Annotated in this window: 59 protein-coding genes (2 of these 59 running past the window's edge); 29 read left to right on the top strand and 30 right to left on the bottom strand. The window is 63.5% G+C overall.

Translation table 11 applies throughout. The annotated features are described in order from the left end of the window. From QX048_RS31555 to QX048_RS31545, 3 genes are all read left to right on the top strand, one after another. A protein-coding gene (locus QX048_RS31555; protein ID WP_315713634.1) for a GntR family transcriptional regulator crosses the window boundary here: on the top strand, positions 1-582 show its 3' portion. The gene continues 105 nt to the left of window position 1, outside the view; only the last 582 of its 687 coding nucleotides appear in the window; its start codon lies beyond the left edge, outside the window; the stop codon is at positions 580-582. Positions 583-637: 55 nt separating this feature from the next. Next, the gene (locus QX048_RS31550) at positions 638-1,636 is read left to right on the top strand and encodes a TRAP transporter substrate-binding protein (protein WP_315825123.1); all 999 of its coding nucleotides are present in this window, start codon (positions 638-640) and stop codon (positions 1,634-1,636) included. A gap of 206 nt (positions 1,637-1,842) precedes the next feature. After that, positions 1,843-2,097 carry a hypothetical protein gene (locus QX048_RS31545; protein WP_315825124.1) on the top strand — a complete coding sequence of 85 codons (255 nt, stop codon included), beginning with the start codon at positions 1,843-1,845 and terminating at the stop codon, positions 2,095-2,097. A gap of 25 nt (positions 2,098-2,122) precedes the next feature. Here QX048_RS31545 and QX048_RS31540 read toward each other — a convergent pair whose 3' ends face one another. Both QX048_RS31540 and QX048_RS31535 read right to left on the bottom strand, forming a co-directional pair. Continuing rightward, positions 2,123-2,854, bottom strand: coding sequence for a Crp/Fnr family transcriptional regulator (locus QX048_RS31540; protein ID WP_315712940.1), 732 nt, complete (start codon positions 2,852-2,854; stop codon positions 2,123-2,125). A 571-nt stretch (positions 2,855-3,425) separates the two neighbouring features. Continuing rightward, positions 3,426-4,139 (bottom strand): helix-turn-helix domain-containing protein, encoded by a 714-nt coding sequence (locus tag QX048_RS31535; protein WP_315712941.1) that lies wholly within the window; start codon positions 4,137-4,139, stop codon positions 3,426-3,428. Between the two features lie 138 nt (positions 4,140-4,277). On the opposite strand from QX048_RS31535, the gene QX048_RS31530 reads away from it, so the two are divergent. After that, entirely contained in the window at positions 4,278-4,595 is a 318-nt protein-coding gene (locus QX048_RS31530; RefSeq protein WP_315825125.1) for a cytochrome c, read from the top strand. Positions 4,596-4,605: 10 nt separating this feature from the next. On the opposite strand, the gene QX048_RS31525 is transcribed toward QX048_RS31530, so the two are convergent. Genes QX048_RS31525 through QX048_RS31515 form a run of 3 tightly spaced genes read right to left on the bottom strand, consistent with a single transcriptional unit; the run spans position 4,606 to position 7,628 of the window. Continuing rightward, complete coding sequence (locus QX048_RS31525) at positions 4,606-5,706, bottom strand: ABC-type transport auxiliary lipoprotein family protein (RefSeq protein ID WP_316159259.1); 1,101 nt, start codon at positions 5,704-5,706, stop codon at positions 4,606-4,608. Positions 5,707-5,709: 3 nt separating this feature from the next. After that, on the bottom strand, positions 5,710-6,489 hold the full coding sequence (locus QX048_RS31520; RefSeq protein ID WP_315712944.1) for an ABC transporter ATP-binding protein: 780 nt from the start codon (positions 6,487-6,489) through the stop codon (positions 5,710-5,712). 2 nt (positions 6,490-6,491) lie between these two features. Continuing rightward, entirely contained in the window at positions 6,492-7,628 is a 1,137-nt protein-coding gene (locus tag QX048_RS31515) for an ABC transporter permease (protein WP_315825127.1), read from the bottom strand. Between the two features lie 161 nt (positions 7,629-7,789). Here QX048_RS31515 and QX048_RS31510 point away from each other — a divergent pair, with 161 nt between their 5' ends. After that, the gene (locus tag QX048_RS31510; RefSeq protein ID WP_315825128.1) at positions 7,790-8,059 is read left to right on the top strand and encodes a hypothetical protein; all 270 of its coding nucleotides are present in this window, start codon (positions 7,790-7,792) and stop codon (positions 8,057-8,059) included. Next, positions 8,060-8,566 (top strand): phage holin family protein, encoded by a 507-nt coding sequence (locus tag QX048_RS31505; protein WP_315712946.1) that lies wholly within the window; start codon positions 8,060-8,062, stop codon positions 8,564-8,566. 38 nt (positions 8,567-8,604) lie between these two features. On the opposite strand, the gene QX048_RS31500 is transcribed toward QX048_RS31505, so the two are convergent. Next, positions 8,605-11,298 carry a bifunctional acetate--CoA ligase family protein/GNAT family N-acetyltransferase gene (locus QX048_RS31500; protein ID WP_315712948.1) on the bottom strand — a complete coding sequence of 898 codons (2,694 nt, stop codon included), beginning with the start codon at positions 11,296-11,298 and terminating at the stop codon, positions 8,605-8,607. A gap of 251 nt (positions 11,299-11,549) precedes the next feature. On the opposite strand from QX048_RS31500, the gene QX048_RS31495 reads away from it, so the two are divergent. Together QX048_RS31495 and QX048_RS31490 are read left to right on the top strand one after the other, a co-directional pair. Continuing rightward, entirely contained in the window at positions 11,550-12,539 is a 990-nt protein-coding gene (locus QX048_RS31495) for a zinc-dependent alcohol dehydrogenase family protein (RefSeq protein ID WP_315825129.1), read from the top strand. A 22-nt stretch (positions 12,540-12,561) separates the two neighbouring features. Further along, positions 12,562-14,106, top strand: a complete 1,545-nt coding sequence (locus tag QX048_RS31490) for an AAA family ATPase (protein WP_316159260.1) — start codon at positions 12,562-12,564, stop codon at positions 14,104-14,106. 40 nt (positions 14,107-14,146) lie between these two features. Here QX048_RS31490 and QX048_RS31485 read toward each other — a convergent pair whose 3' ends face one another. After that, complete coding sequence (locus QX048_RS31485; protein WP_409977959.1) at positions 14,147-15,820, bottom strand: PHA/PHB synthase family protein; 1,674 nt, start codon at positions 15,818-15,820, stop codon at positions 14,147-14,149. Between the two features lie 209 nt (positions 15,821-16,029). Then, positions 16,030-16,392 (bottom strand): hypothetical protein, encoded by a 363-nt coding sequence (locus QX048_RS31480; protein WP_315825132.1) that lies wholly within the window; start codon positions 16,390-16,392, stop codon positions 16,030-16,032. A 162-nt stretch (positions 16,393-16,554) separates the two neighbouring features. Here QX048_RS31480 and QX048_RS31475 point away from each other — a divergent pair, with 162 nt between their 5' ends. Further along, positions 16,555-17,283, top strand: coding sequence for a CBS domain-containing protein (locus tag QX048_RS31475; RefSeq protein ID WP_315753506.1), 729 nt, complete (start codon positions 16,555-16,557; stop codon positions 17,281-17,283). A gap of 55 nt (positions 17,284-17,338) precedes the next feature. Here the strand turns inward: QX048_RS31475 and QX048_RS31470 are convergent, their stop codons facing one another. The 3 genes from QX048_RS31470 to QX048_RS31460 form a co-directional block, all read right to left on the bottom strand. Then, a complete protein-coding gene (locus QX048_RS31470) occupies positions 17,339-18,601 on the bottom strand; it encodes a CoA transferase (protein WP_315712958.1) in 1,263 nt (420 codons plus the stop codon). Between the two features lie 192 nt (positions 18,602-18,793). Next, complete coding sequence (locus QX048_RS31465; protein ID WP_315712959.1) at positions 18,794-19,255, bottom strand: GNAT family N-acetyltransferase; 462 nt, start codon at positions 19,253-19,255, stop codon at positions 18,794-18,796. Between the two features lie 4 nt (positions 19,256-19,259). Then, positions 19,260-19,427 carry a hypothetical protein gene (locus QX048_RS31460; RefSeq protein WP_315713663.1) on the bottom strand — a complete coding sequence of 56 codons (168 nt, stop codon included), beginning with the start codon at positions 19,425-19,427 and terminating at the stop codon, positions 19,260-19,262. Between the two features lie 679 nt (positions 19,428-20,106). Between QX048_RS31460 and QX048_RS31455 the strand changes: the two genes are divergently transcribed. Continuing rightward, the gene (locus QX048_RS31455) at positions 20,107-20,292 is read left to right on the top strand and encodes a hypothetical protein (protein WP_315753501.1); all 186 of its coding nucleotides are present in this window, start codon (positions 20,107-20,109) and stop codon (positions 20,290-20,292) included. Between the two features lie 31 nt (positions 20,293-20,323). Here the strand turns inward: QX048_RS31455 and QX048_RS31450 are convergent, their stop codons facing one another. Both QX048_RS31450 and QX048_RS31445 read right to left on the bottom strand, forming a co-directional pair. Beyond that, positions 20,324-21,262, bottom strand: coding sequence for a hypothetical protein (locus QX048_RS31450; RefSeq protein ID WP_315753499.1), 939 nt, complete (start codon positions 21,260-21,262; stop codon positions 20,324-20,326). A 100-nt stretch (positions 21,263-21,362) separates the two neighbouring features. Further along, on the bottom strand, positions 21,363-25,220 hold the full coding sequence (locus tag QX048_RS31445; protein ID WP_315825133.1) for an ATP-binding protein: 3,858 nt from the start codon (positions 25,218-25,220) through the stop codon (positions 21,363-21,365). A gap of 165 nt (positions 25,221-25,385) precedes the next feature. Here QX048_RS31445 and QX048_RS31440 point away from each other — a divergent pair, with 165 nt between their 5' ends. Together QX048_RS31440 and QX048_RS31435 are read left to right on the top strand one after the other, a co-directional pair. After that, on the top strand, positions 25,386-26,690 hold the full coding sequence (locus QX048_RS31440) for a divalent metal cation transporter (protein WP_315753495.1): 1,305 nt from the start codon (positions 25,386-25,388) through the stop codon (positions 26,688-26,690). 196 nt (positions 26,691-26,886) lie between these two features. Next, complete coding sequence (locus QX048_RS31435; protein WP_315825460.1) at positions 26,887-28,518, top strand: NAD-dependent malic enzyme; 1,632 nt, start codon at positions 26,887-26,889, stop codon at positions 28,516-28,518. Between the two features lie 55 nt (positions 28,519-28,573). Here QX048_RS31435 and rocF read toward each other — a convergent pair whose 3' ends face one another. Next, positions 28,574-29,548: an arginase gene (rocF, locus tag QX048_RS31430; RefSeq protein WP_315825134.1), complete on the bottom strand. Its 975-nt coding sequence runs from the start codon at positions 29,546-29,548 to the stop codon at positions 28,574-28,576. A gap of 194 nt (positions 29,549-29,742) precedes the next feature. Between rocF and QX048_RS31425 the strand changes: the two genes are divergently transcribed. After that, positions 29,743-30,003, top strand: a complete 261-nt coding sequence (locus QX048_RS31425; RefSeq protein WP_315712969.1) for a hypothetical protein — start codon at positions 29,743-29,745, stop codon at positions 30,001-30,003. Between the two features lie 10 nt (positions 30,004-30,013). Here the strand turns inward: QX048_RS31425 and QX048_RS31420 are convergent, their stop codons facing one another. Continuing rightward, the gene (locus QX048_RS31420; protein ID WP_409998681.1) at positions 30,014-31,204 is read right to left on the bottom strand and encodes an OpgC domain-containing protein; all 1,191 of its coding nucleotides are present in this window, start codon (positions 31,202-31,204) and stop codon (positions 30,014-30,016) included. Between the two features lie 865 nt (positions 31,205-32,069). On the opposite strand from QX048_RS31420, the gene QX048_RS31415 reads away from it, so the two are divergent. Then, entirely contained in the window at positions 32,070-32,222 is a 153-nt protein-coding gene (locus QX048_RS31415; protein WP_315712972.1) for a hypothetical protein, read from the top strand. Positions 32,223-32,372: 150 nt separating this feature from the next. Next, a complete protein-coding gene (locus tag QX048_RS31410; protein WP_315712974.1) occupies positions 32,373-32,687 on the top strand; it encodes a c-type cytochrome in 315 nt (104 codons plus the stop codon). Positions 32,688-32,795: 108 nt separating this feature from the next. Here the strand turns inward: QX048_RS31410 and QX048_RS31405 are convergent, their stop codons facing one another. The 3 genes from QX048_RS31405 to QX048_RS31395 form a co-directional block, all read right to left on the bottom strand. Continuing rightward, a complete protein-coding gene (locus QX048_RS31405; RefSeq protein WP_315713636.1) occupies positions 32,796-33,149 on the bottom strand; it encodes a phasin in 354 nt (117 codons plus the stop codon). Positions 33,150-33,249: 100 nt separating this feature from the next. Next, a complete protein-coding gene (locus QX048_RS31400; protein ID WP_315712976.1) occupies positions 33,250-33,540 on the bottom strand; it encodes a hypothetical protein in 291 nt (96 codons plus the stop codon). A gap of 197 nt (positions 33,541-33,737) precedes the next feature. Beyond that, positions 33,738-34,757 carry a GlxA family transcriptional regulator gene (locus QX048_RS31395; RefSeq protein WP_315753489.1) on the bottom strand — a complete coding sequence of 340 codons (1,020 nt, stop codon included), beginning with the start codon at positions 34,755-34,757 and terminating at the stop codon, positions 33,738-33,740. A 65-nt stretch (positions 34,758-34,822) separates the two neighbouring features. On the opposite strand from QX048_RS31395, the gene QX048_RS31390 reads away from it, so the two are divergent. The 4 genes from QX048_RS31390 to QX048_RS31375 all read left to right on the top strand — a co-directional run bounded on the left by QX048_RS31390 (position 34,823) and on the right by QX048_RS31375 (position 37,927). Further along, the gene (locus tag QX048_RS31390) at positions 34,823-35,533 is read left to right on the top strand and encodes a hypothetical protein (RefSeq protein ID WP_315825136.1); all 711 of its coding nucleotides are present in this window, start codon (positions 34,823-34,825) and stop codon (positions 35,531-35,533) included. Further along, positions 35,533-36,825: an MFS transporter gene (locus QX048_RS31385; protein WP_316200831.1), complete on the top strand. Its 1,293-nt coding sequence runs from the start codon at positions 35,533-35,535 to the stop codon at positions 36,823-36,825. Before QX048_RS31390 ends, QX048_RS31385 begins: the two co-directional genes overlap by 1 nt. A 116-nt stretch (positions 36,826-36,941) precedes the next feature. Further along, a complete protein-coding gene (locus tag QX048_RS31380; protein WP_409977957.1) occupies positions 36,942-37,604 on the top strand; it encodes a YqcI/YcgG family protein in 663 nt (220 codons plus the stop codon). After that, a complete protein-coding gene (locus QX048_RS31375; RefSeq protein ID WP_315825138.1) occupies positions 37,601-37,927 on the top strand; it encodes a cupin domain-containing protein in 327 nt (108 codons plus the stop codon). Before QX048_RS31380 ends, QX048_RS31375 begins: the two co-directional genes overlap by 4 nt. 2 nt (positions 37,928-37,929) lie before the next feature. On the opposite strand, the gene QX048_RS31370 is transcribed toward QX048_RS31375, so the two are convergent. Continuing rightward, positions 37,930-38,118 carry a hypothetical protein gene (locus tag QX048_RS31370; RefSeq protein WP_315753481.1) on the bottom strand — a complete coding sequence of 63 codons (189 nt, stop codon included), beginning with the start codon at positions 38,116-38,118 and terminating at the stop codon, positions 37,930-37,932. Here QX048_RS31370 and QX048_RS31365 point away from each other — a divergent pair. Together QX048_RS31365 and QX048_RS31360 are read left to right on the top strand one after the other, a co-directional pair. Further along, positions 38,099-38,329 (top strand): hypothetical protein, encoded by a 231-nt coding sequence (locus QX048_RS31365; RefSeq protein ID WP_315712990.1) that lies wholly within the window; start codon positions 38,099-38,101, stop codon positions 38,327-38,329. The genes QX048_RS31370 and QX048_RS31365 overlap by 20 nt on opposite strands. A 224-nt stretch (positions 38,330-38,553) precedes the next feature. Further along, complete coding sequence (locus tag QX048_RS31360) at positions 38,554-38,787, top strand: DUF6894 family protein (protein WP_315825139.1); 234 nt, start codon at positions 38,554-38,556, stop codon at positions 38,785-38,787. Positions 38,788-39,010: 223 nt separating this feature from the next. On the opposite strand, the gene QX048_RS31355 is transcribed toward QX048_RS31360, so the two are convergent. After that, complete coding sequence (locus QX048_RS31355) at positions 39,011-40,066, bottom strand: hypothetical protein (RefSeq protein ID WP_315825140.1); 1,056 nt, start codon at positions 40,064-40,066, stop codon at positions 39,011-39,013. A gap of 231 nt (positions 40,067-40,297) precedes the next feature. Between QX048_RS31355 and bamA the strand changes: the two genes are divergently transcribed. Next, a complete protein-coding gene (gene bamA, locus QX048_RS31350; RefSeq protein ID WP_315825141.1) occupies positions 40,298-42,619 on the top strand; it encodes an outer membrane protein assembly factor BamA in 2,322 nt (773 codons plus the stop codon). A gap of 45 nt (positions 42,620-42,664) precedes the next feature. Here the strand turns inward: bamA and QX048_RS31345 are convergent, their stop codons facing one another. Beyond that, a complete protein-coding gene (locus tag QX048_RS31345; RefSeq protein WP_315753476.1) occupies positions 42,665-43,078 on the bottom strand; it encodes a hypothetical protein in 414 nt (137 codons plus the stop codon). A 249-nt stretch (positions 43,079-43,327) separates the two neighbouring features. Between QX048_RS31345 and QX048_RS31340 the strand changes: the two genes are divergently transcribed. Then, the gene (locus QX048_RS31340; protein ID WP_315825142.1) at positions 43,328-43,684 is read left to right on the top strand and encodes a hypothetical protein; all 357 of its coding nucleotides are present in this window, start codon (positions 43,328-43,330) and stop codon (positions 43,682-43,684) included. Between the two features lie 68 nt (positions 43,685-43,752). Here the strand turns inward: QX048_RS31340 and QX048_RS31335 are convergent, their stop codons facing one another. Together QX048_RS31335 and QX048_RS31330 are read right to left on the bottom strand one after the other, a co-directional pair. Further along, positions 43,753-44,352 (bottom strand): DUF6456 domain-containing protein, encoded by a 600-nt coding sequence (locus QX048_RS31335; RefSeq protein WP_315825143.1) that lies wholly within the window; start codon positions 44,350-44,352, stop codon positions 43,753-43,755. 52 nt (positions 44,353-44,404) lie between these two features. Continuing rightward, a complete protein-coding gene (locus QX048_RS31330) occupies positions 44,405-44,935 on the bottom strand; it encodes a GcrA family cell cycle regulator (RefSeq protein WP_315825144.1) in 531 nt (176 codons plus the stop codon). A gap of 150 nt (positions 44,936-45,085) precedes the next feature. Between QX048_RS31330 and QX048_RS31325 the strand changes: the two genes are divergently transcribed. From QX048_RS31325 to QX048_RS31315, 3 genes are all read left to right on the top strand, one after another. Continuing rightward, complete coding sequence (locus QX048_RS31325; protein WP_315713004.1) at positions 45,086-45,703, top strand: helix-turn-helix transcriptional regulator; 618 nt, start codon at positions 45,086-45,088, stop codon at positions 45,701-45,703. Between the two features lie 1,068 nt (positions 45,704-46,771). Continuing rightward, positions 46,772-47,638: a hypothetical protein gene (locus QX048_RS31320; protein WP_315825145.1), complete on the top strand. Its 867-nt coding sequence runs from the start codon at positions 46,772-46,774 to the stop codon at positions 47,636-47,638. A 217-nt stretch (positions 47,639-47,855) separates the two neighbouring features. Further along, positions 47,856-48,131 (top strand): hypothetical protein, encoded by a 276-nt coding sequence (locus tag QX048_RS31315; protein ID WP_315713008.1) that lies wholly within the window; start codon positions 47,856-47,858, stop codon positions 48,129-48,131. 50 nt (positions 48,132-48,181) lie between these two features. Here QX048_RS31315 and QX048_RS31310 read toward each other — a convergent pair whose 3' ends face one another. Further along, positions 48,182-49,156, bottom strand: coding sequence for a quinone oxidoreductase (locus QX048_RS31310; RefSeq protein ID WP_315752890.1), 975 nt, complete (start codon positions 49,154-49,156; stop codon positions 48,182-48,184). Between the two features lie 211 nt (positions 49,157-49,367). On the opposite strand from QX048_RS31310, the gene QX048_RS31305 reads away from it, so the two are divergent. From QX048_RS31305 to QX048_RS31295, 3 genes are all read left to right on the top strand, one after another. Then, positions 49,368-49,628, top strand: coding sequence for a hypothetical protein (locus tag QX048_RS31305; RefSeq protein ID WP_315825146.1), 261 nt, complete (start codon positions 49,368-49,370; stop codon positions 49,626-49,628). Between the two features lie 177 nt (positions 49,629-49,805). Then, a complete protein-coding gene (locus QX048_RS31300) occupies positions 49,806-50,129 on the top strand; it encodes a multidrug efflux SMR transporter (protein ID WP_315713012.1) in 324 nt (107 codons plus the stop codon). A 1,291-nt stretch (positions 50,130-51,420) separates the two neighbouring features. Beyond that, positions 51,421-51,642, top strand: a complete 222-nt coding sequence (locus QX048_RS31295; RefSeq protein WP_315713638.1) for a hypothetical protein — start codon at positions 51,421-51,423, stop codon at positions 51,640-51,642. Positions 51,643-51,689: 47 nt separating this feature from the next. Here QX048_RS31295 and QX048_RS31290 read toward each other — a convergent pair whose 3' ends face one another. The 6 genes in view from QX048_RS31290 to QX048_RS31265 are tightly spaced (at most 18 nt apart) and all read right to left on the bottom strand, a layout consistent with a single transcriptional unit that may run on beyond the window. Further along, positions 51,690-52,301: a pyridoxamine 5'-phosphate oxidase family protein gene (locus QX048_RS31290; RefSeq protein ID WP_315713014.1), complete on the bottom strand. Its 612-nt coding sequence runs from the start codon at positions 52,299-52,301 to the stop codon at positions 51,690-51,692. Beyond that, entirely contained in the window at positions 52,279-52,920 is a 642-nt protein-coding gene (gene phnN, locus QX048_RS31285) for a phosphonate metabolism protein/1,5-bisphosphokinase (PRPP-forming) PhnN (protein WP_315825147.1), read from the bottom strand. Before phnN ends, QX048_RS31290 begins: the two co-directional genes overlap by 23 nt. Then, complete coding sequence (locus tag QX048_RS31280; protein ID WP_315825461.1) at positions 52,917-54,074, bottom strand: alpha-D-ribose 1-methylphosphonate 5-triphosphate diphosphatase; 1,158 nt, start codon at positions 54,072-54,074, stop codon at positions 52,917-52,919. The genes phnN and QX048_RS31280 overlap by 4 nt, the downstream gene beginning before the upstream one ends. 14 nt (positions 54,075-54,088) lie before the next feature. Then, entirely contained in the window at positions 54,089-54,787 is a 699-nt protein-coding gene (phnL, locus tag QX048_RS31275) for a phosphonate C-P lyase system protein PhnL (RefSeq protein WP_315752885.1), read from the bottom strand. Between the two features lie 18 nt (positions 54,788-54,805). After that, the gene (gene phnK / locus QX048_RS31270) at positions 54,806-55,600 is read right to left on the bottom strand and encodes a phosphonate C-P lyase system protein PhnK (protein ID WP_316200830.1); all 795 of its coding nucleotides are present in this window, start codon (positions 55,598-55,600) and stop codon (positions 54,806-54,808) included. Beyond that, positions 55,593-55,739, bottom strand: the 3' portion of a protein-coding gene (locus tag QX048_RS31265; RefSeq protein ID WP_315752883.1) for an alpha-D-ribose 1-methylphosphonate 5-phosphate C-P-lyase PhnJ. Its footprint extends 738 nt past the window's final position; the window shows 147 of its 885 coding nt (coding positions 739-885); the start codon falls outside the window, past its right edge — the gene reads right to left on this strand; it ends in the stop codon at positions 55,593-55,595. The genes phnK and QX048_RS31265 overlap by 8 nt, the downstream gene beginning before the upstream one ends.

Genomic DNA, 55,739 nt, shown 5'->3' with positions numbered 1-55,739 from the left:
TCGGAAGCGCAGATCGCGACGGCCTATGGCGTCAGCAGGACACCGGTCCGCGAGGCCATTCTGAAACTCGCGGACGAAGGGCTGGTCGAGATATTTCCGCAGTCCGGCATCTTCGTCTCGCGCATTCCGGTCGCAGCACTCCCCGAGACCATCATCATCCGAAAGTCTCTCGAAGAGACGACCGCACGGATGGCGGCCGAGCATGCGACATCGAGCCAGTTGCTCAACCTGCATGCGACCCTCGAACGTCAGCGCGAGGCCTGCGCCGCAAAGGATCGCGAAGCCTTCCACCAGGCGGACGAGATGTTTCACGCTGGCATCGCCGAGGTCGCCGGCTATCCCGGGATCTGGAAGCTGATCGTTCAGGTCAAGGTTCACGTCGACCGCTATCGTCGACTGACCCTGCCGCAGATCGGACGGATGGCCGAAGTGATCGCAGAGCACGAACCAATTCTCCAGGCCATCGAACGGCGCGATCCGGATCGTGCCAGGGCTGCCATGGCGAGTCATCTGGAACGCCTGCTCGACGACATCTCTGAAATTCAGACCAAGAATCCGGAGTATTTCGATCAACCAGGCTAACGAGATGATCGCATCGAACCTTGCGGCGACACGATCATTCCGTCGGAGAGACGCCATGAAAAGACGCGATTTCATCAGACTGAGCGTGGGCTTTGCGGGCGTTGCAACGCTGCCGCCGATCTCGGCCGCCCTTGCGCAATCGAAGGCGGTGTTCAAGGCATCCGACGTTCAGCCGCCGGGTTATCCGACGGTTGCAGCAACAGAAAACCTCGGCAAGAAGCTTGCAGCGGCAACCAACGGCAGGCTGTTGATCCAGATGTATCCCTCCGCTCAGCTCGGCGGCGAGAAAGAGACTATCGAGCAGACCCAGATCGGGGCGATCCAGATACTGCGGGTCAGCGCCGGCGCGCTCGGCCCGATCGTCGACGACGTCAACGTCGTCAACATGCCCTTCCTGTTCAAGAGCATCGAACATTCTGAAAAGATGATGGACGGTCCGATCGGTCAGGACCTTCTGGACCGCGTCAGCGCCAATGCCAGCGCAAATCTCGTCGCACTCTGCTGGATGAATTCTGGCGCGCGCAGCATCTACAACACCAAGAAGCCCATCAGGACGGTCGAGGACGTCAAGGGGCTGAAGATCCGCGTGATCGGCAATCCCATCTTCATCGACATGATGAACGCGCTCGGCGGCAACGGCGTCGCGATGGGCTACGATCAGGTCTTCAGCGCGCTGCAGACCGGCGTGATCGACGGGGCCGAAAACAATCCGCCGAGCTACGTCTCCAGCAATCATTACACGGCCGCGAAGTACTATTCGCTCACCCAGCATCTCGTCATTCCGGAAATCCTCGTGTTCTCGAAGCGGTCCTGGGCAAACCTGTCGACCGACGACCAGACCTTGATCAAGAAGTTCGCGCGCGAAGCGCAGATGGAGGAGCGCGAACTCTGGAAGGCCTACGAGCGGGAAGCGATTGAGAAGGCCAAGGCCGGTGGCTCCGAGATCGTCGAAATCGCCAACAAGGCGCCGTTCCAGAAGGCCGTGAAGCCGGTCTGGGACAAATACGGTCCGAAGTACCAAGAAATGATCAAGCGCATTCAGGACATCGCATAGACCGCACGCTCGGTTCGGACGATCAGGAGGCTTACGATGGCCGGACTCTATCGCCGGGCGATGGATGCACTGTATCCCGCTTGCGTCATCGTGGGCGTAACGGCGCTCGTGCTGATCTCAGCCGTCATCCCTTGGGCGGTCTTCACCCGCTACGTCCTGAACGGCGCCGCTTCCTGGCCCGAGGCGATGGCCGTCCTGTTGTGCTGGTGCCACCAAGCCCTAACGCCGTCCTTCACGCGCTCGCGACCGGCGGGACGATCTCGATCAGCGCGCTGTTCATGGCGGGTGGTGTATTCCCGGGGCCGCTGCTCGGCTTCTCGCTGATCCTGCTCTGCATCGTGATCGCCTATCGCGAGGGCCATCCCCCACGGCCAGCGGGTCCGGCCAAGGATTTGGTCGTCCGCCGCCCCCCCGAAATCCAGCTCGCCGCCGGCGAGATACGGCCATCATCGGCTAGGTAGGACGCCGGAAAATGCCTCGCCGCCCCTACTCGTCTTCGTCTTGACCAGCCTCCGCCAATCCGCGTAGCGGCTCGGGGTTCAGAAGCACGATCGCCCCGTGCTCGAGGCGGACCCAGTCCCGCGCGGCCCATGCACGCAACTGCTTGTTGATGCTCTCCCGCGTCATGCCGACCATTTCGCTGATCTCTTGCTGCGTGATGGCAATGGTGCGGCTCGCGGCATCCAGCTTGCGCTTGTCGGTCAGGCCGAGCAGCGCACTGGCAAGGCGGCGGGGAAGATCCTGAAGGATGACCTGCTCGACCTGGTCGCTGGTCCAGCGCAGCCGATCGCAAAGCAGCTCGATGAACTTCATTGCCAGCACCGGCTGGCTCTTTACGAACGGCAGGAATTCGCGCCGATCGATGACCAGGATCTCGCAGTTCGTATTGGCCGTTGCATCGGCTGTACGTTCTCGTCCGTCGAGCACGGCGACTTCGCCGAATATCTCGCCGGCGCTGATCAGGTTCAGGATAGCATTGCGGCCGTCGGGCGACGAGACACTGATTTTGACGGTGCCACTGATCACGGCATACAAGCTCGAGCCGGGATCGCCTTTTGAGAAGATGGTTGCACCGCGCTTGAGCGATGTCGGCTTGGCGTAGCGGCAGAGCTGATCGACCGCATCAGCCTCGAGTTCACGAAAAATCGGATGCTGACGCAGCACCGACAGCTTGCCGTTGTTGGTAGGTCGGACGCTCGCCCGCTTTTCCTCAGCCACACCGCATCTCCCAGGCGTCCGAATACCGCCGCCCAAGGGAGAGGTCCAAAGCCGGTGGCCAAAGCCCCGCGAATGTCAGGGGACTATGGACACGCCTACAGCCACCAGCAAAGACGATCCCTCAGACTTGCGACCACCGATCCTCGATTTCATTGCACCTCGGAATACGGCAGATCGGCGGATTGTCCAGGAAAATGCGGCGAACGCTCAACGGCAAAGCCATGTGCCAATCGACGCCGGAGGCGTTTCCGCCGCAGATACGGGCCCGGCATACATTGTGCAGCGCGTGGGAATCGTCCAGCCGCCCCGTCGGACCAGCAGCGCTACTCTTCTGAGCGCAAGATGCCGCAGTCCAAGGGCAGCCTGTACCTCACACCCGATGCCTTGTCTGTGAATCAGCCCAAAGCAGGACCGCGGCGAACCCGACAAAGACCCCCACAACTGCAAAGCTGACCAACATAGCGTCGAGCGGCATGTCTCTCTCCCCTGTTCGAGTTTGAGATACAGTTCCCTACCGGCTGCGCGACAGTCCTTGATCCAGATCAATGCAATGCGGATTTCGCCAACGATGTCAGGCAGCAGCCATTGCTTCGGCTCGTGCCGAGTCCCGAAGCGAGACGCCCCCGGGCAGGATCGCGATGATGCCCTCCCGTTCGAGCTTCGTGAACGTTCGACTGACGGTCTCGATGGTGAGCCCGAGATAGTCAGCGATATCCTGCCGACTCATCGGCAACGGTACCATGTTAGAGGGCCCCCGAAGCTCCACCAGCCGATCCCTCCAGCCAACGAGGAATGTCGCGACCTTCTCCTCGGCGGATCGGCGCCCAAGAAGTACCATGTGATCACGCGCCTGATTCAGCTCCTGCACGGCCAGTTCGTTCATCCGGCGCAGCAGATTCGGCTTGTCCTCGGCAAAGCGTCCGAACGGTCCCTTCGCGAACTGGCAGACGGTGACGGGACCGATCGCGTCAGCCGAAAATCCGTGCCGTTCCTCCGTCGTCATGCCGACGAAGTCACCGGGGAGCGCAAATCCGACGATCTGCCTGCGTCCGTCGGGGAGAAGCTTGTAGAGCCTCATTACCCCATCCAATAAATTGTAGAAGCAGGACGACGTGTCTTCCTGCGCGAAAACCGTCTCGCAGGTCGCAAAATGCGCTCGGCGGCTGAGGTGCTCGAATTCGCGCATTTCGAACTGGTCGAGCGACGCACAGACACTGAATCCCCGCACGGCACAATCGGCACAGGCCTGCCCGTGGAAATCGATTGCAACAAGAGACGTCTTCATACGGGGGCTCCGGTGGGCCAAGCGCAAAGAGAATGATTGCATTCTAACGGACGCTCGAAGTTCCGATTGATTCAAATCAAACGAACCAACAATCCGGGCCCTATCGTGGCCGCCACTCCCAACCAATGGATATCGTGAATGCAGCGGCTTGTTCTGTGCCACCTTCTCGCCGCGATTGCGTTAGCGACCCCGTCATACGCGACGTCGACGGCGCAGCAACGCGGACAGGCTTTCGCGAAGGCCCACTGCGCACGATGCCACGCCATTGGTCGAACGGGAGATAGCCCGTTCGAACCGGCTCCTCCGTTCCGAAGCCTCCATCTCCGCTACCCGATCGAATCTTTGGGCGAAGCGCTCGCGGAGGGGATCATGACTGGTCACCCGGCCATGCCCCAATTCCAGCTTGCGCCGCCGCAGATCCACGATCTGCTCTCGTATTTGAAGAGCTTGGAATAGCCCGATCGATTCAGAGCGCCTGTATCGTCCAGGTCAGAATCGATTTGGCAATCCGGCCGAAGGCCTCATCGAAGGCGGACACGGCATCAGCAGGATCAAGCCGGGCAACGGGCTGGCTTTCGCCAAACAGCCGAGACGCGATGGCCTTGCCGTTCTTGTCGACGAGGCGAGCCGACAGGCCAATTTCCACCGCGGCGGTATCGCCATTGATCCGGAAACGGCGGACATCGATCAGCAGCTGAAAATCCGGCTGGCCCAGATCGGATGTCCGCAGCGGAGCGTGGGCCACATCGTAGTTCTCGAAGGCATCGATCAGACGTGATTGCAGCAACTTGGGGATGCTGTCAGCCCACAGGAAATCACCGAACCCGGGGTAGTCCTTTGTGGGCGTGAACAGCATGCGCTGAGTCTGCAGCATCGCCACGGCCGTGGGCTCAGGTATCGAGAGCTGACCCTTGATGGTCTTGTTGACCGGCCCCAGTTCTCTTGGCGCGCTCAGATCATAGGTGACTTTCTGTGCTGGAGCACCGCCTCCCGTCATTTTCTCCAGACCCGAGACGATTCCATCGAGCTTGCCGGTATTCCGCGCGAGGCCGTCCGAGAATGTCTTGAGGTTAGCGATCGTATCTTTGAGCGGCCCGGCATTCTCCGCAAGAACTGCGTCGACACGCCGCAGGGCGTCCCGGGCGGCCTGCGTCATGCTTTGTCCGGCGCCTGGTTCTGCAATCAAGGTCGATACGGCACTCGCCGCTCCTGCAGACGCGCCGCCCTCCAGCGCGATCACCGGCACTCCGGTCAGCCCCTGAAATTCCAACCCTACTTTGGTGTCGGCGCGCACCGGGGTCGTCGACGCCACGGAAATCGTTGCGTTGACCCGACGCGGATCGTTCGGCGCCAGACCGAGCTCAGTCACCTCGCCGACCCGGATTCCGTTGAACAGAACGGCAGCCCCGACCAGCAGGCCGGGCACCGAGCCCTCGAACTGCACGTGATAGGTCGTGCGAGGCCCGAGTCCTCCGGTGTTGTTGAGCCAGTAAACGAAGCCAAAGATCGCGACGATGGCCGCCAGCACGAAGCCGCCGATGACAGCGAAGGGCGCACGGGTTTCCATCTTTCAACTCGCTTTTGGTTGCAGCATCTGGGATCGCTTGCCGTGAAAATAGGCTTTGACCCATGGATGTTCTGATCGGAGGAGGTCGCTCATAGGACCAATCGCCACGATCCTGCCATCGGCCAACGCAGCGACACGGTCGCAGACCGTGTTGAGGCTGGCGAGGTCATGGGTCACCATGAACACCGTCAATCCCAACGTCAGCTGGAGCGTCTTGATCAGGGCGTCGAAGTCGCCGGCGGAGATCGGATCGAGGCCGGAGGTCGGCTCATCAAGAAATACGATCGCCGGATCGAGAGCGAGGGCGCGCGCCAGCGCGGCGCGCTTCGTCATGCCGCCGGATAGCTCGGCTGGGAATTTATCACCGTCCTCTGCGCGAAGGCCGACCATTTCGAGCTTGGCTATCGCGATCTCATCCATCAACTCCTGCGACATCTGCAGGCTCTCGCGCAGCGGAAACTGTACGTTCTGTTTGACCGTCAGTGACGAGAACAGAGCACCCTGCTGAAACAGAATTCCCCAGCGCTTCGCTGCAGCCTGCGTCGTCCGCTCCTCGGCGCCCCCAACGGTTGTCCCCATGACCTCAATGGTCCCGCTGCGCCGAGGAATGAGTCCGATGATCGTCCGCATCAGGACGGATTTTCCGCCGCCTGACGCGCCAACCAACCCGAGAATCTCACCGCGACGAACGTCGAGCGAAAGATTGTTCAGAACGAGCTGCCGGCCGAACCCGACAACGAGATCGGTCACGCGGATCGCGCTGGACACGCCAAGATCATCCATCGCTACATTCCAATGGACGCAAAAAACACGGCGAAAAGACCATCGAGCACGATGACCAGGAAAATGGATTTCACCACGGATGTCGTAGTCTGTTGCCCCAGCGATTCGGCACTACCTTTCACACGAAGTCCCTCACTGCAGGCAACAATGCCGATCACCAGGGCCATGAACGGCGCCTTCAATATTCCCACTTCGAAGTGCGTCACCGAGATGGCATCGTGTAGCCGGGCGATGAAGATTGCCGGTCCCATGCCGCCATAGAGCTGGGCCACCAGCCCTCCTCCATACAGGCCAGCCATCGAGCCGATGAAGGCGAGAATTGGCAAGGTCAAGATCAACGCAACGATACGGGGCAGAATCAGCACCTCGACAGGGTCAAGTCCCATCGTCACCAGCGCGTCGATCTCCTCGCGCATCTTCATCGATCCAAGCTCGGCCGTGTAGGCGCTTCCCGACCGCCCTGCCACCATGATCGCGACGATCAGAACGCCAAGCTCGCGCAGGACCAGAATTCCGACCATGTCGACGACGTAAGACTCGGCACCGAAACGTCGAAAATGGAAGATCCCCTGCTGGGCGATGATGGCGCCGATCAGGAATGTGATCAACACCACGATTGGAATGGCCTGCCACCCGATGCGGTACATCTGATAGACGAGGGAGGTCACGCGCAGAGATTGAGGCCGGCGCAGCGTGCGCAGCAGCGCAAAGAACAGCGCGGCCAACATGTCCAGAAACACCTTGATGTCCTGGGCGGCCCCCAGACTCGAACGACCGACGTCGGTGAGTTTGGCGAGGATCGGGTTAAGTCTCGGTGCCGGCTCGACGACTCGTCGATTGACCTGCCGGACCTCCTCGACGAGGCCGATGTAGTTTTCTGCTACCCCGATCATCTCGACCCGACGATCGCCCGCAGCAGCCCGGCGGCCGAGCTTCTCAAGCAACCAAGCACCGACGGTATCGATTTCGCTGACGGCCCCAAGATCGAGCTTCACGGCGGTCGCGCTGTTGATGCTGTTGCCGACAGAGCTGGTCAAGCTCTCGAGCTCTGCCACGTTCAGGGACACCCATGATCCGCTCGGACGAAGCTCGAGCACATCCTCCGTCGTCGCCGCGGTCAGTCCCGGATGAGCACGCAATTGGATGTCTCCCTCAGTCGGCGTGCCGAGGCACACCCGTTCCTAAATCGCGCCGATCTGCCTCGCTTGATCTGCGTCAATCCCGTCAGCGCAACGGGTTGAGCGAAATCAAGCATCGTGCCGAGCTACGTTCTACAGTGATTTTGACGCAAGGACAAAACATGGCCATCGACCCGACGCCCCTCCGGACCGAGCTGGAGAGCCTGACGCGAGAGCTAAGCCAGCTGTTGCGGGGCGCGGGTACGCCGCGTGACAACCCGGACGCGCAACCAGCCGCCGGAATGCTCGCTGCAGCGATCGAGGCGCTAGACATGCGTCTAAGCGAGACAGACGTTCAGGTGGAACGAATGATCAGGGATCGTCCGATCGTGGCGACGGCTTCGGCCTTCGCCCTCGGGCTTGCCGTTGGCCTCCTGCTGCGGAGAACTTAAGTGGATACCGAAAATGTCGTTAAACATTTACGCCTTCTCTGGCGGACGGACCGGGTCATTGCCGACATCAGGCTTCGGCACTTGCTCGTCGGGCTTGGCCTCCGGGCCTTTGCGGCGCTGATCGCCGTCTTTGGCCTCCTGATGTTCGAGCTGGCGGCCTATCTTGCATTGGTCCAGGTCACCTCCGCGGTCGTGGCAGCCGCGGCACTCGGAGCCTGCAATATCGCGATTGCGGCGATCCTGCTGATCATCGCATCCCGTGCACCGTCCGGCCGGGAACTCGAACTAGCCAACGAGATTCACTCCTCGGCAATGGACTCGCTGCAATTGGAAGCACGAGCTTTGCAGTCCCGAATCTCGAGCGTGGTCAACCATCCGCTCAACAGCCTCATTCCGCTGCTCATCGTTCCCATTGCGACGATGATCATCAGAACTCTCCGCTCGCATGGCGCTTCCGAAGGCGAGGCGGCGAGTCCGCCGTCCAATGACGACCACCATCCGACCTGAACCGATGGACCGGGTGAGAGGACACCGAAGATCTGAGCTTAGAGCCTGAGTTTGACATTGCAAAGGTCGCGCTCGGTTGGATCGGTTTTGACCTCGAAACCGAGATTCCTACACATCTCCAGCATGACGACATTCTCCTGCAGGACGTCGCCGGAGATCATCTTCAGGCCCTCCGACTTGGCGTATTCGATGATCAGCTGCATCAATGCCCAGCCGAGTCCGCGTCCCTTGAGATCCGACCGCAACAGGATCGCGTATTCCCCGCTCTCGTAAACCGAGTCGGAGTGAATCCTCACGACGCCGACCAGTTCGTTTGTCGCTTCATCGAGAGCTACAAAAGCCATCGCGCGCGCATAGTCGAGCTGCGTCAGGCGCGCGATGAACTCGTGCGTGAACTCCTTCATTGGGGCAAAGAATCGAAGACGCAGGTCCTCCGCAGTGACATGCTTGAGGAACTCATGAATGGTTGGCTCATCCTCGGGTCGGATCGGCCGCGCAAGGATCCGCCAGCCGTCCTTGACCTGGAGATGCCGTTCCCATTGGCTCGGATAGGGCCGAACGGCGAAATTCGACGGACCAGAGCCTTTGAATTTCGGCGGAACCCTGCCGACGGCGACGCGCGCATCGACGGCCATGACGCCGCTCTCGTCGGCGAGCAGCGGATTGATGTCGAGTTCGCGAATCTCGGGAACATCTGCTGCAAGCTGCGCAAGCTTGACCAGCACCAGTGCGACTGCATCGGGCTTGACCGCTGGGACATCACGATAGGCGCGCAGCAATCGTGAGACGCGCGTCCGCTCGATGAGGTTTCGCGCCAGATGGAGATCGAGCGGAGGCAGACCGAGCGCCTTGTCGTTGATGATCTCGACGGCGGTACCGCCTCTGCCGAACACGATCACGGTTCCGAAGGTCGGATCGTCGGCAATGCCCATGATCAGCTCCCTCGCCTTGGCGCGGACGATCATGGCTTGCACGATCACGCCGGAAATCCGTGCGTCGGGCCGAACGGCCTTCGCGCGGGCCATGATCTCGTTCGCGGCGTTACGCACGGCCTCGGCCGTAGTGAGATTGAGCACGACACCGCCGACGTCGGATTTGTGAATGATATCTCTCGACAAGATCTTGAGCACGACAGTTGTGCCTTGAGCGAACAACTGCTCCGCATATCCGACCGCCTCGTCGACCGAGGACGCAGCGAACGTCGGCACCATCGCAATATCATAGGCCTCCAGCAGGCGACTGATCTCGACCGGATCGAGCCAGGTCCGCCCGTCGGCGAGGGCTGTCGCTACAATTCTGCGGGCTGCCTCGACGTCGGGCGCAAAAGAGCTCGGCATGGCCGGCGGCACAGCGGCAAGCGATTCGACCACCTCCCGATGACGAACGAGATGCATGAAGCCGCGAACGGCGTCATCCTCCGTTGGGTAGTTCGGAATTCCTGCCCCGCTCAAGGTCTCGATGACCGACTGCTCCGCACCGACCCATGCCGCCAGAACCGGCTTTGCCCAGCGCCGGTGCTGCTTTCGATAGGTACTGACGAACTCGGTGACAGCCGTGGCAATGGCGCTCGCGGATGCAATCGCGGTCTGAACGTTCATGACGAGAATTGCATCGTTCGCTCGATCGGCGAGCAGCGCCTCGAGCGCGAGCGTGTAGCGTGCGGCATCGGCATCGCCGACGATGTCGACCGGGTTGGATCCGGACCAGGTCGGCGGCAGGATGGCGTCGAGTTTGTCGTGGACGACCGGCGAGAGTGCGGCAGGCACGCCTCCGAGCTCGACCAGTCGATCCACGGCGAGCACGCCGATCCCGCCGCCATTCGTGAGAATGGCGAGCCTCTTGCCCATGGGCGACTCCACCCGCCCCAGCGTTTCGGCGCAGTCGAACAACTCGCGCAGATCGGAGACCCGCAGAACGCCGGCCCGGCGAAAAGCCGCATCGTAGACGGCATCCGCTCCCGCCAGCGCGCCCGTATGTGTCGCGGCAGCTTGCGCACCGACGGCACCGCGGCCCGATTTCACGACCACAACCGGCTTGACCCTTGCCGCCGCTCGCGCCGCGGACATGAACTTTCGAGCGTCCTTGACGGCTTCGATGTAGAGCAGGATCGCGCGGGTCCCACCGTCCAGCGCGAAGTGGTCCAGTAGATCTGCGAGATCGACGTCCAACTGATCGCCGATCGAGACGATTCCAGAAAACCCAACACCGCGCTGAGCAGCCCAATCTACCATCCCCGCCGCGATAGCGCCGGACTGTGAAATGAGCGCCAGGCTGCCTGCAACCGGCATGTGCGCCGAAAAGCTCGCATTGAGCTTGATGGTCGGCATCATGATGCCGAGACAGTTCGGCCCAATGAGACGCATGCCGTATTTCTGCGCTGCCTTCTCGGCCTGGTCAGCGAGCGACCCCTCTCCATGCCCGAGACCCGAGGTAATGATCAGAGCCCCTGCCGTCCCCAACGCGCCTGCGCGATGAATGAGATCCGGGATCGAAGGGGGTGGCGTCGTGATCACCACAAGTTCCGGCACAAACGCCAATTCGGCGAGACTGCCAACGGCTGCGATGTTGGATATTTCCCGATAGCGGGAATTGACCAGGCCAAGCTTGCCCTCGAACCGCGCCTTGACGATATTGTCGAGAATGGCCTTCCCTACCGAGTTCGGTCGCGGACTCCCTCCGATCAGAGCGATGGAGCGAGGCAAAAGCAGGTTCCGCAATCGGTAGGTCGACATTTGCACGTCCAACATCAGTTGGTGAAAGGCGGGTGAATCCCGGAGATTGATCTTAGTTTCAATCCGCAGCGGGTCTAGCGCGACTTATCATCCCAGCATAGTGACGGATGCAATACCGCTCCGTTCCCCGACCGCACCTGCCGGCTCTGCTCGGTAGGCCGCAGTATTCGAACCAAGTCCTTGATGAGCATCAAACGATTGCCGGGCTGATTATCTTATTACCCTGCAAATTCGTCCGGGAGGCATCTCCGATGCGAGCGATGGTTCTGCGAAAGCCTGGAGCGCCTCTGCAGCCCGAGACACTCGCGGACCCCGATCCTGGTCCCGGTGAGATCCGCGTCAAGGTCAGGGCATGCGGTGTGTGTCGCACTGACCTGCATGTGTTCGACGGTGAGCTTCCCGACATCCGGTATCCGATCATCCCCGGACACGAGATCGTCGGTCATGTCGATCAGATTGGTCCTGGTGTGACGACGCACAGGCTCGGCGAGCGGGTCGGAATTCCATGGCTGGGGCATACATGCGGCCACTGCACGTTCTGCGCACTTGGTATGGAAAATCTCTGCGACCAGCCGACGTTTACCGGCTATACGCGCGATGGCGGCTATGCGACCCACACCGTCGTCGACGCAAATTATGCGTTCCCGCTCGGAGGTCTGGAGGACGACATCGCCACCGCACCGCTGTTGTGCGCCGGCCTGATCGGCTGGCGATCCCTGGTCATGGCAGGGAACGCCGAGAGGCTTGGCATCTACGGATTCGGCGCGGCCGGTCACATCGTTGCCCAGGTGGCCCGCTGGCAGGGGCGCCAGATCTATGCGTTCACCCGCGAGCACGACGAGGCTGCGCAGGATTTGGCGCGCCAACTTGGCGCCACATGGGCCGGAGCGGCGGGCCAGCGTCCCGATGTTGCTCTGGACGCGGCCGTCATCTACGCGCCGGCTGGCGAGCTTGTTCCGGCCGCTCTGCGGGCTGTTCGGAAGGGCGGCCGGGTGGTCTGCGCAGGTATCCATATGAGCGACATTCCGACGTTCCCGTATTCCCTCCTCTGGGGAGAACGCCAGGTGGTGTCCGTCGCCAACCTGACGCGGCAAGACGGTCTCGATTTCCTGCGAGTCGCGCAGCAGGCTCAAATACGGACCCATACGACGCCCTATCCGCTGTCCGACGCAAATGACGTTCTGGCTCGCCTGAGGCGGGGTGACGTCGTCGGCGCGGCGGTGCTCATCCCGGACTTTTGAATTGAACGCGGCAACACCGCCCATGGCATCACCATCCGATCAGGAACTGGTCTTCTCCTTCTTGGGCAATACCGCCCGACATCCAGGTGTCCGCCGGATCGACACGCACGCGGCTTCCGTGTTTCTGATCGGCGACCGCGCCCTGAAGATCAAGCGCGCCGTTCGGCTGCCATTTCTGGACTATTCGACGCTCGATCGGCGTAAGGCCGCGTGTGTAAAGGAAATGGAGATCAATCACCCGTTTGCTCCGGACATCTATCTGCGTGTCGTCGCCATCACCAAGGCGCCCGACGGGTCATTCGATGTCGGTGGATCCGGCACTCCGGTCGAATATGCCGTCGAGATGCGTCGCTTCGATGACAGCCAGACGCTTGATCATCTTTCTCGCCGCCAGCAGTTGGACGTCGGATTGGGCGAGCGTCTGGCAGAGACGATCGCAGCGTCGCATGCAGTCGCCGTTCGGAGCTCCTCCAATCTGTGGACGGAGTCCATTCCAATCTGGATCGACGCATTCGTCGCCAGCTTTCGGACAGTCTCGCGATTTGGCGAAACGGAGGTCGAAGAACTCCGCGTCCTTTGCCACTCGGCCTTCGCGCGGCTCCGCCCCCTGCTCGAGCAACGTGCAAAGGACGGGCACGTGAAACGCTGCCATGGCGACCTCCATCTGGCCAACATTGTCCTCATTGACGACAAGCCGGTGCTGTTCGACGCCATCGAGTTCGACGACCGAATAGCCACGATCGACGTCCTGTACGACCTCGCCTTTCCACTGATGGACCTCTTGCACTTCGCGCAGCCGGTCGCTGCAAGCCACCTCTTGAACCGCTACCTCTCGACCGCAGCGCCCGACCAGACCGAAGGATTGGCTGCTCTGCCTCTGTTCATGGCGATCCGGGCCGCCATCCGTGCACAAGTCTTTGTCGCAAGGTTCGACCGCCTTGATGCTGAACACTCGGACGCAGATCGCTCCGCAACGATCGAGACCGCAGAGAGCTACTTTCAACTCGCGCGCAGCCTGATTCGGCCGGCGGAGCCGAGGATGATCGCGGTCGGAGGCCTGTCGGGAACGGGGAAATCTGCGCTCGCCCGGGCTCTCGCTCCTCTCTTGGTTCCTCCACCGGGAGCAATCGTGTTGCGCAGCGATGTGCTGCGCAAGCAACTGTCTGGCGTGAAGGAAACCGAACGCCTCCCAGCTGAGGCCTATACGCCGGAATCGAGTGCACGAGTCTATCGAGAGTTGACGACGCGGGCCAGCCGCGTGCTCTCACAAGGTTTCACGGTGATCATCGACGCCGTGTTTGCACGTTCGGATGAACGGCAGGAGAGCCATGATCTCGCGAAACGGCTGAAGGTGCCCTTTGCCGGCCTCTTCCTCGTTGCAGATTTGCGCAGCCGGCAGGAGCGGATTCACCATCGAGTCGCCGATGCGTCCGATGCAACGGTCGGGGTTGCCGAGGATCAGGAACACTACGATATCGGTGGTCTCGATTGGCTCCAGGTCGATGCGTCAGGCACGGCTGAGACGACATTGGACCGAAGCCTTTCATTGCTCCGGGCCAGCGCCTAAGCCCGACGGGATGGTGCTCCTTGGCCGCAACATGCGGCGATCACGTGTGCACGTAGTCGCCCGGCGCGTCTCCGAGATCATTCGAACGATCTGTCCCGAGTTGCGGCGGCGCGCCCGGCGCTCCCGACTGCTGTCCGAGCCATGCTGTCCAGGCCGGCCACCACGATCCCTCCAGCTTTGGAGAGCTGCTCTGCCACTCGTCCGGCCCGAGATAAGGAGCGTCGGCAGCCTTGGTCCGCATCTGATGGGAGCGCCCCTGCTCGCCCGGCGGCGACACGATGCCGGCATTGTGGCCGCCGCTCGCGAGCACGAAAGTGACGTCAGCATCAACCTCGTAATGGACCTTGTACGTCGATTTCCAAGGCGCAACGTGATCACGCAGCGTCCCGACGACGAACATCGGCGTGTGGATATCGGAGAGCGAAACAGGCTTCCCCTCGACCCGATACCGCCCCTCGGCGAGATCGTTGTTCAGGAAGAGCTTGCGCAGATATTCGGAGTGCATCCGATACGGCAGCCGCGTCGCATCTGCGTTCCATGCCATCAAGTCGCTCGGGTTTGCGCGCTCGCCGAGAAGATAGTCGCGCGAGACACGAGACCAGATCAGATCGTTGGAGCGCAGCAATTGAAATGCGCCCGCCATCTGGGTGGTATCGAGATATCCACGCTCCCACATCATGTCTTCGAGAAAGGCGACCTGGCTTTCATTGATGAAGAGCGTCAGCTCTCCCGCTTCCGTGAAATCGGTCTGGGCCGCAAACAGCGTGATTGTCTTCAGACGCTGGTCGCCATCCCGTGCCATGGCTGCCGCCGTGATCGAAAGAAGCGTTCCCCCGAGACAATAGCCTGCGGCATGGACCGGCGTATTCGGAATGATCGTTCCGATCATGTCCAGGGCAGCCATGACGCCCAGCGAGCGGTAGTCGTCAAACGCAAGATCCCGGTCTTCCGCTCCGGGGTTTCGCCAGGAGATCATGAAAACCGTAAAGCCCTGGTCGGTCAGGTATCGGACCAGCGAATTGTGCGGCGACAGATCCAGGATGTAATACTTCATGATCCAAGCCGGTACGATCAGGACCGGCTCTGGTCGCACCTTCTCGGTCGTCGGCATGTATTGAATCAGCTCAATCAACTGATTGCGAAGCACAACCTTGCCCGGTGCGGTCGCGACAGTCTTGCCGACGACGAACTCACCATTGCTCGATATCTTTCCCGGCTGCATCACCTGCATGATATCGGCGAGCCAGTTCTGCCAGCCGAAGATCAGGTTCTCGCCACCGCTTTGAAACGTCCTTTCCAGAACTTCCGGGTTGGTCGCTGCAAAGTTCGATGGCGCTAAAATGTCGAGCAGTTGACGAATTGAAAAGTCGACGACGGCTTCGTTGGCGGGGTCGACACCACGAATGCCGGTGGTCGCCTTGTGCCACCAATCTTCTCCAAGCAGGAACGCCTGGGCGAACAAGTTGAACGGTTGGGCCGTCCATTGCGGCTTGGAAAAGCGATGATCGTTGGCCTGCGGCCTGATCAGATCCCAAGGACCGCGATTGGGATCCGCAAAATGCAATGACCGTTCGGCAACCAGCTTCGCGCCGTTCCAGGCGTCTCGGACGATCTCGATTTGACGCTGAGGCGCAGCCGCCAGATGGCACACCCAATCCAGATACGCCATCGACAGAGCAGCCGGCGATATCCCCGCGGTGAGTCGAGCCAGCATCGCGCTGAACGCCTTGTCCAGCTCGTGGTCCTCGCGCCGAAATGCCCCGGAGCCCGCGTCGGCTTCCTGACAGAGCGACCTTGCGTTCGATGTAGCGAGCCCCCCCGCCGGCTTCAAAGAGGTCTCTACGGAGACAACGGCCTTGCTCCGGTCGTTGTCGGTTATTCTCTCACGCTCCCGCGCCTCGAGACGCGACACACCCGCACTCTTCAGTTTCGCCACCGTTGCCCCATAAGATTCACGCTGGCATCAATCAGGCGTTGCCCGTGCTTGAAGAGTCGATCGCAATCCCGCCTGACGAAATCAATCTGATGCCGTCCACATTCCTGAACCATCGCCTGGATTCCCATCACGGAATGCACGCCAGCCAGCTTCGACACGAACTCGGCCAGCAGATGCGTCTCCGTACGCGCGCGATCCAGCACTTCGTTGCTGGCAAACAGAACCTCCTCCATGACGATCTGCTGCGAACCAACTAGCAGCTCAAGTGCGTGCTTGTTGGAGAGAGCGACACGTTCGGACAGTTCGGCCGTTTCGTCGGCCAGGATCTTGGTCCCGGAGAACTCGGACATGGGCACCTCTCCTCTCGCTGGATCAGAATGCTTTATAGCTGCAATTCAATGCCAAGACCTTGAGCTGCGTCAATGACGGCGGCGGCACCTCCTTTGACCTGCGTCAATTCAAGACCGTCGCAGCGGGTTACTTTTTCTTAGCCTTTGACATTGGAGTTCGCCATGCGCGCCCATCAGATCATGACCCGTCCCGTCATCACTGTGACCCCTGACACTTCCATCGTGGATGCGGCAAATATCATGCTTCAACGGCACGTCAGCGGCCTTCCAGTGGTCGACCCCGGCGGAAAGCTGGTGGGCGTCGTCTCGGAAGGCGATTTCATTCGCCGAACGGAGATCGGCACTGGGCGAAAGCGCGGCCGTTGGCTGCGATTCATTCTCGGGCCCGGAAAGTCGGCCGCCGACTTCGTCCACGAGCATGGTCGCAAAGTGTCAGAGGTGATGACCAAGTCTCCCTTGACGATCACCGAAGACGCCGCGCTGGCTGAGATCGTGGAACTGATGGAAAAGAACCACGTGAAGCGGTTGCCCGTGGTCAAGGGAGACCGGGTGATCGGCATCGTGTCACGGGCGAACCTGCTGCAAGCGGTTGCCGCGCTCGGGCGGCAGGTTCCAGATCCAACGGCCGACGACGATCACATCCGCAACCGCGTGATCGACGCCCTCGAGAAGAACGACTGGTGCCCGTTCGGATTGTCCGTCATCGTCAAGGACGGTATCGTTCATCTGAGCGGCGTCATTACCGAAGAGCGGTCGCGGCAGGCGGCGATCGTTGCCACCGAGAACATCTCTGGCGTCAAGAAGGTGCATGATCATCTGTGCTGGGTCGACACCATGTCGGGCATGTATCTGAACTCACCGGAAGACGATGAGATGGCCAAAGCCGGCTGATGGCTGCTGAGGACGCTGCCGCTCTTCTTCCGTGTCTGGCACCAGTGACGATGCCTTAGGCTCCCGGATCGTTGCGTCCGAACGCCCCTACCTGACGCAGGGCTTCGATCTCCTGCTCGGTGTACCGAAGCCTGTCGCGCAGAATTGCGGCCGTATGCTCTCCCAGCCGCGGCGCCGCCGTGGGCTCGACGGTCGGTGTGAGCTTCATGGTGATTGCCGGCTCGACGTTGGGTATCGAGCCTGCCGTCGGGTGCGGAATACGACAGGTGCGGTCGCGCATCCGGACCTCGGCCGCGTTGAACGCCTGCTCGACCGTTCGAACGTGTCCAACCGGAACTCCAGCCTGGTTCATCCGAGATATCCAGACATCCATCCGTTCCGCGGCAAGGATGTCGGCGATGAGGCCGCGCAGTTGCGCACGGTTGACCCATCTCGCTCTTCGCGTGGCAAAGCGAGGATCGCTCAGGAGATCCGGACGACCAAGTACCTCCGTTGCCAACCGGCGGTAGAGTCGATCGTTGGCACATGCGATGTAGAGCGGGCCATCTGACGCTTCAAAGACGCCGACCGTCGGAGAGTCGTTCGGCGAATTGCCCGTTCGCGTGGGGTTCACGCCGCTCATCAAATACGCCATTCCGGAGAAGCCCGTCATCGCCAAGGCGATGTCGAACAGCGCCACTTCGACGTGCTGCCCGCGACCGAGCCGCTGCCGGGCGGCAAGTGCCAGCAGGATGGCATTGCAGGCGGACATGCCGGTGGCCAGATCAACGATCGGAGGACCGGTCCGCACCGGCGGACCGTCGGCGAAACCGTTGAGGGACATGAACCCGCTTTCCGCCTGGGTGATTGGATCGAACCCTGATCGCCACGCGAATGGACCTGAGCGTCCGTAGGCCGAGATCGAGCAATAGATCAGCCCGGGATTGGTGCTGGACAGTGTTTGATAGTCCAGCCCGAACCTCTCCATGACGGACGACGAGAAATTCTCCACGACGATGTCGGCCTTGGCGATCAGCGCACGAGCGACGTCTCTGGCCTGCGGTATCGTGAGATCCAACACCATACCGCGCTTGTTCCGGTTGAGGCTGAGGAACGCCGCGCTCTCTCCGCCGAGCTCGGCGTGTTCGTATGCGCGGGTATCGTCTCCCGTGAGCGGCTGCTCGATCTTGATCACCTCGGCGCCGAAATCGGCCAGCGTCTGTGTACACGCCGGCCCTGCGACAACGCGCGTGAAGTCGATCACCAGCAGACCCGCCAGCGCGGTTGGCGCGTCAGGCGGCCGTGGCGCACGCTCTGGCAGGGTGACCTCGGCCGGCATCCCAGAGTCCTTCCCGCTGCTTTGATCGTCTGAAGCGATCTTCCGTTAACTGCCGGGCGCGGCTTGTCTCCAACGTCCGACAACGCATGGTTAGCTCAACGACAGCCGCAAAAAAAGCCCGGGTCGGAGCTGTCGGACCGGCTTAATTCTGCTGCAGCGCAATGCAATCTGCATGAGGCGTCGGTCGACAGCTCACCGGCCGATCATCTTGCGCCAATAGAGCGAGTTCCCCCAGGCCCAGGGCCGGCCCGGTTGGAACAACACATATCCGCACCGAATGAAATTGTTCGCGGAGACGATGTTGCAGGTCGTGTCCGAAACGATGCAATCCAGGCCCGAGCGACGCGCGCGCAGTTCGATCGCACGCATCAGCCGCCGCTGCAGGCCGTAACCACAGCGCTCTTGGAGAACACCAACCCTCGAAAGATAGGCTATGCCTTTGCCGAGGGATGACGGCACCATTCCTGCAAAGGCGACGGGCCGTCCGAGCTCGGTCGATATCCACCATTGTCCGCTCTCGAAATCGGGCAGAGGCGCGCAATCGAGGAATGTGCGCGCATGGAGCTCCTTCAAGGTGTCGAGGACGTCAGGCTCGCAAGCGTCGACCTCCCTGATGCGGAAGCGGCGGCCTCGCCGTGAGATCCTGGCTGGCACGGCATCACCTTCCGAGCACGACTTTGATGCCGAGCCAGATCGCACCGATCAGACCGGTCGCGATGACCGTGATGACGGCCTTGAACGTATAGCTCTGAGCCTGCTCCACGCTCTTGCGCCAGCGCCGCAGGTGCTGGAAATCGGCTCTCATTTCGGTGATCGTCTTCGACATGGTCAAGTCCGGTATCATGGATGGTGAATGCGAGGTTGGTGATCGTCACGAGATCGCATCGGCGGCTGCGATCATCACCAGGCCGATCAGGGCGAGCGCGATGAGATAGGCGGTCATCTTCCTCTCTCTCCTGGGCGAAGGAAAAGTGCGGCAGATCGCAGCCGAACGCGCGATCGTTTCAGGCGCGAACCCTATCCCTCGGCTCAAGCAAGGGACCGCTGCGGGCGGAGCGACGGTCGCCACGCCCACGCGCCGGCCCGTTCGCGCGGGCCAGCGAGTAACCGGATGTTCGAAGTTGTCTTCGCGCCGGCGCGCGATGAATTGCCGGCGATCATGGTCGACAGCCGATGCCGGCCTGCGCTGCTCACGTCAAATGCCCGCGGACAACCCGGCATCATATTTTCGGAAAATTCGATAATAACACTATGCCGGTGATTTGCCCGACGTGTCAAATTTGATCGAAATGCAGCAGTCAGGCCTTGCGATTTCGATAACCGCCGCTCCAAATCCGGTCCGAGCGAACAAAAAGCCCGCTGCCGAGTTCGCGGCGCGGGCTCTATGATTTCTTCGACGATGGCAAAATGCGCCTGATTTGCCCGACGTGTCAAGCGCAGATAGTTGCGCCGGCCGGCAACGCAACTTCAGCCCGTCGGGCGCGGCCGGCGGAGGAGATCTTCCGATGTATGTCGTTGCGGTCGTGCTCGCCGGCTTGTCCGCCCTGTTCTATGTGGCGAGCCAGCACCAGCTCGGAGCGGTCGGCGCCGATGTCTGTCAATATGGCAGCCTGTTCTGCGACAAGCCGCACTACATGATGACGGGCGCGTTGCTGGCCGCCCTCTGGGGCAAGTTCGTGAGCATGCGCTGACACGAGCCGGCGCGAAGCTTCGATCAACCCGTCAGTTCTTGATCGCGTAGAGCGGCGTTCTCACCGTCAGCTGGTAGACCGGCTTCGGCGCCCAGGCGATCTGCGCGGTGATGCCGAACAGCCGGTTGTCGTCATCGTCCATGCGGTCGAGATCCAGCCTGACCAGCGGCTGCGTGTAGGGCGCGATCGGCGTGACAGCAAGCAGCTGCGCACCGCCGAACGACTGGAGGCCGACGCGCGCGGAGACCTTCCAGTTGTTCTCCCACTGATAGAAGCCGCCGACATAGCCCGCCGTCGTGCTGCCGACATGCGCTAGCACTGAGTCGACCTCGACATGGGTATATTGAACGCCGGCGAGCCAGCCTTTCATCTCATCCGGATCGAGCGCGTATTTGGCTTCGATGACGGTGTTGAACGAGGTCGTCGCCAACGGCGCGTCCGGCACCGACCGGGTCAGCGTCGACTGCAAGGTGAGCGTCGGAAGCGCGCCGCCGTTCTGCTGATAGACATCGGCCTGGAAGCCGAGGAACCAGCTCGTGACCGCCACGTCGGACCAGCCGGACAGGCCGTTGTACGACGTGCTGCCGGTGAAGCCCGCGTAGAGCGACAACGCGTCGCCGAGATCGACCGTGAGCGGGACGTCGACGCCAAGGCCCTGGTTGGTCGGAGCCGACAGTTGCGGCCGTCCTGGCAAGGCTGGACGGTCGAGCAGCTTGCGCAAGGTCGCGAGCTGCGACAGCGTCCCGAACAGGGAGGTGTCGCCAAGGCCCGTCGACAATGCTCCGCCGGGCACATAGGCGTAGTTCGTGCGGAAATCGATGTAGACGTTGGCAAGGCCCGGCGCCGGCGCGTCCGCCTCATCGTCCTTGGCAAGGGCGCCGCCGCTCGTCACCAGCGCCGCGCCCGAGACAAGAGCGAATATCCGCCGCTGCGCCCGACCGCCACGCAGCCGCCATTTCTCGTCTGCCATGAGACTTCCCCCGGTGACCGAAAATACGCCGGTCCGGCGCGATCCTTCAAGTGCGGATCGCGCGAGGCCCACCATGGTCAGGGGAAAGCTGCCGCGGTTCTCATGCCGACGACGCCGGCTTCGCGCCTGCGGCTCGCGCGGCCATGACCTGCCGCAGCACGCGCGACAGCTCGTCGACCGAGTAAGGCTTCTGGATCAGGCTGAATCCGTGGCGGTCGCCGTCGGCGAGGACATGGCTGTAGCCGCTGTTGAGCACGATCGGGATCATCGGCAGCCGCCGGCGGATTTCCTGGCCGAGCGTCACCCCGTCCATGCCGGGCATCACGACGTCGCTGAGCACGAGATCGAAGCTCTCGGGATCCTCGTCGATCATCCGCAGCGCATCCGTTCCGCTGCGCGCGAGCACCGTTCGGTAGCCGAGATCCTCGAGCAACTGCGTGGAGAACTCGCCGATTTCCGGATTGTCCTCGACGACCAGCACATTCCAGCGCGCGGCGAGCTGTTCGGGACCCTGCTCGCTCCGCTCGCGCGGTCCCAGCGGCTTGTGCGTCAGCGGGAGCAACAATGTCAGCTTCGTGCCCTTGCCGAGCTCACTGTCGACCAGCACCCGTCCGCCGGACTGATGAACGAAGCCGTAGACCTGAGACAGGCCGAGGCCGGTGCCGCGCCCAACGCCCTTGGTGGTGAAAAACGGCTCGAAGATCCGGTCGATCTGATCCGGAGGAATGCCGGATCCGGTGTCGCTGACGGCGATGGAGACGAACGACGACTGCCCGGACTGACCGTCCTCTCGGACGATCTCGCCGCGAATGGTCAGGACGCCCTGCCCCTCCATCGCATCACGCGCATTGGCGACGAGGTTCACGAGCGCCGTCTCGAACTGATTGATGTCGACGTCGACCGGAAGCGGCCGCAATGCGAGGTCGAGTTCGATCACGGCCGGCGCTCCGAGGACGGTCTGCAGCATCTCTTCGATCCGCTCGATATGCCCCGCGGCATCGAAGACGCGGCGCTCCATCGGCGTCCGCCGCGCGAAAGCGAGCAACTGTCCGGTGAGCTTGGCGGCGCGATCCGCCGTGTCCGAGATCGCATCCACGTAGCGCCGCATGCGCTCCGGGGACAGCTGGCGCCGGCGCAACAGGTCGGCCGACGACCGGATCACGGTCAGCAGATTGTTGAAGTCGTGCGCGACGCCGCCGGTGAGCTGGCCGATCGCCTCCATCTTCTGGGCCTGGCGGAATGCCTCCTCCGCCGTGCGCCGTTCGGTCAGCTCGACCGCCTCGGGCACGATGGCGGCCACCTGTCCGGTCTCGTCCCGCACCGGCCGCATCTGGAAGTCGAACCAGCGCGAGCCGCCGACCGGCAGTTCGAGCTGCAGCTCCTGGCGCGCCCCGTCGCCGCGAGCGACGGCGTCGACCAGGGATCTGATCACCTCGGGCATGCCGGGCGTACCCGCAAACCACGGCGTCTCCCAGAATGGCAGCCCTGCGACCTCGTGCAGCGGCGCAGCGATCGCTTCGAGCGAGGTCGCATTGGCGTCCAGAAGCGTCCCATCGGACGAGAGCAGCGCTTGGAACGTGTAGCTCGCCTCGAAGATCGTCCGCAGCCGCGCCTCCTTGGCCTGCAGCTCCGCGGTACGCTCGGAGACCTGCGTTTCCAGACGCTCGTTCAGCTCACGCAGCGCGATCTCGGCCTCGTGCCGCACCCGCGACAGATCGATATTGGCGCGCACCCGCGCCAGCAGCTCGCGCGCGCTGAACGGCTTGGTGAGATAGTCGCTCGCCCCGGCATCAAGCCCCTCGACCTTGGCCTCCTCTCCGGCGCGCGCCGACAGCATGACCACAGGAATGTCGCGAAGCTGCGCATCGCTACGCAGCGCTTTCAGCAGGCCGAAGCCGTCGAGCCCCGGCATCATGACGTCGGTCAGCACGAGATCGGGGCGGCGCTGTCGGACGGCCTCCAGGGCCGCCATGCCATCGCTGACCGCCTCCACGTCATAATCCTCGCCGAGCAGACGGCGGACGTAGTCGCGCATATCAGGATTGTCGTCCGCGAGCACCACGCGATCACGGGCCGATGCCGTCGCGGAGCGAACTCCCAGGTCGTCGGATGATGACGGGTGAGGAAGCTCGAACGGCACACCGCCGTTCAACCACCCGAGCGCCTCCTCGATGTAGGCTTCGGCACGGACGTTGGTAACGGCCAGGACACGGGAAGGTCCGATCTGGCCCGCTGGCAGATGCGCCGAGCCTAGCGGAATTCGCACGGTGAAAACCGAGCCGCGACCGAGCTCGCTGTCTACAGCGATCTCCCCTCCATGAAGCCTCACCAGCTCCTGCACGAGAGCGAGACCGATGCCGCTGCCCTCGAAGGATCGGCCGCGCGCGCCTTCGATGCGACGGAACCGTTCGAACAGGTGCGGCAGTTCACTGGGCGGGATGCCGGTGCCGGTGTCGCGAACCCTGAGCTCGGCATGATTGCCGTCAGTGGACAAGCCGATCGACACCGCGATTTCACCTTCGAAGGTGAACTTGAACGCATTCGACACCAGATTGAGAACGATCTTCTCCCACATGTCGCGGTCGACATACACCGGCTCGGACAGGGGCGTTGGGTCGATGGTGAGGCGCAGGCCGGCAGGATCCGTCGCCGAGCGGAAGTTGGACACGAGCTCGGCCGTGAAAACCGCAAGATCGATCGGCTCGAAGTGCGCGGTCATGCGGCCGGCCTCGATGCGCGAAAAGTCGAGCAGAGTGTTCACGAGCTTCAACAGGCGAATGCCGTTGCGGTGGATCAGGCTGAGGACGGATCGCGCGTCGGAGGTGAGTTGGGCCTCGTCGCGGCCGAGCAGGTCTTCCAGCGGGCTCAACATCAGCGTCAGCGGCGTGCGAAACTCGTGGCTGATGTTGGAAAAGAACGTCGTCTTGGCGCGGTCGATTTCGGCCAGCGCTTCCGCCCGACGGCGCTCTGCCTGATAGGCCCCGCCATTGCTGACGGCCGCTGCAATCTGCCCCGCGACGAGGTTCAGGAAGCGGGCATAGCTCTCGTCGTAGAGACGGAACGGATTGAGACCTGCGATGAGGAATCCGCCCCGTCCGGCTTCCCCCGACGCGGGCAGCGGAAGCACAACGGCGTGCTGTGGCGGCTGACGCCATCCGCCGGTCGGAAAACTGAGGCCGAACCGCCGCGGAAGGTCACGAACCAGCACCGCATCCTGCAGCTTCAGCGCTTCAGCCAGAGGCCACGTTCCCTCCGGCTGAATTCTCAGCCTCGGCTGAACGGCAGGATGATCGCGGTCGATGCCGGTCAGGGCCTCCAGTCGCGCCGCCTCGCCGTCCGGGTCGGTCATGTAGATCATTGCGAACGGCAGGTCGCGCGACTCCCGCGCCAAGGCGTCCGCGCAGCTTGCGCAGGCCTGATCGATGCTGCGGGCCCCGGCCCCGGCATTTGCCAGTTCGCGCAGCAACGAGAGCTGGCGCTCGCTGATCACGCGCTGAGTGTCATCGGTGTTCGCGCAGAAGATTCCTCCGGGTGATCCATCGTCGTCCGGAATGGGACTGTAGGAAAATGTGTAGTACGTCTCCTCGGGAAAGCCGTTGCGCTCCATGATCAGGAGTTGCGCCTCGACATAGGTGCCCTGATCACCGCCGCCGGCCTTGGCCAGCAACGGACCGATGTCCTCCCAGATCTCGTGCCAGACTGCAGAGATCGGTCGGCCGAGAGCCCACGGATGTTTGCCGCCGATGATGGTCTTGTAAGCATCGTTGTAGAGATAGATCAGCTCCCTGCCCCAACCGATCCAGATCGGCTGTTGGGATGTCAACATGATCCTGACGGCCGTCTTCAGGCTCTGCGGCCAACGCGCCGGCGGTCCGATCGAGGTGCTCTCCCAATCGAACCGCAACATCAGTCCGGCCAGCTCACTGCCTCCGGAAAAAAGCCTCTCGCGCTCGGCCATGCCGAGCTCCTGATCGTGCCCTGTTTGTCGCTGGTCCGGCACGCGCTCCCCCTGGTCGAAATCCGACGTGATCTGGAACGCTGGTAATCTCCTCCGGTTCCGGAGCCGGGAACAAAAAGGGGTCGTGCGACTTCGAGAGACATACACCGCCGGGGGAGCGCTGCCATGGCCACGACCATTGCATCTGAACCGAACAAGCCGAAACGGTCGCTCTGGAGCGTATTCCGGCTGTTGGGTCCAGGTCTCGTGACCGGTGCCGCCGACGACGATCCGTCGGGAATAGCGACGTACTCCCAGGCCGGCGCGCAGTTCGGCTACGGGCTGTTGTGGACGGTCTTTCTGACAGCGCCTTTCATGATCGCGATCCAGCTGGTGAGCGCGCGCATTGGCCGTGTCACCGGCAAAGGGCTGGCGGCCAACATCACCGCGCTTGCGCCACGCGGCATCGTCTTCGGCCTCGTCGCGCTCCTGGTCGGCGCCAACACCTTCAACATCGCAGCCGACATTGCGGCGATGGCGGAGTCGCTGTCGCTGGTGATCGGCGGTCTCAATCATGAGCACGCGCTGATCTTCGCCGCCGGCTCGACGCTGCTCCAAGTATTCCTGCCCTACCGCCGCTACGCACCCTTCATCAAGGTGCTGACCCTCAGCCTGTTCGCCTACGTCGCGACCGCCTTGATGGTCAAAGTGCCCTGGAGCACGGCGCTGCTCGCGGCGGTTTGGCCCAGCTTCTCGACGGAGGCCAACTATCTGCTGACGGTGGTGGCTGTGCTCGGCACCACCATCAGCCCCTACCTGTTCTTCTGGCAGGCCTCGCAGGAGGTCGAGGAGATGAACCAGGGCAAGGTCGACCGTCCCTTGCGCGAGCTGTCGAAGAAGGACCACCCCGACCTCCGACGGATCAGGATCGACACCACGATCGGCATGATCTTCTCGAACGCGATCGCGTTCTTCATCATCGTGACGACCGCCACGGTGCTGCACGCGCATGGCATCACCAGGATCGACTCGGCGACGCAGGCCGCCGAAGCCCTGCGCCCGCTCGCGGGCGACTTCACCTTCCTGTTGTTCGCGCTCGGCATCATCGGGACCGGTATGCTGGCGATCCCGGTGCTGGCGGGCTCGGCGGCATACGCCGTCGCCGAGATCTTCGGCTGGCACGCGACCCTGGAGGCCAAGCCAGACGAGGCGGTCGGCTTCTACAGCATCATCGCTGCCGCCACGATCATCGGCTTCGGGCTCGGCTTCACCGGCATCGACCCGATCCACATGCTGGTGTGGAGCGCCGTGCTCAACGGCATCGCCGCCGTGCCGATCATGGCGATGATGATGGTGATCGTGTCCAATGCCAGACTGATGGGCCGCTTCCGCGGACGGACCTGGCTGATCGCCCTGGGGTGGATGGGGACAGGTATCATGGCCATCGCCGTGCTGGCGCTGCTTTGGTCATTCGTCACGGGCCGCGCCTAGCGGCCATCGCATTTCCCTCTGCGTGGGCTGCAACGCAGTTGCACAACGTCATTGGTGCAATGCGGAACGTAAACTGTGTTAACAGTCCCGTTCCCGCCATCCCGCCGCGATTGATGCCGATCAACGTCGGGCGCGCTCCGGTATGGCGGTGCTCGAACAAAGGACCTCGGAGACTGCCTTGACCCAGCCGCAACGCATGAGCGCATCGACGCTACCCCCCTATTCTCCGCGCGGACTCGCGCTGCTGCGCGATCCGCTGCTCAACAAGGGCACCGGCTTTACCGAGCAGGAGCGCGATGCGCTCGGCCTGCGCGGCTTCCTGCCCGCCGGGGTCATGTCGATGCAGGCCCAGGCCGAGCGGATCCTGGTCAATCTTCGCAGCCTGTCCAGCGACCTCGAGAAGTACGTGGCACTGAACGCACTGCATGACCGCAACGAAGCGCTGTTCTTCCGGGTGGTCTGCGACAACATCGACGAGATCCAGCCGCTGATCTACACGCCGACCGTCGGCCTCGCCTGCCAGAAATTCGGCCTGATCTTCCAGCGTCCGCGCGGCCTGTTCATCTCGGCCAACGACCGCGGCCGGATCGCGGAGATCCTCGCCAACTGGCCGTATCGCGCCAAGCTCATCGTCGTCACCGACGGCGAGCGCATACTGGGCCTCGGCGATCTCGGCGCCAACGGCATGGGCATTCCGGTCGGCAAGCTGTCGCTGTACTCGGCCTGCGCCGGCATCCATCCGGAAGAGTGCCTGCCCGTCATGCTCGATGTCGGCACCAACAACGAAGAGCTTCTGGCCGACCCCTACTACATTGGGCTGCGCCAGAAGCGCCTTACGGGCGAAGCCTACGACACGTTCGTCGACGAGTTCATGACCGCGGCCCGCGCCGCCTTCCCGGGCGTGCTGATCCAGTTCGAGGACTTCGCCAACCACGCCGCATTCAAGCTGCTGCACAAATATCGCGACGACGCCTGCGTCTTCAACGACGACATCCAGGGCACGGCGGCGGTGGCGCTTGCCGGCCTGTTTTCGGCGCTGCGCATCACCGGCGGCAAGCTCCGCGACCAGACGGTGCTGTTCCTCGGGGCCGGCGAGGCGGCCACCGGCATCGCGGATCTCGTCGTCTCCGCCATGATGGCCGAGGGCCTGTCCGAAGCAGAGGCGCTGCGGCGCAACTGGCTGACGGACTCGCGCGGCCTCGTCATCAAGGGGCGAGAGAACCTGCACGGCCACAAGCTGCGCTATGCGCACGACCAGGCGCCGATCGCAGACTTCCTGACCGCGATCAGGACGCTGAAGCCGACCGCGATCATCGGCGTGGCGGCCGTCGGCGGCGCCTTCACGCCAGAAGTGCTGCAGGCCATGGCCGAACTGAACGAGCGACCCATCATCTTCGCGCTCTCCAACCCGACCTCGAAGGCGGAATGCTCCGCGGAGTCGGCCTATCGCTATACCCAGGGCCGCGCGCTGTTCGCCTGCGGCAGCCCCTACGATCCGGTCAAGCTCGACGGCAAGACCTTCGTGCCGCGCCAGGGCAACAACTCCTACATCTTTCCCGGCGTCGGCCTGGGTGCCATCGCCAGCGGCGCGCGGCTGGTGACCGACGAGATGTTCATGGCCGCCGCGCATACCCTGGCGAACTGCGTCACCGGCGCCGATCTTGAGCAGGGCAGCCTTTACCCGGCGCTGCCGCGCATCCGCGAGGTGTCTGCCCATATCGGCGCCGCGGTGGCCGGCGTTGCCTATCAGAACGGGCTCGCCACAGGGCCTGCGCCGAACGATCTGCTCGGCTTCGTCGAGTCGAAGATGTACGGCGCCCGCTACTGAGCCCGAGATCGCGGATGCCTCGGGCTCACCGAGGTCGAGTGAGGAGGCATCCGCTCTATTGATCCGGAACGATCGCATTGCTCGGCGTCGGCCGGTCCGTGATCTGCTGACCGAACAGGCTGGCGACCAGTTCGACGGCGACGCGCGCGGTCTTGCCGCGCTCGTCGAGGAACGGGTTGAGCTCGACGATGTCGACCGAACGGACCAGGCCGGAATCGTGCAGCATCTCCATGATGAGATGCGCCTCGCGATAGGTCGCGCCGCCCGGTACGGTCGTGCCGACGCCGGGGGCGACCTCGGGATCGAGGAAGTCGACATCGAAGCTCACATGCAGGACGCCGTTCCGCGCACGAACCTTGTCGAGGATCCGGCGCATCAGCACGCCGACGCCGAATTCGTCGATGGCGCGCATGTCGGCGATGCTGATACGCCGGAGACGCAGCAGTTCCTTTTCCGCTCTGTCGATCGAGCGGATGCCGAACAGCTCCAACTGATCTGGGGTGATGGACGTGCGTGCCTCGTCGCCGAGCAGACCATCGAGACCCGGCTCGCCGCACAAGAACGCGGCGGACATGCCGTGCATGTTCGCCGTGATGGTGGTTTCAGGCGTGTTGTAGTCGGCATGTGCGTCGAGCCAGAGCACGAACAGCTCCCGCCCGATCTCGCGGCAATGGCGCGCGATCCCGTTCACAGACCCCATCGACAGCGAATGGTCGCCGCCGAGGAACACCGGGATGGCGCCGGTCTGCGCCAGCTCTTGACTGCGACGCGCCAGCACCCGCGACCAGCGCTGGATCTGGCGATAGTGCTTGGCCTTCATCGGGGGCTCGTCAACCTGCTCCGTGATGTCGGCGATGCCGACATCGCCGTAGTCGGTGACGTCGAGCCCGAGGCTTTCCAGCACGGTGACGAGACCTGCGGTGCGCAGCGCAGCAGGCCCCATCAGCGTACCGCGGACCGACGCGCCGAGATCGATCGGCGCACCAAGGACGGCGATGCGATGTGGCGCTGTAAGGTCTGGAGAAGCCAAGACGGAATCCTTTCATCGACGGCCGGTCGCCCAGCGTAGCGCGATTTTGCACCGCATGCTTCGCCAGCGACGTCTCGGTCCATGGGAACCAATCGCATCAGCCGGCATTTTCAGGAGCATTACATTCGCCCTCGGCCGAATCGCGTCGGCACGGGGGTGCCAATCCGACGAGCCGCGGCAAGAAGGCAACGACAGTGAACAGCGAAACGTTCGAAACACCTCCACAGCCGGGCGTTGCCGAACGCGCGCTCGACACCGCGACGGACATGTCACACACACTCGGCGAGGTGGTGGGCACGCTGGGAGCGGCCGTCGACCGACTGAGCGAAGCGGCAAGGGCCGCGCGGCGGCCGGGGACCGCCCTGTCGACCATCAGCGCGATCACCCGCGAGGCGCCGCTCGCGAGCCTGTTCGTCGCCTTCCTGCTCGGGGTCACCGTCGCACGCCGGCGTTGAGGAGCGGTGGTCAGAACAGCCGCGGCCCGCGCCGGTCGAGCTGTGATTCCCATGTCAGCAGCGTGGCCGCGATGGTCATGATCGCGATCCCGGCGACACTGATCAGCAGCTGCATCGCCAACCCGCTCGCCACGTCGGTCAGAATGACCTGGCCGAGGAAGGCCAGCAGCACACCCTGGCAATAGATCGGGAGCGAGTTCTCGCCGCACCTGATCATGGCCGTCATCAGCGGACGAATCGGCCCCTTCCAGTCCCGCGGCGCCAGCCGCGACACCACGAAGGCAAGCGCCAGGAAGTGCAAGAGCCGCACCGGCGCCAGGTGGCTCTTGTAGATCGGATAGATCAGGCCGTTGATGGCCGACGGGATCAGGTTCTCGAGACTCTTGAACTCCCAGCTGAGCGCCATCAACAGGCTGAACGCGAGATAGGTGATCGCCACGATCAACAGCGCTCGCGAGTCGAGGAGCGGACGCAGGCGCGTGGTGCCGGCACAGCCGTACCAGGCGCCGATCACGAACAGGAACTGCCAGGCGAACGGATTGAAATAAAGTTCGCCGCTCGGCCACGCCGGCACCTGCCAGCTGAACAGCTGAACCATCATGTAGAGCAGGAATGAAAGCACCAGCGTCAACGTCGCGCTGGTGATCATCAGCCACAGGATGACGGGAAAGCAGATGTGCAGGATTGCGAACGTCAGCAGGATGTCGGTGTTGACGGGCGCGAATTGCAGCAGCGCCACATGCACCAGCGTGGGCCCGGGCTCGCGAAAGAAGAAGCCGGTGTTGGTCTCGTCGACGAAGCGCGTGCCGCCGCCGATCACCCAGACCAGCGCCGCATAGGCGAGCAGCAGCACCAGGAACGCCGCATAGATCTCCCAGGCGCGCCGCAGCGCCCGCACCACCGTGGTCGCCCAGCCCTGCTTCGGCAGCGCTCCGCCATAGGCGAGCATGCAGGTGTAGCCGGAGACGAAGACGAACACCTCGGAGGTGTCGCTGAAGCCGTAGTTGCGCAGCGTCAGCCACGCCAGCGAATTGTCCGGAACATGATCGATGAAGATGAACCAAAGGGCGAGCCCCCGGAACGCGTCGACCCGGAGGTCACGACCTCCGTTGCCGTTACCGGCTGCCACGCTATCTGTCTTCGCCAGTTCTTGATCATCGGCAAGCAAGATGGACCTCGTCTCGGGATGGCGGACTAACATCGACTCCGGCATGTCGTGCCTTGATATCTCCTGCCGGCCATCGATCGGAACTCGAATCCGCCACACGCGTCGTCCGCCCTTCTGGCAGATTTCGGGCCCTTGAACGCAGCCCCCGTCTGCGTCTTCAGGCTGCCCCGCGATTTCCGCCGATTGTGCACGGCCGATATCCGCACCGGAAAAGTGTGCACGGAAGCCGGGCACCTGCGGAACATTGTCGGCATGGTGGTGTTAACCCTCTAACCACCGCGGAGCTGGCAATTGTTCCAGTCCCGTATTTGCCCGGATTGATTGTAGATTGGTTAGACATTGACTTTGAGTGGAAGTGTTGACAGGGGGGGTTCCGTGATCCACCGAGGTGTTCAATATACCGTCGTGGCGACTGCTGAACCGGACATTTGGGAATGGCGGTACGAGTTTGGCGATCAGATCAAGACCGGACGCACCCAGACCAGACTCGCTGCGCTCGCAGCGCGGCGCGTGAAGTCGAAGATCGATGCGGCCCTCCGTGCGGCCCAGACGGGTTCCGTGTCCACGGTAAACGTTGCCGAACGGATCGGCAGGGCGAAGGCCGCATCGCATAGCCTGACCTGACATTCTGTCCTCCGGCAGTCCGGCACGCGCCGGTCGCCTCATCGTCTGTTGAGACAGATCAAGGCATCGATGCCGGCATTTGTCATGTTTAGATGATGGAAACTCTCGTTTTTCGCTGCTCCCAGACGGGATCGAACGTTCAGATCGACTTGGCCGCACCGGTTCTTGCCGACCAGTTCGATGCCTATGAGGCGGCCGCATGCCCAGCATGTGGCGGTACGCATCTCGTCAACAGGCTGAGCGGAAAGATGCTGAGCGACAGGGAGGGCTCGACATGTCCTACGTTGCGGAAGAGTTGACGATCACCGCCTCGACCGACGTGTCTCGCCCGGCCGATATGTCTTGGCTGCGCCGCGCGACCGCGCTCCTGAAGGCAATCGTCAGCCGGATCGACCTGTCCCACTTTCCCAAATCATGCTGTAATTGACGTCGAGATTCATCGACGTGCCGCGCGTGCCTGCGAGACGGAGCCGCCAAGATCGCTCCTCTCCGGGGCGAAACATTCCTTCGTGAGCCACCCGCCGTCACTCCGGCGAGGTATGCCACCACCCAACAGACAAAGATCAGGAGTTCCTTGATGCACGCCTCGGTGATGAGAGTTATGGCGATCGCGATCGCGGCTGCGGCATCGACACCGGCCTGGGCCGCCGATCCGGATCACGGCGGAGATCTGGCCCGTCGCTGGTGCGCCTCGTGCCACCTCATCGAGGGGACGCAGAAGCAGGCCAGCGCGGACGTTCCCTCCTTCGCCCAGATTGCTCAGAGAACGGATTTCACGCCGGAGAAGGTCGCGTTTTTCCTGCTCGACCCGCATCCGAAGATGCCAAGCTTCCCGCTCAACCGGCTGGAGGCAGCCGACATCGCCGCCTATATCGGCAGCCTGCGAAAATAGGGCTGGGCTCTTTCGCCCGTCTCGTCCGCTCGCATCCATTCGGCGGCAGCACTGCCGCCGAGTTCCGTCCATGCAGACCGTCGCTCCTGCGACGGCGAGGCTCGCGCTTCAGCTCTTGGGCTCGGTCGCCTTGCTCGCGGCCGACATGATGCTCGCCGTGATCGTCTTCATGTGTTCACCGGCGTTGGTGAACTGGCTGCGCAGGAACTCGGACTGGATCCGCATCGCCTCCTCGAGCTCGGTGGCGTGAACGAGCTTTCGAGCGTGCTCGAAGGCCGTCTTGATGTTCTGCTCGGTAAGAGTGAGCGCCTGCTTGGACATGTCGGCGGCAGGCCCGGGAACTGTGCCGATCGACTTGCCGGCTGCGTCGAAGAACATCTCGAATGCTTTTTCAGCCTGCGAGATGGTCTTTTCGGCCAGGTCCCGCAGTTCAGCGGGCACTTCCAGTTTGGTTTGGGTCATCGTTGCTTCCTCCACGACAGATCCAACTACCACATCCGACTCCCTGCGTCGCCGTACAAATGGATGCGGAGGAAAGCCGCCAGCGGCTGTCAGAATGCGGCTATACGTTGACGCGCAATCTGCAAAGCGTATTCGATCGAAGCGAGGTGACGATCATAGATCCGTCGCGCGCGCTCGTCCGCAACAGGCCCGAGAGCTCTCGCGCATGCTGCAGGGCAAGATCGAGGAGGAGGACAGTTTTTCTCGCATCCTCCCTGACGCTGAATGCACCGACTCGCACGGTGTCCATGAGGCCAGCACCGGCCACCACAACCACCGCCTTCTGCTCAGCGCTCGCAAAGGCGGCCTCAGGAGAGAGTGTCCTCGTGCGAAAGGGAACGATGTTGGTCATTGGCCTTTCCCCTCGGCGGAGGCGGATCTGCATCAAATTTTCAGCATTATACACGTGGCCTTTTACGGAAGGCTTTGAGCGCTCGCATAAGGCATGGCCGCACCGGCCTCAAAGCGAGCGGCGGGATTGACCCGAAAGCAAAGGAAAGGACGCCGAGTCCGGCGAGTCTTGTCAGCCCCGGTTGCGGCAAGCGCCGCTCAGCCCGAGAAGCGGCGCCGATACTCCGACGGCGACACACCGAGATGCCGCAGGAACGCCCGCCGCATGCGCTCGTCGTCGCCAAAGCCCGCCCGTTTGGCGATTTCGACCACGTTTTCGATCTGGCGGCTTTCGAGTAGGAGGCGCGCCGTCTCGACCCTGAGCGCCTCGACTCCCTGTGCCGGGGTCATGCCGGTGCGGCTGACATAGGTGCGCGCAAAGGTGCGCGGCGTCATGCCGGCTCGCGCGGCCAGCGCCTCGACCCGCAAGTCGCTGGCGATGTTCTCGATGATCCAGGCATGCAGCGCACTGAACCGACCCTCGACGTCGGACGCCTGCGCCGCCAGGACGGTCGAAAACTGACTCTGGCCACCAGGACGTTTCAGAAAGACGACGAGCCGGCGCGCCACGTCGAGCGCGATCGTATGGCCGAAATCCTCCTCGATCATCGCCAGCGCGAGATCGATGCCGGCGCTCACGCCTGCGGATGACCAGACCCGGCCATCCTGCACAAAGATCGCGTCGGGCTCGACCTTCACGTTCGGAAAACTGTCCTGCAGACGGGGGCAGTAGCGCCAATGTGTCGCGGCCCGCCTGCCCTCCAGCGCGCCGACCCAGGCCAGCGCAAAGGCGCCCAGGCAGACGGATGCGATGCGCCGGGCACCGGGGAGCACCTGGCCGATCCACTGCATCACCATCTCGTCCTGCCGCAGCTTCCAGATGCCGGGCCCCCCCGGGATCAGCAGCGTATCGACCTCCTCAGGCTTCAGGGACGAGAGTGGCGCAGTGTCGATCATCAGGCCGACATCGGTCGGCACCAGTCCGCCCTCCTTGGACACGTAGCTCAGCGCATAGCCCGGCCCTGGCAGCTCGATCTCGCTGAGTTCGGCGAACACCTGCGCCGGGCCGGAAACGTCGAGCAACGTCACTCCGGGAAAGGCAAAGATGGCGAGCCGCCTTTCGGCACTATCTCGACGCACCGCAGCACGCCGGGGAGAGTTGGCAGAATTCGAGGGCATATTGTCCTTTAAGCCATCGGAGGACCGCCTGTATAGCTCGACCTTGCAGTGGTGGAGTTCACGCGATGTCGCGCAATTTGGACGGTCGATACAGGACCATCGCCTCGCCCTGGGACGACTACACCGTCTACAGCTTTTCCGACGCGTCGGAGATCGAGCTGCCTGATCGGCAGCCGATCATGGATGCAATGAATTCGATCATTGCCATTAACTGGAAAGCAATCGAACCGCATTGGACCGCGGCCTCGTCGCCATTCACCGGCAAATACGGCCTCGTTCTGGTCTACGATCACGTCGGACTGGTCGCGTTCTCAGTCTATCGCGTGATGACCATCGCGCAGCGGCCGGCCATTTATCGCAGTGGGACCGAAGTATTACCCGCACATCAGGGTCGTGGCCTGTATGGGTTCTTTACGTCGCAGATCCTCAAGCATCACGGCTCGGCCACACCCGGCGAAGAAATTCTTTACGGATGGCGTACGCGCAACCCGATCGTGTGGGCTGCCAACGCCAAGATCTGCGAGAGAGTCGCGCCGTCGCTGCTCGATGAGACGGCGGATGCCGAGTTGCAGGCCGCCTGCGTCGAGATGTGCGCGACGATCTATCCGGGCAAGCCGCTCGAGGTGCCCCGCATGATCATGCGCGGCGCCTACGGACACATCCAGCACATCAGGCAAGACTATCACGGCAGGGCCTCGCTGGTCGAGACCGCGATGTCGCGGATCATCCCGGATTCCGCCGACGCCCTGTTCTCCGTCGGCTATGCGAGGGTGTGATGGCGGCGCTCGGACAACAAGCGGTCGCATCCTCTCCGCTCCGGTTCCTCGATCGCGCCTATGTTGCGTGGGGTACGGTCGCGCTCGCCTACGCCGTCGCCTTCCTGCAGCGGATGTCGCCGCAGACCGTGGGCCTCGACTTCATGCGCGACTTCGGCACCGACGCCTCCGGCGTCGCGATGCTCGCCTCCAGCTACTTCTGGGGCTACACCTTGATGCAGATCCCCGCGGGCGTTCTGGTCGACCGCTACGGTGTGAAGCGCGTCGTGCTGTGCAGCATGACGGCGTCGGTGCTCGGCAGTGCCGCCTTCGCCCTGTCGCCCACCCTGCTCGACGTCTTCGTCGCGCGCGTGGTCGTGGCCTGCGGCGACGCGCTGGTGTTCACGGCGCTGCTGAAGCTCGTCGCGCAGAGCTTTTCCGACCAGCGTTTCGGCTTGATGTCCGGCATCTCCCAGGTGTCGGGCTATGTCGGCGGCGTCCTCGCCACGACCCCGCTCGCCGCTGCGGTCAGCGGCTTCGGCTGGCGCGCCTGCTTTCTCTTCATCGCCTGCGTCGGCGTCGCGAACTTTGCCTGCGCGTTCGCGACCTTGAAATCGGCACCGGCGAACTACACCAGCCGGACGTTGAAGAGCGTCCTGGTCACAAGCTGGCATGCGCTCGGATCGGCCGCGACCTGGGGCTGCGCCATGAGCTTCGCTGCCCATTTCGCGGTCGTGACCACGCTCGCCGGGGTATGGGGCATCCCGATGGTCGCGCATTATTTCGGCATCTCGCCTTCGGCGGCCGGCGGTCCCCTGCTCGCTTTCATGGTCGGCAACGCCATCGGATCGATCTTTCTCGGCCATGCCGCGGACCGGATGCAGTCGCTCAATGCAGCTCTGATCTCCATCACCTTGCTGCGCATGCTGCTCGTCGTGATGCTGTTGCCGGCACTGGCGCACAGCTTCGGCTTCTTCTATGTCGGCGCGGTGTTCGCCGTGCTCGGTCTGGTGGCCGGGGGCACCGTGCCGCTGATCCTGAAAAGCACCAAGCATCTCTACACGGCGGAGCGCATCGGCGTCGGCGCATCGATCAATACGACGGCCGCCGGCATTTTTGCCGGACTGGCTCAGCCGGTGATCGCCTTTGCCATGGCGAGTGCGAGCGGCCTCAACCCCGACATCGGATCAAGCCTGCGCAGTGCCGCCAGCGATTCCGGCTACGCAGCCCTGATCGAAATTCTCGTTCTGATGTCGCTTCCTGGACTCCTTGGGCCGCTGATGATGAGGCGCAAATTGATACTTCGTACTTAAGCATAAGAACAGAGAGGGTCAGTATGTCGCGTTTGTATTTGAGAAGGGACGAAGCCCGATCCGGCCATCAGGCCGGCACCTGGCAAAGTGTCCTGTTTTCGGAATTCGAGGCTCAGATGAGCAGCGAAGCAAGACCCTTTCCGTGCGTATTCGGCGTCGCGGGCTATCGTCACGATCAGCTTCGTTATCTGTTTCTCGACCCCATCGACATCGACGTGCTCGGCCAGCAGCTCGCCTTGTTCGTCTCGGAGAGCCGCTCGCACGGACCCAACACCTCGCTGGTGCTGTTCACGCGCCCGCGCCCGGTCCAGACCATCAACTCTTACTACAAGAAGTTCTGGCACATCCTCGATCAGCTGGCGCGCGTCGACAGCCAGCCGTGGCCCGCCGAAATTCCCGAGACCGTCGATCATCCGATGTGGGAGTTTTCGTTTGCCGGTGAGCCGATCTTCGTCGTCTGCAGCACGCCCGCGCATGTGATGCGGCAAAGCCGCCGCTCGAGCGCATTCATGCTGACCTTCCAGCCGCGCTGGGTGTTCGAACGGATGCTCGGCACGGAGGAGGCGGCCGCCAAGGCCTTCGGCGAGGTGCGCAAACGGCTGGTCCCGTTCGACACGACGGCGCCTTCGCCCCAGCTCGGACGCTACGGCAATCCGGAGGGCCGGGAGTTCAAACAGTACTTCCTCTACGACGACAACCAGCCGCCGCCGGCCTGTCCCTTCCACAAGCTGGCGCAGACCAAGCCATCGTCCATTGCAGACAAGGAGCAGGCCGCATGACCCAGATCATCGCTGGAACGAAGACCAGCTTCGCGATCGATCCCGACATCCTAGCGCTGTTGCCGACGCAGGGCTGCATCGAGCTGCAGCACGATGCGGCCGGCAAGGTTCACGCCTTCCATACCCACCCCGTCGACGAAATCCTCGTCGTGATCCAGGGACGACTCACGTTTCGTTGGGAAGGTGGCGAGCGCATCTGCACGGCTGGCGACAAGATTCTGCTGCCGGCCGGGACGCTGCACGAATCGGAAGCGCTGGATGATGCAATCTATGCGATTGCGACGCGACCCCCCGCAACCATTGCATGCAATCGGGAGGGATGAGCTCAGGACAGAGGGCGATCGGTCTCCGAAAGGGACTCCGCGGTCAACCGCTCAACCATCTCGATCACCTCGATGCGCTGGCCCGGAGCCAGCTTCAGGAATGCCTTCAGCAGACGAAGGCTTTCCAAGGCTTCGCTCGATGGGGCTCCGAGCTTCGTGTGCAGCTCCGCGATGAATGTTGAATTCTTCATCTCGCACCTTTGGCAGGAAACAGTAATGCCAGTCCTTAGCAAACGTGAAGGCCTTGCACGCAAGGTAGATACTGCAGCAATCGAGGCTGAAAGTCTCGGTCTGACGACTGCGACCCTGATCCTCAGGATGGCCCGCCTGGAAATCGACCGTGCGGAACCCGACGAGGTTGAAAGTATGCCAGCGAACAACTCTTGCAGCAAGCCGAACTGACCGGTTGGTTGATTTCGGCGTCACAATTTGAGCCTTCTGGCAGTTTCCGGCTGACGATACCAGTGGAAACGGTCGTTTACCGAACGAGGCGGGGGGATTACGGCAGCGGTAAGCTTGTCCTCCACATTAGAGGTCTTCTATAGTTTGCTTGGGGGGAAGAATGGGTTGCGGATCTCGCTCGGGATCCGTGCCCACTCCCGCGACACAGCGGCTGCAGGAAGACCATGCGCACTTATTATTTCGATATGAAGGATGGCATTCCGACCAGAGACCGGACCGGCCTGGAATTTGCGACGAGTGCAGGGGCGATCGAGCACAGCCGGGATTTGGCCCGGCGCCTCCGGCGCGACCCGCGCATCACCGACCGCAGGCTGTCCATCGTCGTCGTCGACGAATCTGGCGCGGAGGTTCACCGCGAGCCGGTTTATCCGGCTGCAGTGAAAGCCAGCCTGTCCTGATTTCTTCATAGGCGTGCCGGCAGTGACTGCGCGCTGACTGCTTTTTCTACTTTTCGTAGAGGAAACGAAAAGCCGAACAACTCTTGAGTGTGCATATCGGGCACGCGATCGGGCCGCTTCCGCAGCAAGAGCACCTTGAGGGCTAGACGCCCCGCCGGTCCACTCCACCGGCTCTCCCCTTCCCTCGGCCGCCAACGAACGCCGCCGCTGCGCCACCGAGGGCCTATTGCTGCTTCTCCCAGAACGAGAGCAGGCCCTGGGAGGCCGAGCCGCCGATCACGCAAGGGATGCCGACGGCGACCTGCCCCAGCGCGGCGGCCGAGACACAACCGAGCGCAAGGGCGCCGACGCCGAGCTGTCCCCAGAAATCCATGTTGCGCCGGGCGTCAGAGCCCCTGGTCTTCAGCTCCTCGACGGCGGCGACGGCATCCTTGCGGACGGCGCCGAGCTGCACCGTATCGGCGGCCTCAACCACCTCCCTGAGCGGCTCCTTGACCGGTCCCGACTGCCGCGCCAGCTCCTCCCGGAGATAGTCGCGCAGGCTGGCATCGCGCACCGAATAGCTGGCAAGCGTATAGCGCGCCATGCTGCCGATCGTCAGCTTGTCGACCGTGTCGCGGCTCTTCGACCACGGCAGCATCTGCACGATGCGCTGGATCGGTACGCGCGAGCCGGTTGCGAAGTAATAACCCCAGAGGATGTCGAGCAGATCCTGGTGGGTCGCGTAGCTGAGCCGCGTGTCGAGCTTGCGCTCCTCCTTCTTGAACGGATTCTGCGTCAATGCGCCACGCAGCTTGTCCATCACGCCAGGCTTCGTTTCCTCCAAGGGGATGTCCATCAAGGTCGGCTGTGCGCCGCTCAGATAGCCGTCGATCATCACGCGGCGGCCCGGCATCTTCGGCGCGACCCTGCGCATGAGATTGCGCCAATCCGGCAGACCCGAATAAGCGATGGCACGCACGACCACCCACTCCTCCTCGGGAGGCACGGGAAAGAAGCTGTTGACGAGTTGTTCGGCCTTGGCGGGATTGGAGCCGATCGCCCCCGCGATGAAGCCGAGATAGATGCCCGCGTTCTCCGGCTCCTTGAACGTCTGCGAATGAAACAGCACCCGGACCGCCGCCGGCACATGGGCGTAGTCGGGTTTGGTGCGATAGTTGTAGATCCAATTCTGGACGACACCGAGCGACGCGCGTGGGTCGATCTCTGGGACGACCGCAGCAGCAAGGGCTGATTGAACGAAAGTGCAAGCGATGAGGGCCAAGGCGATCGCGCGCATGGTCTGCTCCCGACAAACGTTCGCCGCATCAGCATCTGCTGGCGCGTACGGATGAGGACGATGCTGCACGTCGTTTGAATCGACTCTGCGTCGATTCTGCGGCCGCGCCCAGTTCCCTGCTGGCCACCCTTCGCAGGCGTGATCGCAGGCCCCCGAGTCTCCACGGCCTCGACATGATTTGGCCGCCCACCGGCTTTTGCATCCCGGCATGACGAGCAGGCAGATGCGCGCATGTTGACCCAAAACAGCCGTCACCGCGGAGACAGCAGATCGCGACACGTCGCATTGATCGTTGCGACGCTGTCGGTGCTGACGTCCGCGCCGCCGGCGGTGGCGGGCGAAGCCCTTGCAGTACAGGGCAATCGGCGCGTCGATGCCGACACCGTGCGATCCTATTTTCGCGCTGACGCCAACGGGCGCTACGACGCCGCCGCGCTCGACGCCGGCTTGAAGGCGCTGGTTGCAAGCGGACTGTTCGACGACGTGAAGATCAGCCGCGCCGACGGACGGACCGTGGTCCGCGTCTCGGAAGCAAAAGTGCTCGATCGCGTCGCCTTCGAAGGTAACAAGAAGGTGAAGGATGCGGAGCTTACGGGCGCGGTGCTATCAAAGCCGCGAGCCGGCCTGCAACGCGCAACTGTCCAGGGCGACGTCGCCCGCATCATCCAGGCGTATCATCGTGCGGGACGCGACGACGTCCGCGTCGTCCCGGAGATCATCGATCGCGGCAACGACCGCGTCGATCTCGTCTTCACCATCACCGAAGGCAGGAAGACGCCGGTCAGGGCGATCAACTTCACGGGCAACCGCGCCTATGGCGCCCGACAATTGCACGCGGTGATCAAGACCTCGGCCACCAACGTGCTGAGCTTCGTGACCGGCGGCAACGTCTACGACGCAGATCGCGTCAACGAGGACCGCGAGCTGCTGCGGCGATATTACCGTGACCACGGCTACGCCGATGCCGAGGTCACGAACGTGAGCGTCGACTATGACGCGGCAAATGGCGGCTACAACCTCACCTTTGCGATCGAGGAAGGCGGACTCTATAAATTCGCCGCAGTCGACGTCTCCTGCAACGTGCAGGGGCTGGCCTGCGACCGCCTGCGCACATTGTTGCTGACGCAGCAGGGCGACACCTTCGACCAGAGCAAGATCGACAAGACCTCGGACGTCCTGGCGGCCGAACTTGGCAAGCTCGGCTTTCCGTTTGCGCAGGTCGAGCCCAGGATCGATCGGCATGCGCAGGATCGGCAGGCCGACGTCACCTTCCAGATCGAGCAGGGACGGCGCAGCTATGTCGAGCGCATCGAGATCCACGGCAACACGCGCACGCATGACGACGTGATTCGACGCGAGTTCGACGTCAGCGAGGGCGACGCCTACAACCGGACGCTGATCGACCGCGCCGAACGTCGCCTGCGCAACCTCAACTACTTCAAGACCGTCAAGATCTCGACGCGGCCGGGCTCGGCCAGGGATCGCGTGGTGCTGGATGTCGAGGCAGTCGATCAGGCGACCGGGGACTTCAACGTCTCCGGCGGCTATTCGTCCACGGACGGATTGCTCGCCGAGGTGAAGATCGGTGACCGCAACGTACTCGGCACCGGCAACACTGCGCAGGCCACTTTCACCTACGGGCAGTTCGCGCGAGGCGCCAGCCTGTCCTTCACCTCGCCCTACGCCCTCGGCCGAACGACACCCGGCATGGAGCTGTTCGCGCGACAGAGCATGGTCAGCACATTCCAATCGTTCGGCAGCAACACCTATGGCGGTGCCCTCACCCTGGGCATGCCGGTCAGCGAGCAGACTGCCATGCTGTGGCGCTATTCGCTCTACGACCAAAGGGTGGTGCTCGCGCCGGGAATCTCGCCGGCGGCGGTGTCCCTGCCGGTTCGCCAGGCGGTCGCAGCCGGACGGCAGACGGTGTCCTCGCTCGGCAATACCGTCACCTACAGTTCGCTCGACAACAACAAGGTGCCGACCAGCGGCATTCGTTCGCAGTTGACGCAGGATCTCGCCGGTCTCGGCGGCGACGTTCGCTTCTTACGGACCACGGGCGACGTCCGCTATTATCGGTCGATCAACAGCGACCTGACCGGCATGGTGCGCGCGCAAGGCGGCTATATCACCGGATGGGGCGGCCAGCAGGCGCCGCTGCTCAACAGCTTCTTCGGCGGTCCCACCATGGTGCGCGGCTTCGCGCCGGGCGGCTTCGGACCGCGCGATCTGACGCCGGGATCGACGATGGACAATGTCGGCGGCAGCCTGTTTTGGGCGACCACGGCGGAGCTGCAGGGCAACATTCCCGGATTGCCGCAGGAATACGGCCTGCGTGCATCGGCCTTCGTCGACGCCGGAACCGTGTTCGGCTATCGCGGCCCGACCCAGAATGTCCAAGTGGCGAACAGGAACGTGCTGCGCTCCTCGGTCGGCGTCGGCATGACCTGGGCATCGCCGTTCGGACCGCTCACGGTCGACTATGCGGTCCCGATCAGCAAGGCGGCGTACGACGTCGTGCAGCCGCTCCGTTTCAGCGCCGGCGGCTTCTGAGCCGACACCGCAACATGGACGGAGCGCCGCGTCACGTCAGTACGGTCAGTACGGACTGTAGTAGTAACCGGGCGGGCCGTAATACGGACGAACATAATATGGCCGCGGTGCGTAGTACACCCGCGGCGGCCCGTAATAGACGGGTCCGGGATAATAGCCGGGTCCATAGTAATAATAGTCGTCGTGCTGCGCGGCGATTGCGCCGATGGTGCCGATCATTGCACCCATGATGGCCAAGCCGGCGGCCGGATTGCCCCTGTAGACGCGGCGATAGCGCCGACGAGCGCTGAGATCGGTCAAATCGCCGGATGTCGCCGTCGCGACCGCCGACTTGTTGGCCGGACCCGCCGCCCCCGCATGGGCTGGCGCCGGCGCGCTCGCCACCGCGGCGATGGCCGCGACGGCCGCAATCGCGATTTTTCCACCGGCCGAAGGAGATCGATATTTCCCGCTGAACATGGCATCACCCTTCACTTCACTCGTTCCCAAATACGACATGCCCGGGCGTGCAGCTTGACCTGTGTCAACTCAGGACCAACCCGGCCGTCCGGCGGCACGTACGCATCCCGCAATCGTGCTTAGACGCGACGTCACGCCCCCTGGTTCAGCCCACCGCCGCATCGATTTCTTCGAACCGACGGCCCCCCGTCGGGAACCAATGGCTGCACGCCGACGCCGTCCATCATGCCGTCGGCAACAGGAGTCCTCATGCCTTCCAGACTGACACGCCCATTCTTCAGCGCCGTCGCCACGCTGGCGCTCACCGCTTCGATGGCGAGCGCCGGTGACAGCGCGACCTCGCTGTTCAAGGTGGTGACCGTCAAGGACGAGATCGTCATCGGTCTCAATAGCGACGAGCTGGCGACGATCGGCGGCAGCGATGCCAGCGCCGTTGCGCGCGCACTGGCGCAGAAAGGCGACCTCTCAGCCTGGCAGTACAACGTTCATCGCGGCCCGAACGGCGAGCTGCAGATGGCACCTTCGGCCAAGATCGGTCTGCTGTCGCATGCCTCGCTGCGCGTCGAGCCCTACAGCACCACTTATGTCGTGACGCCGCATCCCTGAGGGAAAACGATTGTCCGACCGGCGCTCGTACCCGTCGACGACGGAACGAGTGCCGGTCGTACCGGCCGTTAGCTCTCGCCCCGATGGCCCGATCGCACGGCCCCATCGCATTTCCTGGAGACCCTGTCGGTGGACAACCCGTAGACCACGGCCAGCCGGTCCAGGCACTCCTTGAAGCGCCGGGCAAAATAATCATTCCAGCGCTGGCTGGCGAGCCCCCGCTTGTGTCCGACCTGCTCCATGGTCAGGCCGTGCACCAGGACGTCATGGGTGATCGCCGCGCCGTCGGCGCCGAGCTCGCGCTCGGCGCGGTTGAGCCGCAGCACCGCCTGCCTCTGGCCTTCGGTGACCGGCTCACGCCCGCGGGCGCCGTCGACGTGCTCGCGCGAGGGATCGACCGCCTGCGGGCCTCGCTCGGCCCGCTCCCAATCGTTCTGGAACGCCCGTCCGGCCCGGTATTGGGCGTCATCCAGCTGCTTGTGCGCGTGCAGCCGGCCGAGCGGGTCGCTGCGGACCGATCGCAACGCGACGATCTTATCGCCGGGCTCGAGCGCCAGCGGATCGTCGATCTCCACGGGAATCACGTCTGCATTTCGCGGCAGGTCGTGAGCTCTCCGGTCGTGGGTCTTGGACATGCGATGGGGCTTGCTGCGTCTGGGGCGCACCATGTCTCGTCTCCGGAAAATGGATGGGGTCGGTTCGGGTCGGGTTTGCCGCGCTCTACGCGGCGGCAACCAGCCGCAGGATCAAAGGGCCGGCGGAGCGCACGGCGGCCTCCTCGGGCGGAAGCCGCGTGAGATGGTAGTGCGGCGTGCAGTAGCAGGAGCCGGGCTGGCGCGGATGACCACAAAAGGTGATGGGATCGTCGTCCCGGTCACCGCCATAGGGGTAGCGGCAATCGTTGCGCTCGAGCTGGTCCAGGGACAGCAGGCGCGGGCTGATGCCGACGCAACGCAGCTTGACGGCCGCGGCGGGCTTCGCCGGGGACGGCATCGGCCGCACCGCCGCGTCGGCGCCTCGCCGTCCGGTTCGGGGCGCCGCGGACATCGACCGGGGCGCGGATCGCGCGGCTTTCGGCCCGCCCGGCGCGGCCAGCCCGATCCGCTTGCCGCGGCCAAGCGTCGCGTTCCGCGTATAGGCGGTTCCGAACTGCGCATTGAGGGCGCGCGCGATCTCGGCATAGGACCGCCCCTGGGCATGAAGCTCGCACAGCATCTTGGAATGCTGGTCTGGCCAATCTGTGGATTGCATTCTCGCCTCTTCCTTCTGGGTCGGGGCCGCCGGATCCGCCGGCTCACCCGACGGCCAAATCTTCCGATATTCCGAAGAAAAAGTCAAGCTTGAGTTCTGATTATTCGAAACATATAATCCCTTCCGAGATTCGCAAAAGAGGTCAAAGCCATGTTGGACGTTGCCATGATCGAGCGTGCACTCGAGAAGCCGGGAAAGACGAAAGGAGGGTTGGCCCGCGCCATGGGCGTGCGGCCGGGCGCGGTCTCCGAGATCCTCGGCGGCCAGCGCCTGATCAAGGCGGCCGAGATTCCGCTCATCACGGAATATCTGGAGCTCAATTCCGTCCCCATCATGGGGCGGGTCGGCGCCGGCTCGGTGATCGAGCCGGATTACGAGCAGGTGCCCGTCGAGGGCCTCGGCGAGGTCGCCCTGCCCTTCCCGATCTCCGAGGAGACCATCGCCTTCGAGGTCACGGGCGATTCGATGCTGCCGAAATACGAGAATGGCGACGTGATCGTGGTCTACCGCGAGCAGCGGCACCCGCTGTCGAGCTTCTACGGCGAGGAGGCGGTGGTACGCCTCAAGTCCGGCGAGCGCTACCTGAAGACGATTGAACGCGGCAAATCGCCGTCCGTGGTCAATCTGAAGAGCTTCAACGCCAAGCCGATCGTGGGGGTCAAGCTGGACTGGATCGGCGAGATCTTCGTCACCCTGCCACGCGGCCAGATCTCGCGGATCCGCGCCAAGGCGGCCGCCAAGTCGCGCGCCCGCGCGGCGAACAAGTAAGACTCGACGCCGGATGCAGGGGGAACGCCGCGGCGTTCTCCCTGCATCCCGCCTCCAAGGGAGGGTAGGCCCCGCGCCTGTGGCGCCGTCGTGATCAACAATTCTGAGCGACATATGGGGATGTGCGTCCTTAGCCTCGCGGCGCCCAGGCGTCCGAGTGATACAGTGGTCTCACCCTCTTCAAACGAGAGGGTGCAGGGAAGGCCGGACCTCGACTGAGGCCCGTGGCCCGCCTGCTCAAAAAACGCAGGCGGCAGGTACCACAGGTCCAGCCGGAACGATCCGGCCCTCCCTGCGCGATGGTTTTCACGGCTGCTTCGCGTTCTCCCCGGTGCGCCGGGCTTGTTGGTCACCGTCACCCACGCGGCGCTGTCAGCGCCGGCGCAGGCTTGATACCGGCATCGGGGTATCAGGACCACGCGACTTGACCGTACGAGCCGGTGTTGTTCGTCGGCGCGAATGACCACGCTGCAAACCGGCTCGCCCATCACTCCCCGCCTCCACGTGTCGTGACGACCGCGATACGCCCCTCTCCATGAGGCGGGATGCGCGTAGACAATCATGAATTCTGAAAAAGAGAAAGAAGAATCTTTCGGCCCGGCGGGCCAGACCGGGGCAATGCGTTGAAGCCTCGCCCAAAACAAGCGTTTCCGCACACGTCGTCTGCAGGCGATCGAAGGCCATGAACGGACCATCGTGCGGGCGCATCGACCCTGATTCGCCCGACGGGCGTGACGCCTTGCCACCAGCCGCGCCCGGCGCCCGGATCAGTCCTCGACCCGCAGCTCATCGCGATGGACGTAGCAGTCGGCATTCGGAGGCGGCGGTGGGACAGGCTGGTCTTCCGCTATCTCGGCTCCAAGCGGTGACCCGCCCCGACGATCCACGGGCCGCCAGCGAGCGGACCCGCTGTGCCATCGCCTCATCGCCGACGTCCGGCCGGCGTTGACGACGTCGCGCAAGCGGATTGATCCCGATCAACGACCAGGCGCCGCGCCGGAGCAAACTCATCTTCAACCTGTGGCTGCACAGGCAGGACATGGGGGAAACGCCATCATGGGAAACGCCATGCGGAGATATCTTCTTGCTTTTACCTTGGTGATCGCCGCACTCGGCTTCACGTCGTCGGCGCGTGCGGGATGCTGGCCGAACGAAAACTTCCACCTCGTGTGCTGGCTGGACACCTATGGAACGGCGTGCGAAGCGCACCACGCGCTGACCAGCGTCAGAGCCGTGCTGTATCCAGAGCCGCGCTACTCGTACTATGAATTCGAGGTTTCGCACTGGTGGACGGCCCACAAGACCGTGGCCTGTCCGCCGAATCAAAAGACGACGTTCAGCGGTGTCTGGGACCGGGAAACCGGAAAGGCGGAGGAAACGGCGACCACCGGCATTTCGTCGGTGACGAGGCGCGTCTATTGCAGCAACAATCCCTGGACGGGCCAGGGGCCGCCGACGGTGCCGATCTGCTCATATCCGGCCGATGATCCGAACGTGGGACTGCCCGTCACCTCGGCGATGCTCACGCAAAGCCAGCGAGACGATCTGCTTCGCGTTCAGGAGCCGTTGCATACCCGTTGCCAGCAGATCAAGCCACTCGAGGACGAGGTGTCGTGGCTGAACGGTCGCCCCATCGTCGAGGTGGTCGCGTCCCATCATGAATATCAGAAGCTCGAATGGCATCTGTGGTTCATGGACTTCGGCGAGTTCGGACCGTGGCATGAGGTCGCGGCACCGAAGCCGAAGGGCCCTTTGATCTGGAAGGGCACGACCTATACCGAGCGCCGCATTGCGACATCGAGGCACAGATATTGGCTGAACAAGCCCGGCCGCTGGAAGGTGGTTGCGAAGCCGAAGCCGACCGCGGCGGCGGCGCAGGCGATCCCGATCAGCGTGACCACCGAATGTCCCGGCGCGACGTTCAACGTGCAGTGATGGGCGATGACGCGGTCCTCATGGCGTGCGGGAACATGCTTCCGCACGCCACGTCACATCGCCTGGACTATCTCTGCGCTGATACCGGCGTGGTCGCGGCCGCGCAGGCTGGGGATGGAGTCGGTGAGACGAGGGTGGACCGAATCAGTCTTGACAAAATTCTGATTTAAAGAAATAATGGAGCGATCACAGTCAGCCGAAGGCGAACCGGCGCTCCATGCAGTATTTCGTCGTGATGATCGACTACGGCCGGCGCGGACGCGAGGCCGTGGTCGATCCTGAGATGACCCGGCGCGACGTCGTTGCGCGCATCGCGTCGGGGGAATATTCGAACGTCAGCTTCATCCACGAGATCGTCGACCGGTCGGTTGCCGACGTCACGGCCGACATCATGTCCGAAGCCGCCCTGCCCGAGATCGATGGGCGGGACGCCGACCTGCAGGCCGCCCGGTCCGATCACCTCCGCGACCTGCGCAAGCACGAGCGGGTTTGACCCGGCTGCGCCGGCCCTATCGGGATCTCGCGACCGGAGGACGCGCCAGATCAGACCAGAAAGACCGTCGAGCCGGTCGTCTTGCGTGCCGCGAGATCGGCGTGAGCCCGGGCCGCCTCCTTGAGCGGATAGGTCTGGTTGACCTCGATCTTCACCGCGCCAGATTTGACCACGTCGAACAGCTCGTTGGCCATCGCGACCAGGCTCTCGCGCTTGGCGGCGTAGGTGAACAGCGTCGGCCGGGTCACGAACAGCGAGCCCTTCTGGGCGAGCAGCCCGAGATTGAGCGGATCGACCGTGCCGGAGGACTGGCCGAACAGCACGGCGTAGCCGAGCGGCGCGAGGCAATCGAGCGATTTCAGGAACGTGTCCTTGCCGACGGAATCATAGACCACGGGCACCTTCTTGCCGCCGGTGATCTCGCCGACGCGCGCGACGAAGTCCTCCCGCGTATAGATGATGGTGTGCTCGCAGCCGTGGGCCTTGGCCAGCTGCGCCTTGTCATCGCTGGATACGGTGCCGATGACGTGAACGCCGAGATGCTTGGCCCACTGGCTGAGGATGAGGCCGACGCCGCCGGCGGCGGCATGCAGCAGGATGGTCTCGCCCGCCTTGACGCGGTAGGTCTGCCGGATCAGGTACTGGGCGGTCAGGCCCTTGAGCATCATGGCAGCGGCGGTCTTGTCGTCGATCTCGTCGGGCAGTTTCAACAGCAGCGCGGCCGGCATCAGCCGCGCCTCTGAATAGGCGCCGAGCGGCGACGAGCCGTAGGCGACCCGGTCGCCCACCTTCAGGTCCGTCACCCCTTCGCCCAGTTCCTCGATCACACCCGCGCCCTCGCTGCCCAGTCCGCTCGGAAGCTGGACCGGATAGAGCCCGGAACGATTGTAGATGTCGATGAAGTTGAGCCCGACCGCCGTGTGGCGGATACGCGCCTCGCCGGGGCCGGGCTTGCCGACCTCGATCTGCTCCCAAGCGAGAACCTCGGGACCGCCGGTCTTGTGGAAACGAATGGCGTTCGTCATGGGTTATCCTCCCTGTCGGATCGCGCGACGCTGCGCCGCTCGGCCGCGCGCCGGCCCCCCTTGCGGGCCGTTCGAGCTTTGTTTTTCCGCGACCGAACCTCGGTCATCCGTAGCCGCTGTCGGCTCGGTTTGGCAATCGGCTTTGCCAGCCGGCACAGGAACAACGTTCACCGTTCCAGCGTTCATCGGCCATAGCGTGGAGTCCGAGCCCATGCCGCCCAAACGACGCAGCGCAGTAGTCAATCCGGCCATGCTGATCGAGCTGGCCTGCCACACCTTGATGGGCATCGCCATGGGGCTCGGCTTCGCCTTCGGGCTGACCCAACTGGATGCGTTCGGCATCTCGACCCTGATCGCCCACAGTGTCGATCCGCACGCGACGCTCGTGATCTTCGTCGGTGTATTGACGCTGTCCTTTGCTGTCGGCGCAACGCTGACAGGATTCGTATTCACGATGATGGAGGAGAGATAGACCCGACGCGCGCCCAGCTTGTCATATGCGCGTCGCGCAAACCATGCAGATGGACGGCAGGTTCGACCGGCGCGGAGATGACGAAATGGCCGGACTGCTCGGTGCAGGCGATCCGCGGCTTCGCGAGGCCCGCCTCGGATCTGTGGGCGATGTTACACCGTTGGGCGCGCGGCCCTCATGAACGGCTGGCTAGCTCTGTTCGCGGCCGGAGCTCTCGAGATCATCTGGGCGCTTGGCCTGAAGCATTCCGACGGCCTGACGCGCTTCTGGCCCAGCGTCGCCACCGTGATCGCCATTCTGCTCAGCTTCGCGATGATGTCGCTCGCGCTGCGCTCACTGCCGTTTGGCACCGCCTATGCGGTATGGACCGGGATCGGCGCGGCCGGGAGCATCCTCGCCGGTATGATCCTCTACAGCGAGCCGGCGGACCCGACACGGCTGATCTGCCTCACGCTGATCATCACCGGCATGATCGGGTTGAAGCTGAACTCGCCGGTCTGACACCATCGACGACCTCCGGCAGGAGCGCGACAGCTCGACGCTGCCGAACACGACCAGGGCGAGCACAAACGGCAACAGGTGATAGAGCGCGCGGAAGATCAGCAGCGCCGCCAGCAGGCGCTCCTGGTCAACGCCGCCCAGGCCCAGCAGGATCGTTGCGTCGAACAGGCCGATGCCGGCTGGGGCATGGCTGGCAAATCCAAGCAAGGTCGCGGCAATGAAGACCGCCATCAGCCGCGCGAGGTCGATGCCGAGTTCCGGCGGCATGAGGACGTACATTGCCAGCGCCGCGGCGCTGAGCTCGAACAGGCCGACCACGATCTGCAGCAGCACAGCGGGCCCGGACGGCAGTCGAACGGGCCAGCGCGCACTTCGCCGCCCGGGCCAGCTCCACACGACGAAGGCGGCAACGGCGCAAAGCAGTGCCGCGGCAACGAGACGGTTGATCGCCGGCGGCCAATATTCCATCCATCCGAAGGCATCCGGATCGATCATCAAGCTCAGGCCGAGCGCGGTGAGATTTCCGAGCCAGAAGGTCAGGCCGGTCAGGAAGCTGATATTGGCAATGTCGATCGCACCGAGCCGGTACGGCGCGTAGATCCGATATCGCACCAGCGGCGAGACCAGCGCGACCGCACCGATGCCGTGCGCGATCGGGTAGCTCGTGAAGCTGCCGAGCGCGGCGGCGCGATAGGGAATGTCCCGGCGACCGATCGTCCGCAACGCGAACAGGTCGTAGAGCGTGAGGCTGGCGTAGGAGAGGACGATGAACGCCAGCGCCATCGCGATCAGATGAAGGTCCGTGGCCTCGACGATCGACAGAACATGAGCAAGGTCGAGCTTCTTGATGGCGCGTGCCAGGACATACACGGCCGCAGCTGCAATCGAGAGGCTCAAGGCCAGTCCGCCCAGACTGCGCAACCAGATTCTGCGGTTCGATCGCAGCGGCGGAACGTCGGTCAGGTCAGCCATTCAACGTGGTTCGCTTCAAACATGCGCCGGCCGATTCGAGCAGGACGATGGCGCCGTTTGACACACCGATGTGACAGCGGCGTTACCGTTGTGCGCTGCCCACATGGCTTAATTATCTGTTAACGACGGACGATCGTTCACCGCTACCAACACGGCGAGCTGCAATGCAGCACCACATTCGCGATCATTCAAATTTGAATTAATCGCGGGCGGGTTCGAGCGTAATGACGTGGACCGTATCAGTACGGATGCATGAAGGTCGCATCTTCGTCACGCGGACTTTCTAAGACGAGTGCCGGACGTCAACATTCGAGGCAGCATGAACGCGGAATTCGAACACGAACTCACGCCGGACCAATGGGAGACGCTGAAGGCGCTTCGCATTCCCGCGCGTGAACGCCGCAGGCTGAACGGCATGATTGTCGACGAGCTCACTGCATTTGGACTCGCCTCCATCGACAATGGCGCGGCAACACTCACAATGGCCGGCCGCAAGGTGCTCGTCAGGGGATCCTCACGCCTGCTCGATGTCGCAGCCTGATCTTTAGGAGCGCGGCCTCCCCTTTTTTGAAGAGCCGCGCTCCGAATTCACCACATCGATTTCCGCGCACGCTCGGGCCACTCGCGATCGTACGCCGCGCCGTCGATGTCGTTGGCCGTCATCGCCGCAAGGATCTGTCCCGGCGTCGGCAGTTGCTGCGGGTCGACCCGCTTGTCCGGGTTCCAGAGATCGGCACGAACGATCGCGCGCGCACATTGGAAGTAGATCTCTTCCACCGTCATGACCAGGACGGAGCGCGGCAGCTTGCCTTCCATCCGGAACGACTCCAACAGATCGGGAGCGGTCGACAGGTGACCGTGCCCGTTCACACGCAGCGTGTTGCCCGATCCCGGAATCAGGAACAGCAGTGCGATCCGCGGATCGCGCACGACGTTGCGCAAGGAATCCACGCGATTGTTGCCGCGGCGATCCGGCATCATCAGCGTCTTGTCGTCATGGATGCGGATGAAGCCGGGAAGATCGCCGCGCGGCGAACAGTCGAGACCTTCGGGACCACACGTCGCCAGCGCCACGAAAGGCGACTTCTCGATCATGATCCGGTAGTGCGGCGTCACGCGATCAGCCACCTTCGCCGTCGATGCCAGCCCCGTCTCGCCATAGATCGCCTCGAGCTGCTCAATCGTGGTGATGATCGACATGGCCGCTTCCTCCCTCGGATCCGATCGGTTCTGCGTCGATCGGTCGCTTGATGATGTCCGCCAGCCTGTGACCGTGCGGCTCGGGATCGCCGACATTGACGATCGTGACGTCCGCCGCGGTGTCTTCGCTCACCGCCCGGTGAAGACGCTCACCGATATCGCCGTCACTCGGACGGTGCCGCTTGCCGAGCCGTTCGGCGAGAACATCCGCCGGCGCAGTGATGGCGACGACGATGACGTCGGCATAGTCCCGGCGCGCGGCGGGAATGATCGTTCGCGAGACGTTCACGACCACGATGCGGCCGGCCAGGATGTCATTCTTGATCGCGCGCGGCACGCCGTAGTCGTGTCCGTGGGCCTCCCAATGCAGCGCGAACTCACCGGCGCTGAGCGCCTCACGAAAAGCGGACGCGCTCATCTCGAGATTATCCTCGAAAGCCGAGGCCTCGCGCGTGACGATCCGCCGCGGAAAAACGATCCGGTCGTCGCCAGCGCATTCGCGGCGCGCCACATTGAGCAAGGTGTCCTTGCCCGCGCCGCTCGGCCCGACCACCAGGATCAGGCGGCCGGGACCGAGCTTCGCGGGCGTCTTCGCCGATGCAACCTCGGTTTCGCTCATGCCACCCGCTGTCCTTCCCGCCAGACGCTGCGCACGACCGACAACTGGCCCGCGACATGGACGCGGATCAGGTCCGCACGCTTGCCCACCGCGATCTCGCCGCGATCATGCAGGCCGACGGCGTCCGCAGGGGCCTTGGTGACGGTGCGGACGGCCGCCGCAAGACCGATGGACGGCACCCGCTGCGGCAATTGCAGCGCGCCCATCAGCAGGCTCGACGGGACGTAGTCCGACGACAGAATGTCGAGCAGGCCCTCGCGCGCCAGGTCCACGGCGGCGATATTGCCGGAGTGAGACCCGCCGCGCACCACGTTCGGAGCGCCCATCAGAATGCTGATGCCCGCCTGGTGAAGGCCCCGCGCGGCTTCCATCGTGGTTGGAAACTCCGCGACCGCGATGCCGTCCTTGATTGCATCGGCGACGTTCTCCTCCGTCGTGTCATCGTGACTGGCCAGGGGCACGTCATGGGTCTTCGCCAGTGCAACGATGTCGCGCATGTTCGGCGCCGCATAGGCCTGCTGATAGGCGAAGCGGCGTGCGAACATCACGTCGAGCTCCGCATCCGTCTTGCCGCCGCTTTTGCCGCGATAATAGTCGCGCAGCTTGCCTTCGTCGCGAAACTGGCGCTGCCCGGGCGTATGATCCATCAGCGACATCAGCCGCACATCCGGACGCCCCGCCAGTTGCCGCGCCTCCTCGACCACGGTCGGCATCGGCACCTCGCAGCGCAGATGCAGGAAGTGATCGGACCGCAGCAGCCCGCCGTCGCGCGCCGTCGCGATCGCTTCCGCGAGCACATTGGCCTGGCCGTCGACGCCCTCGGCGCCCTCCTCGCTCCACACCCGCAGCGAATCCAGCACCGTCGTGATGCCCGCGGTCGCAAGTTGCCCGTCATAGGAAATGACCGCAGCAACGGGATCCCAATAGACCTTGGGGCGGGGCACGAAATGCGCCTCGAGGTGATCGGTGTGCAGTTCGACCAGCCCGGGCATCAGCAGGTCGCCGCCGGCATCCAGGCTGCCGGCCGGCGCCGCCCCCTCGCCCAGTTCCGCGATCAGGCCTCCGGCGATCGCCACCCAGCCCTGCTCGACGACCCGGTCGGCGAGGACCAGCCTGGCATTGCCTATCACGATATCGGACATGTTCGCGCTCATCTGCAATGTGTACCTCATGCCGCCGCAGCGAATGTCGTGACGTCGACCGTACGATCCGCAATCTGCGCACGGATATCGTCATCATGCACGATCGCGAGCATCGCCACCCCGTCCTTCTTCTTCGCCGCAATCAGGTCGACCACGACCGCACGGTTCGCCGCATCGAGCGACGCGGTCGGCTCATCGAGCAGCAGCACCGGGACGTCGGAGATGAAGCCGCGAGCGATGTTGACCCGCTGCTGCTCGCCGCCCGAGAAGGTCGATGGCGGCAGCGACCACAGCCGCTCGGGAATGTTCAGCCGCCGCAGCAGTCCTCCCGCCCGCACCCTCGCATCGTCGCGCGGCAGGCCGGCCGCGAGCAGCGGCTCGGCAACGACATCGAGCGCAGGGACACGCGGCACCGCGCGCAGGAACTGACTGACATAACCGATGGTCTGCCGCCTCGCATGGAGGACAAGGCGCGGCTCGGCGCCGGCGAGATCGGTCATCTCGCCGAGGTGCCGGACGCCGATGCGTCCGCCATCGCAACGGTAGTTGCCGAAGATCATCTTCAGGATCGACGACTTGCCGGCACCCGACGGTCCCGACAACACGACGCATTCGCCGGCCTTGACCTGGAACGACACGCCGCGCACCACGGGCAGCGATATGCCGCCCTGCAGATGCATGGTGAAGGTCTTCTCTGCACTTTCGACATCGATCATCACGGTCATCGCATTGGGCTCATTGCATCATGGCCGCAGGATCGAGGATACGAGTAGCTGCGTGTAAGGCTCGCGCGGATCGTCGAGCACCTGGTCGGTGAGGCCGGTCTCGATCACCCGCCCCTCCTTCATGACCATCACACGATGAGACAGCAACCGCGCCACGGCCAGATCGTGGGTCACGACGATGGCGGCGAGGCCGAGCTCGTTGACGAGGCTGCGCATCAGATCGAGCAGGCGCGCCTGCACGGACACGTCGAGTCCTCCGGTCGGCTCATCCATGAACACGAGCCTGGGCTCGGTCACGAGATTGCGCGCGATCTGCAGCCTCTGCCGCATGCCGCCGGAATAGGTCCGCGGCGCATCGTCGATGCGGGCAACGTCGATCTCCACGCGCGCGAGCCAGGACGAGGCGGTCTGCCTGATCTGACCGTAGTGATTCCAGCCGACCGCCATCAGCCGCTCGCCGACATTGGCGCCGGCGGAGACCGCCATGCGCAGGCCTTGCGTCGGGTCCTGATGGACATAGCCCCAATCGGTGCGGAACAGAAAACGGCGCTCCGCCTCGCCAAGGCCGGCAAGATCGCGCAGCACCCCGTCCCGCATCCGATAGGACACGCGGCCCAACGTCGGAGCCAGTTGCGCCGACAGCATCTGCAGGAGTGTCGATTTGCCCGAGCCGGACTCGCCGACGATGGCGAGCACCTCGCCGGGATAGAGCACGAAGGAGACGTCGCGGCAGGCTGCCAACCGGCCGTAGCTCTTCGCAAGCCCTTCCGCGACGAGCAGCGGCTGATCGGACGCGCTGATCATCTCAGCCATGGGCGCTCTCCTTGTGCGGGGCGGCGCTCTGCTCGCCACGATGTCCGGACGCCTGGCGGCCCTCGCAGTAATCGGTGTCGGAGCAGACGAACATGCGGCTGCCCTTGTCGTCGGTCACGATCTCGTCCAGGTAGGAATC

Source organism: Bradyrhizobium sp. SZCCHNS30572, from assembly GCF_032484415.1.
GTDB lineage: Bacteria > Pseudomonadota > Alphaproteobacteria > Rhizobiales > Xanthobacteraceae > Bradyrhizobium.
Note: the sequence above shows the minus strand (reverse complement) of the source record. Positions and strands in the feature narration are given on the sequence as shown.

Bases quoted from the DNA above. Each gene is read 5' to 3' on its own strand.
- QX048_RS31500 (WP_315712948.1), bottom strand. From the start codon at position 11,298: ATGTCGACCTACCGATTGCGGAACCTGCTTTTGCCTCGCTCCATCGCT.
- phnN (WP_315825147.1), bottom strand. From the start codon at position 52,920: ATGAGCGAAACCGAGGTTGCATCGGCGAAGACGCCCGCGAAGCTCGGT.
- QX048_RS31345 (WP_315753476.1), bottom strand. From the start codon at position 43,078: ATGTTCAGCGGGAAATATCGATCTCCTTCGGCCGGTGGAAAAATCGCG.
- QX048_RS31360 (WP_315825139.1), top strand. From the start codon at position 38,554: ATGCGCACTTATTATTTCGATATGAAGGATGGCATTCCGACCAGAGAC.
- QX048_RS31480 (WP_315825132.1), bottom strand. From the start codon at position 16,392: ATGTCCGAGTTCTCCGGGACCAAGATCCTGGCCGACGAAACGGCCGAA.
- QX048_RS31525 (WP_316159259.1), bottom strand. From the start codon at position 5,706: ATGGAAACCCGTGCGCCCTTCGCTGTCATCGGCGGCTTCGTGCTGGCG.
- QX048_RS31535 (WP_315712941.1), bottom strand. From the start codon at position 4,139: ATGAAGACGTCTCTTGTTGCAATCGATTTCCACGGGCAGGCCTGTGCC.
- QX048_RS31330 (WP_315825144.1), bottom strand. From the start codon at position 44,935: ATGCAATCCACAGATTGGCCAGACCAGCATTCCAAGATGCTGTGCGAG.
- QX048_RS31490 (WP_316159260.1), top strand. From the start codon at position 12,562: ATGGCATCACCATCCGATCAGGAACTGGTCTTCTCCTTCTTGGGCAAT.
- QX048_RS31380 (WP_409977957.1), top strand. From the start codon at position 36,942: ATGAGCAGCGAAGCAAGACCCTTTCCGTGCGTATTCGGCGTCGCGGGC.
- QX048_RS31520 (WP_315712944.1), bottom strand. From the start codon at position 6,489: ATGGATGATCTTGGCGTGTCCAGCGCGATCCGCGTGACCGATCTCGTT.
- QX048_RS31390 (WP_315825136.1), top strand. From the start codon at position 34,823: ATGTCGCGCAATTTGGACGGTCGATACAGGACCATCGCCTCGCCCTGG.
- QX048_RS31470 (WP_315712958.1), bottom strand. From the start codon at position 18,601: ATGCCGGCCGAGGTCACCCTGCCAGAGCGTGCGCCACGGCCGCCTGAC.
- QX048_RS31315 (WP_315713008.1), top strand. From the start codon at position 47,856: ATGCAGTATTTCGTCGTGATGATCGACTACGGCCGGCGCGGACGCGAG.
- QX048_RS31395 (WP_315753489.1), bottom strand. From the start codon at position 34,757: ATGCCCTCGAATTCTGCCAACTCTCCCCGGCGTGCTGCGGTGCGTCGA.
- QX048_RS31300 (WP_315713012.1), top strand. From the start codon at position 49,806: ATGAACGGCTGGCTAGCTCTGTTCGCGGCCGGAGCTCTCGAGATCATC.
- phnL (WP_315752885.1), bottom strand. From the start codon at position 54,787: ATGACCGTGATGATCGATGTCGAAAGTGCAGAGAAGACCTTCACCATG.
- QX048_RS31310 (WP_315752890.1), bottom strand. From the start codon at position 49,156: ATGACGAACGCCATTCGTTTCCACAAGACCGGCGGTCCCGAGGTTCTC.
- QX048_RS31450 (WP_315753499.1), bottom strand. From the start codon at position 21,262: ATGGCAGACGAGAAATGGCGGCTGCGTGGCGGTCGGGCGCAGCGGCGG.
- QX048_RS31325 (WP_315713004.1), top strand. From the start codon at position 45,086: ATGTTGGACGTTGCCATGATCGAGCGTGCACTCGAGAAGCCGGGAAAG.
- QX048_RS31485 (WP_409977959.1), bottom strand. From the start codon at position 15,820: ATGCTGGCTCGACTCACCGCGGGGATATCGCCGGCTGCTCTGTCGATG.
- QX048_RS31320 (WP_315825145.1), top strand. From the start codon at position 46,772: ATGCGGAGATATCTTCTTGCTTTTACCTTGGTGATCGCCGCACTCGGC.
- QX048_RS31400 (WP_315712976.1), bottom strand. From the start codon at position 33,540: ATGACCAACATCGTTCCCTTTCGCACGAGGACACTCTCTCCTGAGGCC.
- QX048_RS31510 (WP_315825128.1), top strand. From the start codon at position 7,790: ATGGCCATCGACCCGACGCCCCTCCGGACCGAGCTGGAGAGCCTGACG.
- phnK (WP_316200830.1), bottom strand. From the start codon at position 55,600: ATGGCTGAGATGATCAGCGCGTCCGATCAGCCGCTGCTCGTCGCGGAA.
- QX048_RS31475 (WP_315753506.1), top strand. From the start codon at position 16,555: ATGCGCGCCCATCAGATCATGACCCGTCCCGTCATCACTGTGACCCCT.
- QX048_RS31295 (WP_315713638.1), top strand. From the start codon at position 51,421: ATGAACGCGGAATTCGAACACGAACTCACGCCGGACCAATGGGAGACG.
- QX048_RS31340 (WP_315825142.1), top strand. From the start codon at position 43,328: ATGCCTTCCAGACTGACACGCCCATTCTTCAGCGCCGTCGCCACGCTG.
- QX048_RS31370 (WP_315753481.1), bottom strand. From the start codon at position 38,118: ATGAAGAATTCAACATTCATCGCGGAGCTGCACACGAAGCTCGGAGCC.
- QX048_RS31420 (WP_409998681.1), bottom strand. From the start codon at position 31,204: ATGTTAGTCCGCCATCCCGAGACGAGGTCCATCTTGCTTGCCGATGAT.
- QX048_RS31550 (WP_315825123.1), top strand. From the start codon at position 638: ATGAAAAGACGCGATTTCATCAGACTGAGCGTGGGCTTTGCGGGCGTT.
- QX048_RS31355 (WP_315825140.1), bottom strand. From the start codon at position 40,066: ATGCGCGCGATCGCCTTGGCCCTCATCGCTTGCACTTTCGTTCAATCA.
- QX048_RS31495 (WP_315825129.1), top strand. From the start codon at position 11,550: ATGCGAGCGATGGTTCTGCGAAAGCCTGGAGCGCCTCTGCAGCCCGAG.
- QX048_RS31460 (WP_315713663.1), bottom strand. From the start codon at position 19,427: ATGTCGAAGACGATCACCGAAATGAGAGCCGATTTCCAGCACCTGCGG.
- QX048_RS31305 (WP_315825146.1), top strand. From the start codon at position 49,368: ATGCCGCCCAAACGACGCAGCGCAGTAGTCAATCCGGCCATGCTGATC.
- QX048_RS31445 (WP_315825133.1), bottom strand. From the start codon at position 25,220: ATGGCCGAGCGCGAGAGGCTTTTTTCCGGAGGCAGTGAGCTGGCCGGA.
- QX048_RS31435 (WP_315825460.1), top strand. From the start codon at position 26,887: ATGAGCGCATCGACGCTACCCCCCTATTCTCCGCGCGGACTCGCGCTG.
- bamA (WP_315825141.1), top strand. From the start codon at position 40,298: ATGTTGACCCAAAACAGCCGTCACCGCGGAGACAGCAGATCGCGACAC.
- QX048_RS31410 (WP_315712974.1), top strand. From the start codon at position 32,373: ATGCACGCCTCGGTGATGAGAGTTATGGCGATCGCGATCGCGGCTGCG.
- QX048_RS31385 (WP_316200831.1), top strand. From the start codon at position 35,533: ATGGCGGCGCTCGGACAACAAGCGGTCGCATCCTCTCCGCTCCGGTTC.
- QX048_RS31455 (WP_315753501.1), top strand. From the start codon at position 20,107: ATGTATGTCGTTGCGGTCGTGCTCGCCGGCTTGTCCGCCCTGTTCTAT.
- QX048_RS31375 (WP_315825138.1), top strand. From the start codon at position 37,601: ATGACCCAGATCATCGCTGGAACGAAGACCAGCTTCGCGATCGATCCC.
- QX048_RS31530 (WP_315825125.1), top strand. From the start codon at position 4,278: ATGCAGCGGCTTGTTCTGTGCCACCTTCTCGCCGCGATTGCGTTAGCG.
- QX048_RS31440 (WP_315753495.1), top strand. From the start codon at position 25,386: ATGGCCACGACCATTGCATCTGAACCGAACAAGCCGAAACGGTCGCTC.
- QX048_RS31405 (WP_315713636.1), bottom strand. From the start codon at position 33,149: ATGACCCAAACCAAACTGGAAGTGCCCGCTGAACTGCGGGACCTGGCC.
- QX048_RS31335 (WP_315825143.1), bottom strand. From the start codon at position 44,352: ATGGTGCGCCCCAGACGCAGCAAGCCCCATCGCATGTCCAAGACCCAC.
- QX048_RS31290 (WP_315713014.1), bottom strand. From the start codon at position 52,301: ATGTCGATCATCACCACGATTGAGCAGCTCGAGGCGATCTATGGCGAG.
- QX048_RS31415 (WP_315712972.1), top strand. From the start codon at position 32,070: ATGTCCTACGTTGCGGAAGAGTTGACGATCACCGCCTCGACCGACGTG.
- QX048_RS31365 (WP_315712990.1), top strand. From the start codon at position 38,099: ATGAATGTTGAATTCTTCATCTCGCACCTTTGGCAGGAAACAGTAATG.
- QX048_RS31280 (WP_315825461.1), bottom strand. From the start codon at position 54,074: ATGAGCGCGAACATGTCCGATATCGTGATAGGCAATGCCAGGCTGGTC.